Consider the following 56630-nt stretch of genomic DNA (forward strand, 5'->3'; position numbering starts at 1 on the left):
TCGGCCTGCGCGGCCTGCCGGCGTTGAGTGTATCGAGATAGGACCGCTTGCTGTTCATCGATGCGTCCGTTTTTCAGAATGGCTGGCTTGCTGCCAGTTTCCCAAGTCCTTGTCGGGAACGAAGGCGGCCGCGCGGCACTGCTGCGGCGGAAGACGAGCTTCCCGGGCCAGGCCCGCTCTCCGAAAAACCGTGAAAAATTCGCTACAGGATAAACACGGGTGACCGACATCCGCACATTTCACCCATCGTGGTAAACAAGGTGTTAACCAAGCTTAAGAAGTTACGGCATTGCTGAAATACAGGCGGTGCCCGTTCGGACCCGGCGCCGGGGGTGCGGCATAAGGTTTCGCAATCCCAGAACGCCCTTGCGTCATGCGACGGCTATCGTTATAGAATTGACGTAAACGTAAGAGGGGCGCCGTTCGTGCCTTTTGCGATGAATTAGTTGAAACCACGACTGGAAGCATGCCCCCGCTTCCACTCAGGCGTTGCAAGGTCCGAGACCGCGATGCCACGACAGGGGAAAGCCAGTGACTATGAAACTTGTTTCGCCCGGCGAAGCCGCGGCCAACACCAACAATATGTCTGCCGAAGCCAGTGAGGAGCTCGTGCGCATCGGCGAGATGGCCAAGAAATACGGCGTGACGCTGCGCACGCTGCGTTTCTATGAAGACAAGGGCCTGCTCAATCCGAAACGCGATGGGGCAACGCGCCTCTACACGCGCCGCGACAAGGCGCGGCTGAAGCTGATCCTCCTCGGCCGCAAGGTCGGGTTCTCGCTGCGCGACGTCAAGCAGATGATGGATCTCTACGATCCCACGGGATCCAACACCAAGCAATTGCGGCTGGCTCTCGACAAGTCGGAGAAGCAGCTAGCCCGCCTGCAGAAGCAGCGCGCGCTGATCGACGACGCCATCAACGAGCTGAGCGGCTCGATGTCGGCCGTGCGCCAGATGCTGTCCGAGCGTTCGGCCCCGGCCAGCGCCGCCAGCTGATTTTGCTCCGCAGCTCCCGGCGAAAGCTTTGAACTTAAGAGCCGCGCGGCCGCCCGCGCGGCTCTTTTTGTTTGACCCCCCTCGCTTTGCACAAAGCCATGCACCGCTCGTGCCGATAGGCTGGCATAGGTAAATTTTGTCCCGGCGACAAAATTGACGTTTACGCAAACGTCAATTTTTGCTATCCCGCTTTCAACATTGGCCCGCATGCCGCCCCAACCTCATGTTTCGGGGCTCGATCTCGCGGCCAAGACCCGCATGGTGGAGGAAACACATGCCGATCTACAGGGCGCCGGTCCAGGACACGCTGTTCGTGCTCAACGAGGTGCTGGGTTATCAGCGCTACTCCAACCTTCCCGGATTTGCCGACGCGACGCCCGACGTTGTCGAGGCGATCCTCGCCGAAGGCGCCAAGCTCGCCGAAAACGTCATGCATCCTCTGAACCGCGTCGGTGACATGGAAGGCTGCGTGCGCCATGAGGACGGCTCGGTGACGACGCCGAAGGGCTTCAAGGAAGCCTACGACCAGTATCGGGAAGGCGGCTGGATGGGACTGGCGGCGCCCGTCGAGTTCGGCGGCCAGGGGCTGCCCTATGCCGTGCACACCGCGGTTGCCGAATACATGGTTTCGGCCAACATGGCGCTGATGATGTATCCCGGCCTGACTCAAGGCGCTATCGCTGCGATCATCACACACGGCACCGACGAGCAGAAGGCGACATGGCTGCCGAAGCTGGTCGAGGGGTCCTGGACCGGTACCATGAACCTGACCGAGCCGCATTGCGGCACCGATCTCGGCCTGCTGCGCACCAAGGCGGTGCCGAACGGCAACGGCACCTACAAGATCTCAGGCCAGAAGATCTTCATCTCGGCCGGCGAGCACGACATGTCGGAAAACATCGTCCATCTCGTGTTGGCCCGCATCGAAGGCGCGCCGGCGGGCGTGAAGGGCATCTCGCTGTTCATCGTGCCAAAGCTGAAGCTCGATGCCTCGGGCAATCCGGGCGAGAAGAACACGCTCTCCTGCGGGTCGATCGAGGAGAAGATGGGCATACACGGCAATTCGACTTGCGTCATGAATTATGACGAGGCCGAAGGCACGCTGCTCGGTGAGGCCAATGGCGGCCTGAAGGCGATGTTCACGATGATGAACGAAGCCCGGCTCGGCGTCGGCCTGCAGGGCCTGTCGCTGTCCGAGATCGCCTACCAGAACGCGGTCTCCTACGCCAAGGACCGGCTGCAGGGCCGCTCGCTGTCTGGCGCCAAGGCGCCGGACAGACAAGCCGATCCGATCATCGTCCATCCCGACATCCGCCGCTCGCTGATGACCATGAAGGCCTTCAATGAGGCCGGCCGCGCGCTGGCGCTGTGGACGGCGATCAAGTCCGACATCGCCCACCGCTCCGCCGACGACAAGGATCGCCAGGCGGCCGACGACTATACCGGCCTGCTGACGCCGGTGATCAAGGGCGTGCTCACCGACAAGGGTTTTAACCATGCCGTCATGGCGCAGCAGGTGTTCGGGGGCCACGGCTACATCGAAGAGCACGGCATGAGCCAGTTCGTGCGCGATGCCCGCATCGCCATGATCTATGAAGGCGCCAACGGCATCCAGGCGCTCGACCTCGTCGGCCGCAAGCTTGGTCTGAATGGCGGCCGCGCCGTGCAGGCCTTCTTCAAGGACGTCGGCGAGTTCTGCGAGGAGAACCGTGCCGACGACAAGCTGGCGCCGTTCACCAAGGCGCTGAAGAAAGGCCTCAACGATCTGCAGGCGGCGACCATGTGGCTGGTGCAGAACGGCATGGCCAAGCCCGACAATGCCGGCGCCGCGTCGACCGATTACATGCATCTCTTCGGCCTTGTGGCGCTGGGCTACATGTGGGCGCAGATGGCCAAGGCCGCGCTCGGCAAGACCGGCGCCAACGGCTCGCAGTCTGTCCACGAAAATGGGGCTTTCTACGACAACAAGGTGGTGACGGCGCGCTTCTTCATGGAGCGGATCATGCCCGAGACGTCGGCACATCTGGCCCGCATTTCCAGTGGTGCGGACACGCTAATGGCGCTGCCTGCGGAAGCGTTCTAGAAATGGCTGGCGTCCCCCTCCCCCTAGAGGGGAGGGTGGCCCGAAGGGCCGGGAGGGGTCCTGCGTGCAGTGCGCCGGCTGGTTGGCGCTTTGGTAGGAGATGATCGCAATGCGCCAAACCCGCGTCAATTCCGAAGATAAGGTCGAGCACGTCATCGGCGACCCCACCCGACCGCTTCGCGGCCACCCTCCCCTCGAGGGGGAGGGGGACGTTGGCGCGGGAGAAACGGCATGACAAATCCATCAGAAGTGCTCTCCTTGCCGACGCCCGCCTGGGCGGCGGACGAAGTCGGCATGCTCTACGACATGGCGCATCGCTTCATGTCGGAAGAGATCGCGCCGCGCTACGACGAGTTCGAGAAGAACGAGATGGTCGACCGCGAGAGCTGGCGCAAGGCAGGTTCCGCCGGCCTGCTCTGCGCCTCGATGCCGGAGGAATATGGCGGCTCCGGCGGCACCTTCGCGCATGAGAGCGCCATCATCGAGGCGATCGGCCATGTCGGCGTCGACGGTTTCGGCATCGGCCTGCACAATGCGATCGTTGCCCCTTACATCCTTCATTACGGCTCCGAGGAGCAGAAGAAGAAGTGGCTGCCGAAGCTGGCAACCGGCGAACTGATCGGCGCCATCGCCATGACCGAGCCGGGCGCCGGCTCCGACCTACAAGGCGTCAAGACGCGCGCCGAGAAGGACGGCAACCAGTACAAGATCAACGGCTCGAAAACCTTCATCACCAATGGGCAACTGGCCAATTTCATCATCGTCGTCACCAAGACCGATCCGGCCAAAGGCGCCAAGGGCACCTCGCTGATCGTCGTCGAGACCGACGAGGCCGAAGGCTTCGAACGCGGCCGCAACCTCGACAAGATCGGCCTGAAGGCCAACGACACGTCGGAGCTGTTCTTCAATGATATGCGCGTGCCGACCTCGAACCTGCTTGGCCACGAAGAGGGACAGGGGTTCATCCAGCTGATGCAGCAATTGCCGCAGGAGCGCCTGCAGATCGGCACCGGCGCCATCGCCATGATCGAACGCGCGCTTGCGCTGACCATCGACTACGTCAAGGATCGCAAGGCCTTCGGCAAGGCGATCATCGAGTTCCAGAACACCCAGTTCAAGCTCGCCGAACTGAAGACCGAGGCGACCATCGGCCGGGTCTTCTACAATGATTGCGTCACCCGCCACATCAATGACGGCCTCGATCCGGTGACGGCGTCGATGGCGAAATACTGGCTCTCGGACCTGCAGGGAAAAGTCGTCGACCAATGCCTTCAATTGCATGGCGGCTATGGCTACATGAATGAATATCCGATCGCCCGCATGTTCCGCGACGCCCGCGTCCAGCGCATCTACGGCGGCACCAACGAGATCATGAAATTGCTGATCGGCCGCTCTCTCTGAGAGCGACGTCGGCAAAGCAAGGAGCAAGCAAATGGCCGAAGCTTATGTCTATGACGCCGTGCGCACACCGCGCGGCAAGGGCAAAAAGGATGGCTCGCTGCACGAGGTGCCGGCGGTGCGGCTTGCGGCCAGGACACTTGAGGCGTTGCGCGACCGCAACGGCCTCGACACCGCAAACGTCGACGACATCATCTTCGGCTGCGTGGACCCAGTGGGCGAGGCCGGCTCCGTCATTCCGCGTGCCGCCGCCTTCGAGGCCGGCTACGATAACAAGGCGCCGGGCATGCAGATCTCGCGCTTCTGCGCTTCGGGTCTCGACGCCATCAATTTCGGCGCCGCCAAGATCGCTCAAGGCGCCGACGAGATCGTCATTGCAGGCGGCGTGGAATCGATGTCGCGCGTCGGCATGGGCGCCTCGGGCGGCGCCTGGTTCATGGACCCGTCCGTCGGCCTGCCCGGCTGGTTCGTGCCGCAAGGCATATCGGCCGATTTGATCGCCACCAAGTATGGTTTTTCGCGCGACGACGTCGATGCCTATGCGGTCGAGAGCCAGAAGCGCGCCGGCAAGGCCTGGGCCGATGGCCGTTTCAAGAACTCCGTCATACCGATCAAGGACCAGAACGGCCTCACCATCCTCGATCATGACGAGCATATGCGGCCGTCGACCGACATGCAGTCGCTGGCCTCGCTCAACCCGTCCTTCGTCATGCCTGGTGAAATGGGCGGCTTCGACGCGGTCGCCGTGCAGAAGCACCCTGAGGTGGAAGAGGTCAATCACGTCCACCATGCCGGCAATTCGTCGGGCATCGTCGACGGTGCCGCCGCAGTGCTGCTCGGCTCCAAGAAGGCCGGCAAAACGATGGGCTTGAAGCCACGCGCGCGTATCCGCGCCTTTGCCAACATCGGCTCCGAGCCGGTGCTGATGCTTACCGGTCCGGTCGACGTCACCGAGAAGCTTCTGAAGCGCGCCAAGATGAAGCTGTCGGATATCGACCTGTTCGAGCTTAACGAGGCCTTCGCCTCGGTGGTGCTGCGCTACATGCAGGCATTCGAAATCCCGCACGACAAGATCAACGTCAATGGCGGCGCCATCGCCATGGGCCATCCGCTCGGTGCCACCGGCGCGATGATCCTGGGCACGGTGCTGGACGAGCTCGAGCGCCGCGATTTGAACACCGCTCTGGTGACGCTCTGCATCGGCGCCGGCATGGGCACCGCAACGATTATCGAACGCGTCTGATTTTCGGCCGGAAGGAGAGAGACATGACTTATACAAACTTCACGGTCGACACCGACGCAGACGGCATCGCGCTGGTCACCTGGAACATGCCGGACCGCTCGATGAACGTCTTCACCGAAGAGGTAATGAACGAGCTCGACAAGATCATCGACCAGGTGGTGGCCGACGCCGCCATCAAGGGCGCGGTGATCACCTCGGGAAAGGACAGCTTCTCCGGCGGCGCCGACCTGACCATGCTGCAGAAGATGCTGGCCGTATTTGCCAAGGAGAAGACCAAGGACCCGGAGAAGGCGGCACAGCTTCTGTTCGACAATGCCGGCCGCATGGGGGGCCTGTGGCGCAAGCTCGAAACGTCGGGCAAGCCCTGGGTCTCGGCGATCAACGGTACCTGCATGGGCGGCGCGTTCGAGCTGTCGCTGGCCTGTCATGGCCGCGTTGCCGCTGACTCCGAAAAGGTCAAGATGGCCTTGCCGGAAGTCAAGGTCGGCATCTTCCCCGGCGCCGGTGGCACCCAACGCGTGCCGCGCCTGACCGACCAGCAGCAGGCGTTGCAGATGCTGACCACCGGCCAGACGCTGTCGCCGCAGAAAGCCAAGGCGATGGGGCTGATCCACGAGATCGCCGAACCCGGCAAGCTGATCGAGACCGCCAAGGCGATGATCAGGAACGGCCTGAAAGCCGTCCAACCCTGGGACGAGAAGGGCTTCAAGCTGCCCGGCGGCCTGATCTATTCGCCCGCCGGCTTCAATCTGTGGCCGCCGGCCATCGCCATCCTGCGTCGCGAGACCTACGGCAATTATCCGGCCGCCGCGGCCATCCTGAAATGCGTCTATGAGGGCCTGCTGGTGCCGTTCGACACCGGTCTGCGCATCGAACAGCGCTATTTCACCGAAATCATGCAGTCCAAGGAAGCAGCAGCGATGATCCGCTCGCTGTTCGTCTCGCTGCAGGAGCTCAACAAGGGCGCCCGCCGCCCGGCCGGCGTGCCGGAGACCAAGTTCAAGAAGATCGGTATTCTCGGCGCCGGCTTCATGGGTGCCGGCATCGCCTTTGTCACCGCCAAGGCCGGCATCCCGGTCGTCCTGCTCGACCGCGACATGGCGTCGGCCGAAAAGGGCAAGGCGCATTCCGACAGCCTGATCTCCGATCAGGTCAAGAAGGGCCGCGCCAAGCCCGAGGAGAAGGACAGACTTCTGTCGCTGATCACGCCGACGGCCGACTATGCCGATCTCGCCGGCTGCGATCTGGTGGTCGAGGCGGTGTTCGAGGATTCGGCCGTCAAGAAGGCTGCCACCGAACAGGCCGAAGCCGTGCTGAAATCGTCAGCGGTCCTCGCCTCCAACACCTCGACCATCCCGATCACTGCACTGGCCAAGAATTCGGCGCGGCCGAAGAATTTCGTCGGCATCCACTTCTTCTCGCCGGTCGACAAGATGATGCTGGTCGAGATCATCCTGGGCAAGAAGACCGGCGACAAGGCGCTGGCCACCGCGATCGATTTCGTGCGCGCCATCAAGAAGACGCCGATCGTCGTCAACGACACGCGCGGCTTCTACGTCAACCGCTGCGTGCTGCGCTACATGTCGGAAGCCTACAAGATGCTGATCGAAGGCGTTCCGGCGCCGATGATCGAGAACGCCGCCAAGGCCGCCGGCATGCCGGTCGGCCCGCTGGCGCTGACCGACGAGACGGCGATCGACCTTGCCCAGAAGATCATGAAGCAGACCATCAGGGACCTCGGAGACAAGTCTGTCGACCCCAGGCAGATGGCGCTGATCAACACGCTGGTCGACACCCATGGCCGCTTCGGCCGCAAGAACGGCAAGGGTTTTTACGACTATCCGGCCAAGCCTGCCAAGAAGAAGCTGTGGCCGGGCCTGAAGGATCTCTATCCGCAGCTGGAGGCCGAGAAGGTCGACTATGAGGAACTGCAGCAGCGCCTGCTGGTAACCATTGCGCTGGAGGCGGCCCGGGTGATGGAAGAGGGCATCGTCACCGATCCGCGCGAGGCCGATGTCGGCTCGATCCTCGCCTTCGGTTTCGCGCCATTCACCGGCGGCGCGCTGTCCTATATCGACGGCATTGGCGCCAGGGAATTCGTCAGAATAGCCAAGGGCCTGCAGAAGAAATACGGCGCCGAGTTCAAGGCGCCCAAGCTGCTACTCGACCTGGCGGAGAAGGGCGAGACCTTCTACCAGCGCTTCGATCCCTATGCGAAAGGCGAAGTGCAGAAGGCCGCTTGAGCTAGCGCCCCATGTACGTCTGAGGGCGCCTCGCGCGCATGGCCACGGCAAGGCGCGCCGTGACCCTTACGCGGTCGGCAGCGAAAGTCGGCTGGCTTTTCGCTGCCTGCCGACATCGACTTCAACCTCCATCTCAACAACGCCCGCTACATGATGCTCGCCGACCTCGCGCATGACCCCGAAAATCGGAATCGATTTTCGGAAAGGATCATGCGCCAAATCAAATGCTACTGCGTCCTTGGCGCGTCCAATAGGACGCTTGCCCGCTCCGTTCAACCGCGGCCGCCGACCGAGGCCGAGCGGGTTTGCATGACCTCCCACCAAGGATTGCGCAGCCTTGCCAAGGCAGTTTGAGGCATCCATGACGACTTCGCCGCACACAGCTTTTTAGGGGATCGGGCCGCGCGCCGGTGGACAATCGGATGACCGCGCGTTAGAAGGAAAAGGTATTTTTTCCTGTTTTGAGGAGAGCGAATTGCTCTCGCATGACCGAGTTTGGGCAGCCATCGACGCTCTCGCCGAGCGCTATTCATTGTCGGCCTCCGGCCTGGCCCGGCGAGCCGGTCTGGACTCCACCGCTTTCAACAAGTCGAAGCGGCTGTCCTCGGATGGGCGACCGCGCTGGCCCTCGACCGAATCGCTGGCCAAGATCATCGAGGCGACAGGCGCTTCGCTCGACGAATTCACCGGACTGGTCGAAGGCCGCGCCAAGACAGCTTCGGGCTCGTTAGCCCCGCAGCGTTCAGCGGTGCCGCTGCTCGGCTTCGCCCAGGCCGGCGCCGGCGGCTTCTTCGATGATGCCGGCTATCCCTCAGGCCAGGGCTGGGACCTTGTCGAGCTTCCGGCACGGGCGACCGAAACCTCCTATGCGTTGAAGGTGCAGGGCGATTCCATGCTGCCGCTCTACCGCAATGGCGATGTGCTGATCGTCGAGCCGGGCGCCGCTACCCGCAAGGGCGACCGCGTCGTCGTCAAGACCAATGCCGGCGAAGTCATGGCCAAGGTGCTCGACCGCCAGACGACGAAATCGATCGTGCTGATTTCGCTCAACCCCGACCATCCGGACCGCGACATCGCGATGCGCGATGTCGAATGGGTGGCGCGGATCGTCTGGGCAAGCCAGTAGGTCTCGCGGTGCGTCTGCTTCAAATCCTCATAGCCCTCCTGGCGATCCCGGTGATGGTCGCCATTGTCGTCGCCGGCGGTCGCGCGCTGCATCGCGACGGCCCCGCCATTACTGTCGACCAGATCGACCCGGACACCGAGGCCGTGCCCGAGGAGCCGGCGACGTCGGCGATCCCCGAGGTCCAGCCCGTCAAGCCTCCGATGCACTCGCCTCAGGTGCATTCGAGGGCGATCGATCCCGAGGCCATCGCACCGCCGCCGCTGCCGGTAGAAGAACTTGAACGGGTTGAGCCACGCGAGCCGCTGAGCGACCTGGCGCTGGCCGGACCGCCCAAGCCGCGTGGGCGCAGAGCGGTCGACGACTGGGGAGGAACAAAACTGTTCCAGCCGGTCGCGGCCGCCGCCGGCCTGATCGAAGCCAATGGTTATTCCGTGACGGTCTCCGGCATCGACATCGTCAGGCAAGACGAGACCTGCACCGAGGGCGGCAAGTCCTGGGCTTGCGGTATCAGGGCGCGCACCGCGTTCCGGTCTTTCCTGCGCGGCCGGGCCGTTGCCTGCAAGGTGCCGCCGGAGGCCGACCGTGCGCTGATCGCCGCCGAATGCCGCATCGGCAAGCTGGATGTCGGCCAGTGGCTGGTCGAAAACGGCTGGGCGCGCGCCACGGCAGGCGGCCCCTATGTCGAAGCGGGCGACAAGGCGCGCGCCGCCAAGAAGGGCGTCTTCGGTGCCGCGCCCAATCTTGGCGGCCTGCCACCGGCGCCAACGCCGGTTGCGGCACCGACGGCGTCGCAACCGATCCTCGATGCCCCGGCGATGGACACGCCGCCGGCCGGGACGGAAATTACGCCGCCAGCTGACCAGCCAGCGCCCGCTCAATGAGCGCGCGGGTTTCGGCGATGCCGTAGAGGGCTGCGAACGAACCGAAGCGCGGTCCGCGTTCCTGGCCGATCAGCACCTGGTAGATCATCTGGAAGAAAGCGCCCGAGACACCAGGGCCGCCGTCCGGGCTCTTCTTCGAATGGTCCTGATAGCGTTCGATCTTGCGCGCCACGTTGAGCGAAGCGTTCTGGATCGCTTCGCCGTCGGCGCCGGCCGGCAGGCCAGCAAGCGCGTTGCCAAGCGCTTCCAGCGCCACGCGTTCGACATCGTCGGCCGGCCGGAAGGTCTTCGTCGGCTTCACGAAATCGTCGAAGTAGCGGATGGCGAAACCGACCAGCTGGTCGAGTTCGGGATGCGTCGCCGGCGTCACGCCAGATGCATGGCGCGAGATGAAGCCCCACAGCACATCCTTGTTTTGCGCGTTGGAGGCGCTGACCAGGTTGAGCAGCAGCGAGAACGGCACCGGCATGTCGATGGAAGGCGGCTTGCCGTCATGCATGTGCCAGACCGGATTGCCCAGCCGCTCCTTCCAGTCCTGGCGCGGATAGGCGTTGAGGAAGGTGTAGTACTCGTCGACGGCGCGTGGGATGACGTCGAAATAGAGCTTTTTCGCCTGCCTTGGCCGTTGATACATATAGAGGCCGAGGCTTTCGGTCGGCGCGTAGCGCAGCCATTCGTCGATGGTCAGCCCGTTGCCCTTCGACTTCGAGATCTTCTGGCCGTTCTCGTCCAGGAACAGTTCGTAGACGAAATGCTCGGGCGCGCGCCCGCCGAGAATGTTGCAGATGCGGTCGTAGATCACCGCGTTCGTCTGGTGGTCCTTGCCGAACATTTCGAAATCGACGCCGAGCGCTGCCCAGCGCATGCCGAAATCCGGCTTCCACTGCAGCTTGACCTTCCCGCCGGTCACCGAAAGCGTGGTCTCGGTGCCCTCATCGTCGAAGGTGATGTTGCCGGCCTTGGCGTCGACATGCTTCATCGGCACGTAGAGCACGCGCCCGCTCTTCGGCGAGATCGGCAGGAACGGGCTGTAGGTTGCCTGCCGCTCCGGCCCCAGCGTCGGCAGCATCACCGCCATGATCTGCTCATAGCGCTCGGCGGCGCGCACCAGCATCGCATCGAAGCGGCCGGCCTTGTAGTACTGCGTGGCGCTGGCGAATTCGTAGTCGAAGCCGAACGTGTCGAGGAAGCGGCACAGCATCGCGTTGTTGTGGTCGGCAAAGCTCGCATAGTCGCCGCCGAACGGATTGGGCACCGACGACAGCGGCATATGCAGATAGGGCTCGAGCGCTGCGCGATCCGGCACATTGTCGGGAATCTTGCGCATGCCGTCCATATCGTCGGAGAAGCAGAGCAGCTTCGTCTTGACCTTGTTCCCGGTCAGCACGTGAAAGGCATGGCGCACCATTGAGGTGCGCGCGACCTCGCCGAACGTGCCGATATGCGGCAGGCCCGACGGGCCGTAGCCGGTCTCGAACAGGACGGTCTCGGGAAAGTCGCCGCCTTTGTAGCGCTCGATGATCTTTTTGGCTTCCTCGAACGGCCAGGCCTTGCTTTCGGCGGCTGCCGCAAGCATTTCGGGGTTGAGATCGGCGATGTTTGATCCCGTCATGTCAAAGTTCCAGTCATGGGCCGGCTTCGCGGCTGGTAAGATTTTTCAACCGGGTCTCTAGGCGCGACAGGGCGGAGCGTCAACGATATCAGGCGTTTTCGTTGCGACGGCGCCGTGGCGTCCCTACCTTCGACCCTCACTATCAAGGAGTTTTGAATGCCGTTGCCGTCCACCCATGAAGCCCTGATCTACCTGATGGTCATCACCTCGGCTTCCGATCGCGACATGACCGATATCGAACTGGCGCGCATCGGCGACGTCGTCCGCAGCTGGCCGGTGTTCGAGGATTTCAAGCAGGACAGGCTGATCGCCATTGCGCAGGACTGCCAGAAGATGCTGCATGAAAAGGATGGATTGGAAGGCGTGCTCGAGCGTGTCGCCGAGACTTTGCCCGAGCGGTTGCGCGACACCGCTTATGCCGCCGCCTTCGAAGTTGCCGCCGTCGATCTCGAAATGCGCATGGAGGAATTGCGGGTGCTGCAGTTGATCCGGCGTGAGCTCGATCTCGACACGCTGACCGCCGCAGCCATCGCGCGCGGGGCGAAGGCCCGCCTGCGCACGCTGACCTGATCCAGCCCCTAGAGGAAGCTGACCGGGACCGGATCAGAAAAAGCTGACCGGGAAATAGCGCAGGTAGAATTCGGCGAAGGTGCCTTTCACCGATATCTCCTGCAGCGCGTAGTCCATGGCTGCGGCCAGCGCTGGGTCGCTGGCCCGGGTGGCAATGGTCATGCCGGACCCCAGATATTCCGGCGCCAGGTAGGGTCCACCGGCGAAGCGGCAGCAACCGGCGGCGTCCGTGCCGCCCAGCCAGAAGGAAAAGCGCATGCCGTCGCCGAAGGCGGCATCGATCTTGGCGCTCTTCAAGTCGCTGTAGAGGTCTTCCGGCCGTTGAAAGCGGATGATCTGCACGGTGCCGAAATAATCGCGCAGCATCTTTTCATGCGCCGAGCCGGCCAGCACGCCGACCCGCTTCGAGCGCAATTTGTCGAGGATCGGCTCGGCGAAGGCCTTGGTCTTCGGCATGATGAAGCGCGCCGGAAACTGTAGATAGGAGCGCGAAAAGCTGTACTTCGCCCGCGTCTCCGGCGTTGCGGCGATGCCGGCGATGATCGCCTCGCCTTCGCCCTTCTGCAACGCGTCGTCGAGTTCGGCCCAGGGCAGCGCCTGGATCTGGCATTTGTCGGCGATGTCGAGTTCGGCGCAAATCGCCCGCGCCAGGTCGATGTGGAAGCCGGACAGTCGGCCCGTGCCGTCGAGAAAATTGAAGGGCGGGAAATCGGTTGTGGTGAGGAACCTGAGCCTCGGCAGCGCCGCAAGGTCCGGCTTCGGCAGCCGCTCCTTGGCATCCCAAAGCACCGGCACCTGCGGTTCCGCTGCCCGCACAGCGCCGGCAAACGGCTGCACTCCGATCAGCATCGACAGCAAGGCGATGGTTATCCAGCGTGATGTCACAAAAAACTCCGCCCGTCTTGGCCGTTGGCTTGTGATACGAAAACGGCGCAGGCACAATTGTTTTTGATTTCAAAGGGCAAATTTCGGGTTATGCTTTGGCGAGGTTGCAAATAGCCGCACAGAGTCGGCCCGGGGTTGGCGGTCGCTGGCGTTAGAAAAGCTAAGGATGTGGCTTTGCAATCCGGGGTTGATGGCTAAGTGCGGGGCAGGCACGTAGCATCGGTCTCAAGAGCGGTAGGCAACATGGGGTAGATGTTGCGATGGGTTATTTTGACCGGACACTTGAATATATTGACCGGGTGCAGCGTGCCGACACGTCGGCTGCGGTGTGCGAGCAGCTACTTAGTGTCACCTCGAATTTCGGATTGACGGCCCTGATAGGCGCAACGGTGCCGCAGCCCGGTACACCAAGCAGCCAGACGAAGGACCATGTGCTGCTCTGCGATTGGCCTAGCGAATGGCTGGAGCGTTACTTATCGCGCAACTACGTCGACCACGATCCGGTCGTCAGCCATTTGAAGCAGTTTCGGGCGCCATTCCAATGGCGCGATGCCGTTCAAAGCATGCCCGCCGACAAGAGCAGCGCCGAGGTAATGCGCGACGCCCGCCAGTTCAAGCTGCGTGACGGCCTCGCCTTCCCGCTGATCACGCTCGAAGGCCAGATCGCGCTGGTCTCGCTGGGCGGTGAGGCGGTCGAACTGTCCGAAGCCGAATTCGCAATGGTCTCGCTGGCCTCCACCTATGCCATCGGCCGCGCCATGCAGCTTCAAACGACGGCCGGCAAATCTATCGATCACATTGAATTGACGCCGCGCGAGCGCGAATGCCTGCAATGGGCGGCGGTCGGAAAATCCGAGTGGGAGATTTCGCAGATCCTCGGCATCTCGGAGCATACCTCTGAGAAACACCTTCTCAACGCCAAGAGCAAACTAGGCGCCGCCAACCGTGTGCAGGCAGTCGCCGAAGCAGTCAGGCACGGCTATATCAGCTAGGCCGGTTCTGGCGGCCCGAAATTTATGGCCGCATTGTTGGCGTCATATCTTCAGAAAAGACCGGCCCCTGTCGTCCTCTTGAGACGGCTAATGCTTTCTTAACGCCAAAAGCAGACTCGGCGTCGCCAACAGGGTGCACGCCATCGCGGAGGCGTTTAGACGCAGCTATATTAGCCATGTCGGCTGTGGCAGCCTGGAAATCCTTGCCAACACCTTCGCGCAATTTTTTCGGGAAAGCCCGGCCGTATCTTCCTCTTAAGCCCAGGAGACGGCTAATGCTATTTTCCCTTACCACTCAACAACTGATGGAACGTCCCGACCTATGGGAGGCCGTCCATCGCCTGCGTCACAAGGTCTTCGTCGATGAGATGCGGTGGACCGATCTCGATCGCCCGGACGGCCTCGAAATCGATCAATTCGACCATGATGAGGCCGAACACCACCTTGTCATACGCAATGGCGAGCTTGCAGGCTATCATCGGATGCTGCCGACCACACGGCCGCATCTCCTTAGCGATGTGATGCCGGAACTCTGCGAGGGAAAGCGCCCTTCGGGACCGAATGTCTGGGAGCTAACCCGTTACGCGGTGGCGCCAGGCTTTCGCGATGGCAAGCGCGGCGTGTCTACGGTCGGCACCGAACTGATCGCCGGCTTCGTCGAATGGGGCCTTGCTCGCAATGTCGATCAGGTCATTATCGAGGTCGAGCCGGTGTGGGTGCTGCGGACGCTGCAGTTGCACTTCCTCGCGACGCCGCTCGGTTACCAGCGCACCTATGGCAACCAGCAGGTCGTCGCCACACTGCTGACCTTCAACGAGCATACGCTGGATGTCGTGCGCTCGCGCCGCAACCATCACGCCCCGGTGTTGGCCAGGGGCACCCCCCACATGCTCGGCATGCGGCAGGCGTCGTGAGACTGTCTTCACCCGACGCGCTTTAATGCATGTCGCTCAAAGTGGCCCCGGTTTTGAGAGAACGACATGCATGAAACAAAGACCTAAAGCGCGTCGCGTGAATCCGTTCAAATGCGATGCGCTTTAGACAATGGCCACAGAGCCCACCTCCGTGTGGGGGTGGGCTCTGTAATTTCAGCCTCTGCCTATCGAGGCCAGTCTCTACTTCTCGAGAAACGACGGCCCTTCGCCGACGATCTTCTTATCTTCCTTGCCGATGGCGTCTAGATCGCGCCCATCATAGGGCAGTGACAACAGGATGCGCCGCATGACGGCCAGCCGCGAGCGTCGCTTGTCATTGGCCCGCACGATGATCCAGGGCGCGAACTGTTTGTGCGTGCGCTCGACCATCTGGTCGCGCGCCTTGGTGTAGTCGTCCCATTTGGTGATGCCGGCAATATCGATCGGCGAGAACTTCCAGTTCTTCAGCGGCGACCAGCGGCGGTCGTGAAACCGTTCGAGCTGGGTCTCGCGGCCGATGTTGAGCCAGAATTTGAAGAAATAGATGCCCTCATTGGAGATCATCCGCTCGAAATGCGGCGTCTCGTCGAGGAATTTTGCATGCTGTTCCGGTGTGCAGAAGCCCATCACCGGCTCGACGCCGCCGCGGTTGTACCAGGAACGGTCGAAGGTGACGAATTCGCCCGATGTCGGGAAATGGGCGACGTAGCGCTGGTAGTACCATTGCCCGACTTCGGTCGGGGTCGGCTTGGTCAGCGCCACGTTGCGCGCGGTTCGAGGATTGAGATACTGGCGCAGCACCGAGATGGTGCCGCCCTTGCCGGCGGCATCGCGCCCCTCGAACAGCGACATCACTCTGCTGCCGGTCGCCTGCAGCCAGGCCTGCGCCTTGACCAGTTCGATCTGCAGCCGCTCCAGCGTCTCGTCATACTCCTCGCTCTTCATTTTCTTGTCGTAGGGGTAGTCGCCTGCGGTCAGTTTGTGGTCCTCGATCCAGCTGGGAAGCTCGGGGTTTTCGATGTCGAACTCCCGCTCCTTGCCGTCCACCTTGATCTTCAGCGGCCCCTTTGCCGGCTCTGCGGCGGGACTTTCCTTGGCTTTTTTCATCGAGACGAACCTTTCCAGCTTGCGGACTCATGCTATGGGGGGCCTCAAACCCGGTCCAGCGGAAGTTTCGGCGGGACCGGCGCAGAAGCACGGAAAGCACGAATGGCTGACACCGGCGCAGAGCGGACAACCACGGGGCAGGCCGTCGCCGGCCGGCTGTGGAACAGCCGATGGCTGCTTGCCGCCGGTGCGATCGCCATCATGGCCGTATATGGGTTTGCCGGTATCTCCGCCTATGTCGTCCTGGCTGCGTTGACGGTGCTGCTGGCCGCCGCGCTTCTGCCAACCGGTGGCGCCAGCCGGTCTGCTGAGACCATTACCACGGTCGAGGCGAGCGGGCTGCAGCGGCTTTCCGGCGAATATCTTGCGGCTGCCGTTGCCGATCCGCTGATCATCTTCGACCGCACCGCCACCATCGTCCACGCCAATGCCGCCGCCTTTGCCGCCTTTGTCGGTATCGCGCCCGGCCTGTCGCTGTCGCTAAAATTCCGCGCGCCGGAAATGCAGGCATTGCTGGACCGCGTGCTGTCGGGAACCGTCGCCTCGGATGCCGTCGACTACACCGAGAAGCTGCCGGTGGAACGGGCCTACCGGGTCAGCGCGTCCTCGGTCGGCCACGCCACCGATCTCTATGTGCTGGTATTCAAGGACCAGAGTGAGACGCGCCGTATCGACCGCATGCGCGCTGACTTCATAGCCAATGCCAGCCACGAGTTGCGCACCCCGCTTGCTTCGATCTCGGGCTTCATCGAGACGTTGCGCGGCCCGGCCCGCAACGATCCGGCGGCGCGCGAGCAGTTCCTGCAGATCATGCAGAACCAGACCGGCCGCATGGCGCGCCTCATCGACGATCTCCTGTCGCTGTCGAGGCTTGAAATGAAGCCTTACCTGAGGCCAGGAACCGAGGTCGATCTGCGCCAGTCCATCGACAGCGTCATCGATTCACTGGGCCCGCTCGCCAGCGAGAACGGCGTCGTCATCGACCGCAACTACGCCGAGGGGCCGCTCGACGTGCCCGGAGACCGCGACGAGCTGTTCCAGGTGTTCGAGAATCTCTTGGAAAACGCCTGCAAATACGGCCAGCCTGGCGGACGCGTCACGGTGTCGATCGCGCGGGGCGAGGCCGGCCCGGAACCGGGCATCGATGTAACCATCAGGGACTATGGCCCGGGCATCCCGGAAGAGCACATACCGCGCATTACCGAGCGCTTCTATCGCGTCGACGTGGAGAGCAGCCGCACCCAGAAAGGCACCGGTCTTGGCCTGTCCATCGTCAAGCATATTCTGACGCGCCACAACGCCCGGCTTTCGATCAAGTCGGAAGTTGGCAAGGGCGCGGCGTTCACGGTCCATTTGCCGGCAGGCTGAGGCGGTACTATCTGCTTACTGCCTGTTTCTTCTTTCTGTCATCCGGCTAGCGTATCAGCACAGGGTCGAGGAAAACGACTCAAAAGGCCAAAGATTTAAGGAAGGCATTTCGCCCATGCAGTCCGTACACATTGTCAGCGCCTATGACGAAGAGCTGAAATACCTGGCGAAGCGCATCGCTGCGATGGGCGGCCATGCCGAGCGCATGGTCGAGCAGGCGATCCAGGCGCTGGTCAATGCCGATCCCGGCCTCGCCCAGAAGGTCATTCGTGACGACATCGTGCTTGACGATGGCCAGCGCGAAATCGACGACAAAGCCATCGTCATCATCGCCAAGCGCCAGCCCATGGCGACGGATCTGCGCGAGATCGTCGGCGCCATCCGCATTTCGGCCGACCTCGAACGGGTCGGCGACCTCGGCAAGAACGTCGCCAAGCGGGTGGTCAGCGTCATTGACGGCCGCCAGCCGACCAGCCTGTTTCGTGGCCTCGAGGCGCTGGCCGAACTCGCTTTGACCCAGCTCAAGGAAGTGCTCGACGTCTATGCCTCGCGCTCGGTCGAGAAAATAGGCTTCGTTCGCGACCGCGACGACCAGATCGACGCCATGTACACCTCGCTGTTTCGCGAGCTTTTGACCTACATGATGGAAGATCCGCGCAACATCACGCCGTGCACGCATCTGCTGTTTTGCGCCAAGAACATCGAGCGCATCGGCGACCACGCCACCAACATTGCCGAGACGATCTACTACATCGTTACCGGCGAGCAGTTGCCGGCCGAGCGTCCCAAGGGCGACAAGACCGACAAGGTTGCCCTGCCGGCGCTGCCGGTGAAGTGATCGCGCGCCCCTCGAACGCTTAATCATATTGCGCTAAACTGCCCGGATGTTAGCGTCTCGGTTCCTGGCCAAGGCCAGGCGCTCAGGAGGCTGCGATGGAATATGTCCGAGAGTTCAAGCCGGCGCCGGCATCGTCCGGCATCATCGCGTCGAGCGTCTACACCGCCGGCAAGCGCATCGCCGACATACCGATCGAGGAAGCCGGCGAATGGGCCAAGAAGTCGGGCCATGTCGTCTGGATCGGGCTGCTCGAACCCGACCGCGAGCTTCTGCTGCGCGTCAAGGCGCAATTTCATCTGCACGAACTGGCGATCGAAGACGCCGAACATCCGCACCAGCGGCCGAAGATCGAGCAATATGGCGATGCGCTGTTCATCGTTGCCCGCACTGCACAGCTGATCGACGGACGCGTCACCTTCGGCGAGACGCATCTGTTCGTCGGCTCAGGCTATATCGTCAGCGTCAGGCATGGTCCCTCGACCTCATACGCCGCCGTGCGCCAGCACTGGGAAAGTTGTCCGCACTCACTGGCCAAGGGCGAGGATTTCGTCCTCTACGCCATTCTCGACTTCATCGTCGACAACTACATGCCGGTGCTCGAGCAGATCGAGGACGAGGTCGAGGCGATCGAGGACAGGGTGCTGCTGAAGCCGATGACCGGTCCCGACATCGAGCGGCTCTACATGCTGCGCCGCGATCTGTTGCGCCTGCGCAATGCGGCGCTGCCGTTGGTCGAGGTCTGCCGCCGGCTGACCAGCGCCGAACTGCCGCAGATCCATACCGCAATGCATCCGCTGTTTCGCGATGTCACCGACCATATCCGCACCGTGCAGGAAAAGATCGACAGCCTGCGCGAGGTTCTGGCCTTCGCTTTCGAAGCCAGCCTGCTGGTCGGCCAGAGCCAGGAAACCGCGAACACCAAGAAGCTGGCCTCATGGGCCGCGATCCTGGCGGTGCCGACGGCGCTCGCCGGCATTTACGGCATGAATTTCGACGACATGCCGGAACTGAAGATGCAATACGGCTATCCCGTCGTATTGGTCTCGATCGCGCTGATCTGCTCGTTTTTGTATTGGCGATTTCGGAAGAGTGGGTGGCTGTGATGGTAGGCAGTAGGCAGTAGGCAGTAGGCAGTAGGCAGTAGGCAGTAGGCAGTAGGCAGTAGGCAGTAGGCAGTAGGCAGTAGGCAGAATAAGGTGGCGCCTCACGAGCGCTACCCCATTCCCTACTGCCCAGTCCCCAATCCCTATTCCTAACTACCGGCTCCTGCGCCGCTCTGAAGCCGGCTGGAACGCCACCCTTGCGTGGTACTTGCAGTAAGGTCCGGTTTCAGCCGCCTCGTTGCCGCAGAAGTTGAAGTCTTCCGATAGCGGATCGCCATTCGGCCATTTGCAGGTGCGCTCGGTGAGATCGGTGAGCTGCAGATGCCGCGAGATCGGCACGACGACGTTTTCGACCGGGCGGATGTAGTGGCGCGCCACTGGCTCGGCGTCGAACTGCGCCTGCAGTGCGTTCGCCCCGATCGAAGTCGTGACATGGCGCTGCGTGGTTGCGGCGCGAGGCACCGATTTCTGGATCGAAGATCCCTGCGTTGTCTTCTTCTGACGCGCCGGCGTCGCGGTCGAGCGTCCGCGGCCCGACAGCTTCAGCCGGTGCACCTTGCCGATGACCGCGTTGCGGCTGACCCCGCCGAGTTGTGCGGCGATCTGGCTTGCGCTCAAGCCCTCCGACCACAGTTTCCTGAGAAGTTCGACCCGCTCGTCAGTCCAGTTCATGAGACCGCGCTCCTGCTATGTGTGCGGCAGCCGGAATCCGTTCCCGACCCGGCAATCTTTGCCGGGGCAGACACCACATATATTAGGTGATTAGGTCCGCCGCACGAAATCTAGTTATTTCCCGACTACAATTACCTCATGTGTTGACTCGGTGACAAGAGTCCCAGGTGCAACACGAATCGGTTTTTTAGGTTTTCCCCAACTTGCCCGGTCGCTTATGAACCGGCGTCTCGTCGGGAGCTGGCCACGCGCCTCTGCACGACGTTTTCGTTGACTTCATGGCCGAAAAACACGATAAGCCGCAAAGGCCGCCGCTTTGGCGGCTTTTTTGATTTTTCCGGTACCGGAGACGCATATAATGAGCGGTTCGGCGCTTTACGAGACCTTTGCCCGCGCCCCTTTGGCCTTCGATCATGGCGAAGGCACCTGGCTGGTTACCGACAAGGGCGAGCGATATCTCGATTTCGCTGGCGGCATCGCGGTCAATTCGTTGGGCCACAGCCATCCGCATCTGGTCTCGGCGCTGACCGAACAGGCGGCCAAGCTCTGGCACGTCTCCAATCTCTACGAGATCCCGGGGCAGACCCGGCTCGGCGAGCGGCTGGCTGACGCCACCTTCGCCGACAAGGTGTTCTTCACCAATTCCGGCGCCGAGGCGCTCGAATGCGCGATCAAGACGGCGCGGCGCTACCAGTTCGTCAAGGGCCATCCCGAGCGCTTCCGGGTCGTCACCTTCGAAGGCGCCTTCCACGGCCGCACGCTGGCGACCATCGCCGCCGGCGGCCAGTACAAATATCTCGAAGGTTTTGGGCCCAAGGTCGAAGGCTTCGACCAGGTCGGCTTCGACGACATCGACGCCGCCGAAAAGGCGATCACACCAGAGACCGCCGCGATCCTGATCGAACCGGTGCAAGGCGAGGGCGGCATCCGCCCGGTGCCGACGCAATCCTTGAAACGGCTGCGGCAGCTCTGCGACCAGCACGGCCTGCTGCTGATCTTCGATGAGGTCCAGTGCGGTATCGGTCGCACCGGAAAGCTGTTCGCGCATGAATGGACCGGCGTGACGCCCGACATCATGGCGATTGCCAAAGGCATTGGCGGCGGCTTTCCGATGGGCGCGTGCCTCGCCACCGACGACGCTGTCGTCGGCATGACGGCAGGCGTGCATGGCACCACTTTCGGCGGCAATCCGCTGGCCATGGCGGTCGGCAACGCTGTGCTCGACGTCGTGCTGGAAGACGGCTTCCTTGAAGACGTCCAGCGCAAGGCATTGCTGATGAAGCAGGGCCTGGCGGCGGTCGCCGACGAATTTCCCGATGTCATCGAAGGCATCAGGGGCAGCGGCCTGATGCTTGGCCTGAAATGCGCCATGCCAAACACCAAGGTCAACATGGCGCTGCGCGACCAGCATCTGCTGGCGGTGCCGGCCGGCGACAACGTCATTCGTCTGCTGCCGCCGCTGACCGTCACCGACGCCGAGATCGGCGAAGCGCTCGATCGCATCCGCGCCGCCGCCAAGGGCCTGACCGACGCCATCGCCGCGGCCGCCGCGAAGTAATCCCGAGAACCATTCCCGATGAGCCTTCGCCATTTCACCGATCTTTCCGCCGTTTCCGAAGGCGATCTGCGCCTGATGCTGGACGATGCGGTGGTGCGCAAGGCGCGCCTCAAGGCCGGCGAACGGACCAAACCGCTCGAAGGCAAGGTGCTGGCCATGATCTTCGACAAGCCGTCGACGCGCACGCGCGTGTCCTTCGACGTCGGCATGCGACAGCTCGGCGGCGAGACCATCATGCTGACCGGCACCGAAATGCAGCTCGGCCGCTCCGAGACCATTGCCGACACCGCCAAGGTGCTGTCGCGCTATGTCGACGCCATCATGATCCGCACCACGTCGCATGAGCGGCTGCTCGAGCTGACCGAGAATGCCACGATTCCGGTCATCAACGGGCTGACCGACGACACCCATCCCTGTCAGCTGATGGCCGACATCATGACCTTCGAGGAGCATCGCGGTCCGGTTGCCGGCAAGACCATCGCCTGGACCGGCGACGGCAACAACGTGCTGCATTCGCTGCTCGAAGCTTCGGCGCGGTTCCGCTTCAACCTGAACGTCGCAGTGCCGGAAGGCAGCGAGCCGGCGCAAAAGCACATCGACTGGTCGAAGTCCAATGGCGGCAAGCTGCACTTCACCCGCTCGCCCGAAGAGGCCGTCGACCAAGCCGACTGCATCGTCACCGACTGCTGGGTGTCTATGGGCCAGGAACACCGCGCCCGCGGCCATAATGTCTTCTCGCCCTATCAGGTCAATGCGGCGCTGATGGCCAGGGCCAAGCCCGACGCCCTGTTCATGCACTGCCTGCCGGCGCACCGCGGCGAGGAAGTGACCGACGAGGTCATCGACGGTCCGCATTCGGTGGTCTTCGACGAAGCCGAGAACCGGCTTCACGCCCAGAAGGCGGTTTTGGCCTGGTGTCTGGGCGCTTGATCTCCAGGCGCTTGATCTCGAAGCGCTTGATCCGGGGCGGCGTGATGCCTATTTGCGCCGCATCACGCAAATCAAGCGCGTTTGGACGCATGCACCCCTCCGGGCCGCATGGCCGCGCCCTGGAGCTTTGTCATGTTGGAAACGCATCAAGTGACTGAACATCACCCCAAACTCGGCGAGTTCGGCTATGCCGGCGACGATCATGTCGTACCCTTCGAGGTCGGCCCGCTCGACGTGCGCGGCCGCACCGTGCAACTCGGGCCGATGCTCGACGCCATCCTCAACCGTCACGACTATCCCGAGCCGGTCGCCCGCCTGCTCGCGGAAGCCTGTGTGCTGACGGTGCTGCTCGGCACCTCGCTCAAATTCGAAGGCAAGTTCATCCTGCAGACCCGCACCGACGGGCCGGTCGACATGCTGGTCGCGGATTTCTCCACGCCTTCGGCATTGCGCGCCTATGCGCGTTTCGACGCCGACCGGCTGGAGGCCCTGGTGGCCGGAGGCCAGACCTCGCAGCAGACGCTGCTGGGCAGCGGCGTTTTGGCGCTGACCATCGACCAGGGCGCGCACACGCAGCGCTATCAGGGCATCGTCCAGCTCGACGGCGAGACGCTGGAAGACGCCGCGCGCACCTATTTCCGCCAGTCGGAGCAGATCCCGACCGACCTCAGGCTGTCGGTGGCCAAGCTGCTGACGCCAGGTCCCGGCGGCGCTCGTGAGCAGTGGCGCGCCGGCGGCATCCTGGCGCAGTTCCTGCCGCAGTCACCCGAGCGCATGCGCGTGCCCGACATTTCGGGCGGCGACGGCGATCCGCGTGACGTGACGCAGGAGCCGGCCGACAATTCGTGGCGCGAGCTGGTGGCGCTGCTCGGCACCATCGAGCCGACCGAGCTGATCGACCCGACCATCGGCGCCGAGCGGCTGCTCTACAGGCTGTTCCACGAACATGGCGTGCGCGTCTTCGGCGGCGTGCCGGTCGCCGACCAATGTTCCTGCTCAAGGGACAAGATACGCGGCATCCTCGAGGGGTTTTCCGCGCAGGAGATCAAGGACAGCACCGAAGATGGCGGCATCCACGTCGCCTGCGAGTTCTGCTCGAAGCAGTACGACTTCGACCCGGCGGAGTTTGCAACTCAGTAGCATCTCTTCCTTCTCCCCGTTCACGGGGAGAAGGTGCCCGAAGGGCGGATGAGGGCAGCGCGAACTTTGGTGAATGGCCGCGCATAGCCTAGGTCATGTGCGTGGAAGATAACCTCATGACTCTGGCGCTGCCCCTCATTGCCCTGCCGGGCATTTCTCCCCGTATAGTGACGGGGAGAAAACCCCTAATTCACCGTCCGTCGGGTCCCCGGCAGATCCAGCGAAAACGCGGGAATAGCGACGTCGAACGTCTCGCCCTTTTTGTTGCGCATGGTGTAGTGGCCGACCATGAAGCCGGAGGGCGTCGAGAGCGGGCAGCCTGACGTGTATTGATAGCTGTCGCCGGGATTGAGCTCAGGCTGGTCGCCGACCACGCCGGCGCCGCGCACTTCCTCGATCCGGCCGCTGCCGTCGGTGATGTGCCAGTAACGCGACATAAGCTGCACGAAATCGTCCGACTGGTTGTCGATCGTCACCTGGTAGCCCCAGACATAACGGTTCTCCGCCGGGTCCGAGCGGTCCTCCAGGTAGAACGGTCTGACCTGCACTTCGATGTTGCGCGTGACGGCGCGGTACATGGGCTGCTCCGGTTGCGCAGCAGGGAACATTTGTCGCGCCATGCGGTTTGATACGCGCAGAGCGGCATGTCCTGCCAGCCTCAAAGCGCAGTGCCGACAAACAATGTCATTTAAGTGACACATGACAATGTTGGTGTGCGCAAACCTTGCCGGCGACTCAAGGCCCATCTGTCGACTGACAAAGCAGCCGCGAGCGGCCTTTCCGGAGTGACCAGATCTCGATGGAACTAGCTCTCACAGCCGCCTTCGCTTCCTCCGCTTTGCTTCTTTCCAATCTCGCCAGCATCCTGCTTGCTTCGTCGAAACTGCAAGCGCGTCGCCTTATCCCTCCGCCGTCCGGCGAGCAGCCACCGGTCTCGATCGTCGTGCCGTCGCGCGGCGTGGAGCCGTTCACACAAGAGACGCTGCAGCGAGCCTTCTCGCTCGACTGGCCGCGCTACGAACTGATCTTCTGCGTCGCTCACGCCGACGATCCCGTCGTCAAACTGATAAACAGGGCGATCGTCCTGTTTCCCAACGTGCCGGCCCGGCTGCTGATCGGCGACGACCGCGTCAGCAGCAACCCGAAGCTCAACAACTGCGTCAAGGGCTGGGAAGCGGCGCGCTATCATTGGGTTATTCTGGCGGATTCCAACGTGCTGATGCCAAGGGATTACGTCCAGCACCTGATGGCGGCCTGGCGGACCAATACCGGGCTTATCTGCTCGACGCCGATCGGCTCTCGGCCGGATGGCTTTTGGGCCGAGGTCGAATGCGCGTTCCTCAACACGCTGCAGGCGCGCTGGCAATATGCCGGCGAGGCGCTCGGTCTCGGCTTTGCCCAAGGCAAGAGCATGCTGTGGAACAAACCGATGCTCGATACCAGTGGCGGTATCCGCGCGCTGGCCGCCGAGATCGCCGAGGATGCTGCTGCAACCAAGCTGGTCAACGGACTGGGCCTGCGCGTCAATCTCGTTGCCTCGCCTTTCGAGCAACCACTGGGGCAGCGCCGACTTGCCGACATCTGGTCGCGTCAGGCGCGCTGGGCGCGGTTGCGCCGCGTCACTTTCCCGCTGTTTTTCGCACCCGAGATCCTGACCGGCGTCGCCGTGCCGTTGGCGTTGGCGCTGGTGGCGGCCGCAAGTGCCGGCATCAGCCTGCCGGCCACGGTGTTGGCCGTGCTGACGGCGGCCTACATTCCCGAATGCGCGCTGGCCGCGGCCAAGGGCTGGCATCTGTCGCTGCGCATGGTCCCGGCGATGATGGTCCGCGACATGATGCTTCCCGCCATCTGGGCGCGCGGCTGGCTGAGCGGCGCCGTCGACTGGCGCGGCAACACCATGACCATCGGCACCAAGACGGCCGAACTGGAAGAGGTTTCGTCGGGAGCGTGACGCCTCGCGGCCTACCCGGCTGCCTTCAGCGCCTGCGCAACGTCCTCCAGCAGATCGTCCGTATCCTCAAGACCGACCGACAGCCTGAGCGTTCCCGGCCCGATGCCAAGTTCGGCGCGAGCTTCGTCGCTGAGGTTCTTGTGCGTGGTGGTCGCCGGATGGGTGATCAGGCTCTTGGCGTCGCCGAGATTGTTGGAGATCAGCACGATGTCGAGCGCGTTCTGCAAGGCGAAGGCCGCCTGCTTGCCGCCCTTGACGTCGAGGCAGATCAGCGTCGATCCGCCCGTCATCTGCTTCTTGACGATGTCGGCCTGCGGGTGGTCGGCGCGGCCGGGATAGATGACGCGGGCGATTTCCGGCCGTCCTGCCAGGAAATCCGCGATCTTGGCCGCGCTTTCCGTCTGCTGGCGCACCCGAACCGGCAGCGTCTCCAGGCCCTTGAGCAGCGTCCAGGCGTTGAACGGCGACAGGCTCGGGCCGGTGTGGCGGAAATAGTCGTGCAAATTCTCGTCGATCCATTTCTTGTCCGACAGGATGATGCCGCCGAGACAGCGTCCCTGGCCGTCAATGTGCTTGGTCGCGGAGTAGACGACGATATGGGCGCCGAGCTGCAAGGGCTTCTGCTGCAAGGGCGTGGCAAAGACATTGTCGACGATCAGCCTGGCGCCGATCGAGGTGGCGAGCGCCGCCACCGCTGCGATGTCGACCACTTCCAGCGTCGGATTGGTCGGGCTTTCCAGGAAGAACAGTTTCGTGTTCGGCCGCACCGCCTTTTCCCAGTTGGCGATGTCGGTGCCGTCGACCAGCGTTGCCTCGATGCCGTATTTCGGCGCCAGCGTCTCCACCACCCAGCGGCAGGAGCCGAACAGCGCGCGCGCCGCAACGATATGGTCGCCGGCCTTGGCGCTGCACAGGAGCGCTGCCGTCACCGCCGCCATGCCGGACGCCGTGGCGCGCGCATCTTCGGCACCCTCCAGCGCGCACATGCGCTTTTCGAACATGTCGACGGTAGGGTTGGCATAGCGCGAATAGATGAAGCCCGGCTCCTCGCCCTTGAAACGGGCCTCGGCAGCCTGCGCCGTCTCGTAGACATAGCCTTGGGTGAGGTACATCGCTTCGGACGTCTCGCCGAACTGGGAACGCAGCGTTCCCCCGTGCACGAGTGCGGTCTGAGGTTTCCAGTTACGCTTCTTGGTGCTCATCGTTTTTGTTCCAGACACAAAAAAACCGGCCGCGAAAGTCGCAACCGGTCCATATGGCCTTGCGGCCCGACGGTCCTTTAGCGACTTGTTTAACGTGGCTGCAAGCCGACCGGCCAAATCACCACGGGATAACGACCCTTTAGACCTCACCTGCGCTTGCGTCAATTGCCGGCTTCATTAAGAGGTTTGTACCAGGCAGGTTCCGCAATAATATCCAGCGGTTTTGCGGCAAGAACCTGCCACAAAGAGACCGACCTTGGAGCGGAGCCAGCCTTTTGCGGCAGACAGGCATTCTTCCCGATCAGGACATTTCCGCGCTGTTTCAGTCCGGCGCGCTGAAGTCGCCGCGCGCGCTCGATGTCGACCAGGTGCAGCCGGCGAGCCTCGATCTCAGGCTCGGCGACAAGGCTTTTCGCGTGCGCGCCTCCTTCCTGCCGGGTCCCGATCATCTGGTGGCCGACAAGCTTCACCGGCTGAAATTGCATGAGTTCAGTCTCGCCGAGGGCGCGGTGCTGGAAACCGGCTGCGTCTACATCGTGCCGCTGCTCGAAAGCCTGGCGCTGCCCGCAAATGTGTCGGCCTCGGCCAACCCGAAGAGCTCGACCGGCCGGCTCGACATCTTCACCCGGGTGATGACCGATCGCGGCCATGAGTTCGACAAGATCGCCCCCGGCTATCACGGGCCGCTTTATCTCGAAGTCAGTCCGCGCACCTTCCCGATCGTCGTACGCGCCGGATCGAGGCTGTCGCAGATCCGCTTTCGCACCGGCAACGCGCTGTTGTCGGAGGCAGAACTGAACGAATTGCACCGCGCCGAGATGCTGGTGGCGACCGAGCCGCCCAACATTTCCGGCGGCGGCATTGCGCTGTCGATCGATCTTGACGGCGACCAGAACGGCCTGGTCGGCTATCGCGGCAAGCATCACACCGGCTTGGTCGATGTCGACAAGCGCGCCGCCCAGGATGCCGTCGATTTCTGGGAGCCGCTCTATAAGAGCGGCGCCGGCGAACTGGTGCTCGACCCGGACGAGTTCTACATCCTGGTCAGCCGCGAAGCCGTGCACGTGCCGCCGCTCTACGCCGCCGAGATGACGCCCTTCGATCCGCTGGTTGGCGAATTCCGTGTTCACTATGCCGGCTTCTTCGATCCGGGCTTCGGCCATTCGGCCTCAGGCGGCACCGGCAGCCGGGCGGTGCTCGAAGTGCGCAGCCACGAAGTGCCGTTCATCCTCGACCACGGCCAGATCGTCGGCCGGCTGGTCTACGAACACATGCTGAAGCGGCCGCAGGCGCTTTACGGCACCGATCTCGGCTCGAATTACCAGGCGCAAGGCCTCAAGCTCTCCAAGCATTTCCGCCCCGCCGGCTGAACCTTCGATCACCGTCAGGCAAAATACTTGCCTGCGCTGCCTCACCATGCTTGGCTGCCTTTCGGTGGCCGGCAAGAGAACGGCGCGCAAGGGGAACCAAAATGCAGATTTCAAGATGGATCATATCGGCAGCGGGCGCTGCCATGCTGGTGATATCGGCCGGCTCGCTGGCTGAGGCGCAGGAGAAATTGAAGATCGGCACCGAGGGCGCTTATCCGCCCTTCAACACCATCACCGCGGACGGCAAGATCGAGGGCTTCGACATCGACATCGCCAATGCGCTGTGTGCGCAGATGAAGGTCGAGTGCGAGATCGTCACCCAGGACTGGGACGGCATCATCCCGGCGCTGCAGGCGAAAAAGTTCGACGCCATCATCGCCTCGATGAGCATCACCGAGGAGCGCAAGAAACAGGTCGCCTTCACCAACAAATACTACACGACGCCGCTGGCGCTGGTGGCGCCCAAGGACAGCGACCTCACTTCCACCGAACCGGCAGCCCTTGCCGGCAAGACGGTGGGCGCGCAGGCCTCGACCACCCAGGCCGACTATGCGCAGGACGCCTATGGCAAGGCCGGCGCCGAGGCGAAACTCTACCCCACCCAGGAAGAGGCGATCACCGACTTGCAGAACGGCCGTCTCGACGCCGTCATCTCCGACAAATTCGTTCTGATGGACTGGCTGAAGAAGGCGAGCGACGGCTGCTGCAAGCTTGTCGGTGACGTCAAGGGCACCGAGACGCAAGCCGGCATCGCTGTCCGCCTGGAGGACACGGCACTTCGCGACAAGCTCAACGCGGCGATAGACGCCATCGTCGCCGACGGCACTTACAAGAAGATCCAGGCCAAGTATTTCGATTTCGATATCTATTGAGTCCCGTCCGCCGGCGTCAGCCGCGAAAGAGATACGATTTCGCGGCGCCAAGGCAGGCATGAAAATGGCCGATAAACAGCAGTTCGCGTGCGGCCAAACGTTTCCTGCCCCAAAAGCCTTCGGTCAGTTTGACCTCGTCGAGCGAAGCGTTTGAGCCGCGCTTCAACGGGAACAACTGCTTGTCGAGGCAACCGAGGACATGGGCCTTGGCGGAGTCGATGCCGCAGACCTTGCCATTGTTGTTCAGCCTGTCGCTGCGAAGCGCTGATGTCATGTGATCCGTGTTGCGCATCAGAAAGCTCACCTGGGCTTTCGAATAGCCGGTTGCCAGAAGACGGCTCGTCATCGCCAAACGGGCTTCACGATAGGACTTCGGGCTGCACTGGCCGGCGCTAAAGGCCACCGACGGTTGGGTCAGGAACAGGGCCACGCCCGTGAACACAATGACAAGCCGCATTCCGTTCATTTCCGGCTCCCAAATTGTGATGCTGCCTCAAAGCGCCTTCACCGCCACCTTAACCGGCTGCTCAATCTCCAGCGGGTTGCGCAGCGGCAGGCCGAAATCCGCGGCCTCGATCTCGAAAACGTCGCCGGCCTGAGTCTTGATGCCGTCGGCAAAGGACAGCGTCGCCGTGCCGAACATGTGCACATGCACGTCGCCCGGCTGGCGGAAGGCCGAATATTTGAAGTGATGATGTTCGAGATTGGCGATTGTGTGCGACATGTTCGCTTCGCCCGACAGGAACGGCTTTTCCCACAGCAAATTGCTGTCGCGATAGATTCGCGATGAGCCCCTGACGTCGGCCGGCAGGTCGCCGATCAGGATTTCCGGCCCGAACGAGGCGTTGCGCAGTTTGGAATGTGCCAGGAACAGATAGTTCACCCGCTCGGTAACATGATCGGAAAACTCGTTCGACAGCGTGAAGCCGACGCGGAACGGCGCGCCGTCGTCGCCGATGACATAGATGCCGGCGATTTCCGGCTCCTCGCCGGCGTCCTGCGCAAAGGCCGGCGACATCAGTGCGGCGCCCGGCGCCACCGCCATGGTGCCGTTGCCCTTGTAGAACCATTCCGGCTGCACGCCGGTCTGGCCCTTGGCCGGCTTGCCGCCTTCGAGCCCCATGCGGAACATCTTCATGGAATCGGTAAGCTGCTCCTCGCCGCCATCGCTGAGCTTCTTGTGCATGGAATCGCGCGTCGCCGCCGAGCCGAGATGGGTCAGGCCGGTGCCGGTCAGATGCAGATGCGCAGGATCGGGATGGTTGACCGGGGACACCAGCCGGCCCTTCTTGTAGACGGCGTCGAGGTCTATCGCTTCACCGAACCCCTTGCGCTCGATCAGCGCGGCGAGGGCCGTTCCGGTGCGCGCGGCTTCCATGGCCAGCGAATAGACGCTGCGGGCGCCGTTGATGATCCTGGTCTTGCCGCCGCCATTGCGGGCGACGACGCGGATGGTCTCGGCGTCGTCGAGGATCTGGGAGATTAGCATGATGAAATCCTCTCTCATGTGCCTTGGCCGGGTTGCCCCTTGGCAAACCTTGACCTGCGCGGCTCGGACCTCGCCGCGCCACGGGTTGAACTCTTCGTCCGGATTGCGCTCGCGAGCTCCATCCCTCGGGGGACTTCTTGTGCCGACAACTTGCCGGCTGCGCCGCGACCGTATGCCTCCTGCTTGCCTCGCCTGAAGCTTGTCAGGCCTTGTTCTTGTTGTAGACGTCGAAGATCACGGCGCCGAGCAGCACCAGGCCTTTGACCACCTGCTGCCAGTCGACATTGACGCCCATGATCGACATGCCGTTGTTCATCACGCCCATGATGAAGCCGCCGACGACTGCCCCGATGACCTGGCCGACGCCGCCCATCGCCGAGGCGCCGCCGATGAACACTGCGGCGATGACGTCGAGCTCCGAGCCGAGACCCGCCGCCGGCACCGCCTGGCCGAGACGAGCCGCGATGATCAGGCCGCCAAGCGCCGACAGCACGCCCATATTGATGAACACCATCAGCGTCAGCCGCTCGGTGTTGATGCCCGACAGCTGCGCCGCCTTGGGATTGCCGCCCATGGCGTAGATGCGCCTCCCGATGGTCATGCGCTTGGTGACGAAGACGAACAGCGTGATCAGCACGCCCATGACCAGCAGCACCACCGGCAGGCCGCGGTAGCTGGCAAACTCATAGACCAGGAACAGCGCCAGCGCGCTGGCGACCAGCGTCTTGACCACGAACAGGGTGAAGGGCTCGGCCTCATAACCATGGCGTTCTCGTTTGCGCCGGGTGCGGACCCCGAAATAGGCATAGGCGAGCACGGCGATCAGCCCCAGCACGACCGTCGTCATGTGCAGGGTCACGCCGCTGCCCATGATGGTCTTGCCGGCTGCGTTCACGACCGGCGGGACGAGCGTCAGTGGGCCGATCACATCCGGGATGAAGCCGGAGCTGAGCATCTTGAAGTCGTCGGGAAGCGGACCCACCGACGAGCCGCCGCCAAGCAACGCCTGGCAAATGCCGCGGAAGATCAGCATGCCGGCCAGCGTGACGATGAAGCTCGGTATCCGGTGATAGGCGATCCAATACCCTTGCGCGGCGCCGATCAGGCCACCCGCGACCAGGCAGACGATCGAAACCACCAGCGGATTGCTCAGCGGTCCGAGTTGCCAGATGACCATCATGTTTGCCGCCAGCGCGCCGATGAAACCGGCGACCGATCCGACGCTGAGGTCGATATAGCCCGATACGATCACCAGCAGCATGCCCAGCGCCATCACGATGATGAAGGAGTTCTGCTGCACCAGATTGCTGAGGTTGACCGGCTTGAACAACGTCCCCGACGTGGTGAACTGGAAGAACAGCATGATGACGATCAGGGCTATGATCAGCCCGTATTCGCGTAAATTCGTCGCCAGCGCCGAGACGGCGATGCGCGGGCGCTGTTCGTCGGCGACGTTGCCCTGCGGGGCGGGGGCGCTTTCGGTGCTCATGCTGCTTTTCCTTCTCCCCGGACGATGGCGCGCATTATCTTTTCCTGGCTTGCTTCCGCCGCGGGCATTTCGCCCACCATGCGCCCTTCGTTCATGACGTAGATGCGGTCGGTAATCCCCAGCAATTCCGGCATTTCCGACGAGATGACCACGATCGCCTTGCCCTCCGAGGCAAGGCGCGCGATGATCGTGTAGATTTCATACTTGGCGCCGACATCGATGCCGCGTGTCGGCTCGTCGAGGATCAGCACGTCAGGGTCGGCAAACAACCATTTCGACAGCACCACCTTCTGCTGGTTGCCGCCGGAAAGATTGCCGGTCATCTGATAGACGCTTGACGCACGGATATTGGTCTTCTTGCGATAGTCGTTGGCGACCGCAAGTTCGCGCATGTCGTCGATCACGCTGTGGCGCGACACGCCGTCGAGATTGGCCAGCGTAATGTTATGCTTGATATGGTCGATGAGGTTGAGGCCGTAGGTCTTGCGGTCCTCGGTGACATAGGCGATGCCGTGTTGGACCGCCTTGCTTACCGAGGAGACATCGACCGGCTTGCCCTTGAGCAGCACTTCGCCGGTGATGCGGCGGCCATAGGAGCGGCCGAACAGGCTCATGGCGAATTCGGTGCGGCCGGCGCCCATCAGCCCGGCGATGCCGACCACCTCGCCCTTGCGCACATTGATGTCGATGCCCTTGATCACCTGCCGCTCGGCATGGAGCGGGTGATAGACCGACCAGTTCTTCACCTCGAACACGACTTCGCCGATCTTGGGCTCGCGCGGCGGATAGCGGTCGTCTAGCGAACGGCCGACCATCGAGGTGATGATGCGGTCTTCGGAGATATCCTTCTTGGCCAGCGTCTCGATGGTGCGCCCGTCACGGATGACGGTTACCTTGTCGGCGACCCGGTTGATCTCGTTGAGCTTGTGCGAGATCAGGATCGAGGTCATGCCTTGCCGCTTGAATTCGAGCAGAAGATCGAGCAGCGCCTGGCTGTCTTTCTCGCTGAGCGACGCGGTCGGCTCATCGAGGATCAAAAGCTTGACGTCCTTGCTCAGCGCCTTGGCGATCTCGACCAGCTGCTGCTTGCCGACGCCGATATTGGTGATCAGTGTCTTGGGGTCCTCCTTGAGGCCCACCTTCTTCAACAGGGCAGCGGTGCGCGCCTCGTTGGCATCCCAGTCGATGACGCCGTATCGGGCGTTTTCGTTGCCGAGGAAGATATTTTCGGTGATCGACAGCATCGGCACCAGCGCTAGCTCCTGGTGGATGATGACGATGCCCTTGTGTTCGCTGTCATGGATACCTTTGAACTGGCATTCCTGACCCTGAAAAATGATCTGGCCGTCATATGTGCCGGCGGGATAGACGCCCGACAGAACCTTCATCAGCGTCGACTTGCCGGCGCCGTTCTCGCCAACCACGGCGTGGATCTCGCCTTCTTCGACGCTGAGGTTGACGTTCGACAGCGCCTTCACGCCGGGGAAGGTCTTGGTGATGTCGCGCATCTCCAAAATCGTCGTCATCAGGGCAAGCTCCTCCTGTTGCATGTCGCTCAAAATTGCTTGCGGTTTGAGACAACGACATGCACGCAAACCAAGTCCGGTAGAAACAATACCGGGGTCGCTTGTGAACGGAAAGGGGTCCTGCGTCGCGCAGGACCCCTGTCTTTCTAAACGGATTACTTCAGTTCGTCGGCCTTGATGTAGCCGGAGTCGACGACCAGTGCCTGGTAGTTCGACTTGTCGACCTCATGCGGCGTCAAAAGGATCGAGGGAACGACCTTGACGTCGTTGTTGTAGGTCTTTTCATCCAGGCCGTCCGGCTTGCCGCCCGAGAGCACCTTGTCGACGAGTTCGACGGTGGCCTTGGCCAGTTCGCGGGTGTCCTTGAACACGGTCGAGTATTGCTCGCCCGTGATGATCAGCTTGACCGAAGCGGTCTCGGCGTCCTGGCCGGTCACGATCGGCCACGGCTGGGCGTCGGTGCCGTAACCGACGGCGCGCAGCGAAGCGGTGATGCCGCGCGACAGGCCGTCATAGGGCGACAGAACGCCATCGACGCGGCTGCCGTCCGAGTAGTTGGCCGACAGAAGGTTGTCCATGCGCGCCTGGGCGGTGGCGGCGAGCCAGCGCAGCGTGCCGACCTTGTCCATGCCGGTCTGGCCGGACTTGATCTTGATCGAGCCGTCATCGATCAGCGGCTGCAGCACCGAGATTGCGCCGTTGTAGAAGAAGAAGGCGTTGTTGTCGTCCGGCGAGCCGCCGAACAGTTCGACGTTCCACGGCTTGGTGTTCGGGAAGCGCTCCTTGAGGCCCTTGACCAGCGAGTTCGCCTGGATCACGCCGACGCCGAAATTGTCGAAGGTGGTGTAGTAATCGACATTGGCGGTCTTCTTGATCAGGCGGTCATAGGCGACGACGACGACGCCGGCGTCAGCGGCCTTCTGCAGCGCGTCCGACAGGGTCGTGCCGTCGATCGAAGCGATGATCAGCGCCTTCGGGCCCTTGGTGATTTCGTTTTCCAGCTGGCTGAGCTGGTTGGGGATGTCGTCCTGCGCGTACTGCAGGTCGACCGTGTAGCCGAGAGCTTCGAGCTGGGACTTGACGGCATCGCCGTCATTGATCCAGCGCTGCGAGGTCTTGGTCGGCATCAGCACGCCGACAAGACCCTTGTCGGCTGCGTGCGCCGAGTAGGTCATGGCAGCGATGCCAAGGGCCGCGACGGCGGCCAGTGTCTTGATGATTTTCACGTAAAACTCTCCCTGGTTGATGGACGCGACACCTCGGGGCTTCGCGGGCCGCGCAGTCGGGCGGATGCGCCAAAGCGCCGCCGCCGTCATAATCGATCTCCGGTATCCTCCCAATCGGCCCTCAGTCTTGATTTAAATCGATACGATTTTGCTCGTCATCGACCGTCAAGTCTTGAGGACGCGCGAAAGTGTGACCCTTTGCCATAACTGTCAAATGCGATCTTCGGTGGTTGCTATACCAAAACCGGTATATGACTAAACCGGGCTGGAACAGTGGCGGAAGCGGGAAAAGGCATGGCGGCTTTACGAGGTCCTCAGGGAATTTCAAGCGGTTACGATGAATTGCCGGGCGATGGCGAGACACTTCTGCGTAGCGGCTTGAGCCTGCGTCACATGCGCATGATCGCAGCACTCGACGATCACGGTCGGGTGAGTGCTGCCGCCCAGGTGATGAACATCTCGCAGCCGGCGGCCTCGCGCATGATTTCCGAGATGGAAGCGGTGCTCGAGGTGAAGCTCTGCGAAAGGCTGCCGCGCGGCATCACACTCACCCCTTACGGCAAGGCGCTGGCCCGGCGCGCGCGCTCGATCCTGCTCGAAATGCGTGAGGCCGACCGCGAAATATCGGAGCTCAAGGCCGGCAAGGGCGGCTCGGTGTTCCTTGGCGCGGTGACGGCGCCGGCGATCGAACTGGCGGTCCCGGCGATCCGCGAGATACGCCGCCTCTATCCGCGCATCGAAATTACCATGCAGGTCGAGACGTCGAATGTGCTGGCGCGCGAACTGATCGCCACGCGCCATGATTTCATCATAGCCCGTGTTCCCGAAGACCTCAATCCGCGGCTGTTCGAATCCCGTGTCATCGGCGTCGAGAAGGCCTGCCTGATCGTGCGTCGCGGCCACCCGCTGAGCAATGGCCATCCTCTTAACAATGGGAGGGCGGTGCGGCTGGAGGACACCGCCGCCTTCGACTGGGTGTTCCAGTCGGGCGGGTCGCCGCTGCGCCAGGCGATGGAGAGCAATTTCCTGAACCGCAACATCGCCCTGCCGGACCGCATCCTTAACACCTCGTCCCTGCTGCTCACACTGGTCATGGTGGCGCAGTCCGACGCCATCGCCCCGGTGTCGATCCAGGTGGCAAAATTCATCCAGAACCCCGACGGTCTCGCCGGCGCCATCGATGTCGTCCAGACCGAGTTTGACATCGAGGTCCGCCCCTACAGCCTGATCACGGTGAAGAACCGCGTCCTGTCGCCGGCAGCCAAGATGCTGCACGATTTTATCTTGCGGGAGGTGGGATAGGAACTGGAGCGGGTAGAGGGAATCGAACCCTCGCGTTCAGCTTGGGAAGCTGACAAGCTACCATTACATCATACCCGCATTGGCCTCTCGATATCATGACGGGCGTGCTTCGGGCAATCGCCCTTGGACAGCTCTTCGTAAACGGCTGTTGGAAACCCCGACCGATTGCGCCAGTCCGCCTGCCTTGATGTGGGCGCAGCAAGTGCGTATTCGTGGTTTGTACCCCGAATCCGGGCACACCAATCTGGAGGCAGGCCCCTTGTCCACAGTGACGCGCTTTCTCGGTGACTCGCCCGTCAGGGTGATCGTCAAGCTGCTGGTCGTGTCGTTCCTCGTCGGCCTGGTCATGAATGCGTTCGGCTGGACGCCGATGGACGTCTTCTACCGCATCCAGGGTTTCTTCATCGATCTGTGGAATCTTGGCTTCAACGCGGTCTATCGCTTCTTGGGCTATATCCTGCTCGGCGCCGCGATCGTCGTGCCGGTGTTCATCCTGCTCAGGGTCGCGAACTACCGGAAGTGAAGCGGAGGCATGATCCCGAAAAGTGGCAACCGGTTTTCGGAAAAGATTGTGCTCAAACCGAAGGCCACTCAGGCAAAGTCCGACGCCACCTCGAACAGGATGGCGTGGCGCGCGGCCAGCGCTGCGACATCGGTCGAATAGCCGCCGCCGATGACACCGCAGACCGGGATGCCCAGCGCGCGGAAATGACCGATCACCATGGCGTCGCGGGCACGCACGCCGTCATCGCTGAGCGACAGCCGGCCAAGCCGGTCCTCGGCATGCACGTCGACACCGGCATTGTAGAAGACGATGTCCCAGTGCGCCTTGGCCGAGAGCTCCGGCAGGAGGACACCCAGCCGTTCGAGATAGGCGCCATCGCCGGTGCCGTCCGGCAGGGCAACGTCGAGATCGGAGGCAATCTTGCGCACCGGATAATTGCGCTCGCCATGCATGGAAAAGGTGAACGCGCGTGGCTCGTCTTTCAGGATGTCCGCGGTGCCGTCGCCCTGATGCACATCGAGATCGACGATCAGGATGTTTTTCACCGCGTCTTCGGCTAGCAGCACCAGCGAAGCGACGGCAACATCGTTGAAGGTGCAGAAGCCCGCGCCTTGCGCGCGCCGCGCATGGTGGCTGCCGCCGGCGCTGTTGCAGGCAATGCCATTGATAAGCGCCAGTCGCGCCGCCAGCACCGTGCCGCCGGCGGCGAGTTGCGCCCTGAGCGAAACGCGCGGTCCCACGGGAAAGCCGATCTCGCGCTCGATCTTTTCAGGCACTGAACACGTGATGACCTGGTCGACATAATCAGCCGCATGGGCGAGCTTCAGCCAGGAGGCCGGCGCCGGCTCGGGCATCGACAGCGCCCCGGCATGGATCAGACCCCTGATATGCAAGGCCTGCATCAGCAGCGGATATTTGCTCATCGGAAAGCGATGATTGACGGCGAAGCCGGCATCGTAGTCGGGATGATGGACGATCTGCAGGGGCATGGCTAAAGCAATTCCAGGAAAAGTGTGCAGCGGTTTTCCCGGGAGAAGCGCGTAGCGCTTCCCTTTGGGAATTGCTTAAAACCAGTACTGGGATCCGGCGGGCTCGCGCCAGAAGAACATTTCGGTTGGCCGTCACGGCAAGAGTGATTGCGCGGTGGCGGGAAAATGGGGCACATCGGCTGTTCGATCAAGCCGCAACCAGCAAGGCAGCAATCCCCTGGACACGGGTGCAACCCCAGCCGACGCGAGACCCTTCGCCGTCACCAACCGTTCGGTGCTCGCCATCGCCGTGCCGATGACGCTCGCCTATCTGACGACGCCGCTGCTCGGCATCGTCGACACGGCGGTGGTCGGGCAGTTCGGCGATGCCGCCCTGCTCGGCGGCCTGGCGGCCGGGGCCCTGGTCTTCGACGTCGTCTTCAGCACCTTCAATTTCCTGCGCTCCGGCACCACCGGCCTCGTCGCCCAGGCGTTTGGGCGCGGCGACGAAACCGAGGAGCAGGCGGTGTTCTGGCGCGCCGTGCTGATCGCGGCCGCCGCCGGCATCGTGCTTGTCGTCCTTGCGCCGCTGATCGCCATCGCCGGCCAGAAATTCATCGGCGGCGAAGCGCGCGTCGGCGAGGCGATGGGCGTCTATATCCACATCAGAATGCTCGCCGCCCCCTTCACGCTGATCAACTACGCCATCCTCGGCTATGTCCTTGGACGCGGCGAGGGCGGGCTTGGGCTGATGCTGCAGGCGGTGCTCAACGGCATCAACATCGTGCTTTGCATCCTGCTCGGCCTGAAGCTTGGCTGGGGCGTCGCCGGCGTGGCCTGGGCGACCGTCACCGGCGAATGTCTGGCCATGCTGCTGGGTCTCGCCATCGTTGTCTGGCGGTTCCGGGCCGCACCCCGCCTGCCGCGGCATCGCCTGCTCGACATGCCCGCTTTCCTGCGCATGCTGTCGCTCAACCGCGATATCATGATCCGCTCGTTCTCGCTGCTCGCCGCTTTCGCGCTGTTCACCCGCCAGGGCGCGCAGTTCGGCACGCTGACGTTGGCCGCCAATGCCGTGCTGATGAACTTCTTTCTCGTCGCCGGCTATTTCCTCGACGGTTTTGCCACAGCCGCCGAGCAGTTGGCGGGACGCGCGATCGGCGCACGCGCCGAGACGGCGTTCCGCCGGGCGGTGCGTCTGACCTTGTTCTGGGGGTTCGGCCTCGCCGGAACCGCGACGCTGATCTTCTGGCTCGGCGGCGCCGGCCTGATTTCTTTGATCACCACGTCGCAGGACGTTCGTGCTGCTGCCGACATCTATCTGCCGTGGGCGGCACTGACACCGTTGAGCGGCGTGCTGGCCTTCCAGATGGACGGCGTCTTCATCGGCGCCACGTGGTCGCGCGACATGCGCAACATGATGCTGGTGTCGTTCCTGGCCTTCAGCGCCGCATTGTTCAGCTTGGCGCCGTCTCTCGGCAATCGCGGCCTGTGGGCGGCGCTGCACGTTTTCCTGCTGGTGCGCGGCTTCAGCCTGCTGGCCATCCTGCGGCTCAGGCTGCGCACGGCTTTTTAGAGCGCCTTGGCAGCCCACTGATCGAGCCGGCTGTCGCGCAGTTCGCGCAAAGACGTCAGCCTTTCCTTTTCTGCAAAGCGCACCATGCCTGAAAGAATGCGGCCTGGCAGCGCGGGGCCGGCATAGATCATGCCGGTGTAGAGTTGCACCAGATCGGCGCCGGCGCGGATTTTTTCCAGAGCCGTCTCGGCAGAATCGACACCGCCGACGCCGATGATGGCGCACTCCGGCCCGAGCAGTTTGCGCATCTTGGCCAGCACGATCGTCGAGCGTTCGAACAGCGGCTTGCCGGAGAGCCCTCCGGTCTCGCTGGAGGTGCTACGCAATCCGGTCCGCGCCAGCGTCGTGTTGGAGACGATGACCCCGTCGATCTGCTTTTCGCTGACCTCGGCGGCGATGTCCTCCAGCTCGGCCTCGACCAGATCAGGTGCGATCTTGAGGAAGATTGGTGGCTGGGCCGATGCCGAGGCACGCGCCGATACGACGCGAGCCAGAAGTTCGCCGAGCTGTTCGCGCGCCTGCATGGTGCGCAGGCCGGGCGTGTTGGGCGACGAGATGTTGACGGTGAGATAGCTGGCGTATTTCGCAAAGCGGGAAACGCCCAACTCATAGTCACGGACACGATCGGCGCTGTCCTTGTTGGCGCCGATGTTGACGCCGACAATGCCGCCGCGTCCCTGGCGCGCGGCAAGGCGTTTTTCCGCCGCCTCGTGGCCCTCGTTGTTGAAGCCCAGGCGGTTGATCACCGCGTCATCCTGGGCCAGCCGGAAGATGCGCGGCTTCGGATTGCCCGCTTGCGGCAGCGGCGTCACGGTACCGACTTCGGCAAAGCCGAAACCGAGCCCAAGCAGCGCGTCCGGTACCTCGGCGTTCTTGTCGTAGCCGGCGGCCATGCCGAGCGGATTGGGAAAGGCGATGCCACAGAGGCTGACCTTCAACCTATCGTCTCGCACCACCCGTGCGCCGACCGGCAGACCGCATCGCAGCGCCGCGATCGACATGCCATGCGCCGTTTCAGGGTCGAAGGTGAACAGCAGTTTCTGGCCGATGCGGTCGAACACGCTCATTCGGCCTCCAGCGCCGGGAATTGATGCGTGCCGTCGGCGCCCAGCGGCAATGGCCGCACCCACAGGACTGTCTTCAGGTCGAGCTCGCCGTAAAGATGCGGAAACAGCGCGCCGCCCCGCGAGACCTCGTACTTCAGCGCGTCACCGAGCAGCGCCCCGTCGATGGCGATCAGCAGCAAATCCATCTGGCCGGCGAAATGCTTCGCTGCCGTCTCCCTGGCCTGATCAGCGGTGGAGAAATGGATGAAGCCGTCGGCGATGTCGATCGGAGCCCCGGTGAAACGGCCGTTTTTCTCGGCCGCGCGCCAAAGCGCTTCGGGCGCGATCTTGTAGATGATCTGAGACATTGTTGCGCTATAAAGCAATTCCAGGAAAAGTGTGAAGCGGTTTTCCGCCCGGAATTGCGTTAAAACAAGGAGATAGAGCGGAGCGCCGTGGAACGGCGACCCGCTCTGGTCCGGATGGCTCATGCGGGGAAGGGCAACTCGTCCGCATTTACGGCGCAAAGCTGTGATAGGTTGCGCATACTGGCTCGTGGAGGATGGAACATGCGTCTGCAGCACATACTGATCCCCGCCGCACTGGTCTCGCTGGTTGCGGCATCGGCCTGGTCCGAAGAGACCGACCGCTACCGGCTGGAAAAATCCGCCAACGGTTATGTCCGCATGGACACCCGGACCGGCGCCATGTCGATCTGCGAGGAGCGCTCCGGCCAGCTCGTCTGCAAGATGGCCGCCGACGAACGCGCCGCCTTCCAGGACGAAGTCGAGCGTTTGCAGGCCTCGATGAAGGCCATGGACGAACGCGTCGCCAAGCTCGAGAACTCGCTGTCCGCCCGCCTCGAATCGAAGCTGCCGAGCGAGGAGGATTTCGACAAGACGATGAGCTATATGGAGCGCATGCTGCGCGGCTTCATGGGCATCGTCAAGGAAATGGACAAGGATGACGGCGCCAATCTCAATTCGCAAAAGACCTGAACTGCCCGGCGGGGAATGCCCCGTCCGGCCATTGCCGCATGAAGACAAAGCGCTTCGCCGCATAATCGTCCGGTCCCCGTAAAAGCCGATAATCAATAAGGGATTTGGGGAGGAACATTTGCCGTCGGGTTACACGTTCGTCATCGCCGACGACCATCCGCTTTTCCGCGGCGCGCTGAAAGAGGCGCTTGCCGGCGTTGGTGATGTCGCCGCCATTCACGAGGCCGGCGATTTCGAAAGCGCCAAGGTCCTGGTCGTGGCCAATGAGGATGTCGACCTGGTGCTGCTCGACCTGTCGATGCCGGGCGCCAGCGGCCTGTCCGGTCTGATCGCGCTGCGCGGCATCCACCCGGCGGTGCCGCTGGTGGTGGTGTCGGCCCACGACGACCCGGTGACCATCCGGCGCGCGCTCGAGCTTGGCGCGTCCGGCTTCATCTCCAAATCGGCCAGTATGGAAGAGATCCGCGGCGCCGTGCAGACGGTCCTGGCCGGCGACATCGCCGCGCCCGTCGGCATCGACCTCGGCATCGAGCGCGACCCGGAAATATCGGACCTGATCAAGCGGCTGCAGGCGCTGACGCCGCAGCAGACGCGTGTCCTCGGCATGCTTGCCGAAGGCCTGCTCAACAAGCAGATCGCCTACGAGCTCAGCGTCTCCGAAGCGACTGTCAAGGCGCATGTCTCGGCCATCCTGCAAAAGCTCGGCGTCGACAGCCGCACCCAGGCGGTGATCCAGCTGTCCAAGATCGGCAGCGATCCGTTGCAGCCAGCAGGCTAAAGCTATTCCAGGAAAAGTGCGTAGCGAATTTCCCTTGGGAATTGCGTAAAACAAAAAGATAGAAACTCTACTCGGCCGCCGACGCCAGCGGCCTGACCCTTGCCATCATCGAACGCAGCACCGCCGGCTTCAGCGGCTTGTTGATCACCGGCACGTCGAGCGCGGCGGCAGCGGCACGGACCTCGGTGGAGCGGTCGGCGGTGACCAGCACGGCCGGCAGGTCCGAACCATGGATGTCACGCAGGCGGGCGATGATGTCGAGGCCGCTTCTGCCATCGAGATGATAGTCGGCAAGCACGATGTCGGGACGATCGGCCCTGCCAAAATCCTCCGAACCCGAAAACGTGCCGATGCTGCAGCCCCAGCCCTCGAGCAGAAGCCGCATGCCGTCGAGGATGCGGGCGTCGTTGTCGATGCACATGACGCGCAGGCCGGCCAGCGAATTCGCGGTGCGGGCAGGCGCCTTCGGCTCGACCTCGCGCCGCGGCGCCTCAACCGCCGCAACCGGCAGGATAACGGAAAAGCGCGTACCCTTGCCCGGGTTGGAAAAGATCTGGATCTCGAGCCGCAGCACCCGCGCGATGCGGTCGACGATGGACAGGCCAAGGCCGAGACCTTCGGCCTCGCGCACGCCTTCGTCCAGCCGGGTGAACTCGTTGAAGACCGTGTTCAGCTTGTCGCCGGCAATGCCGATGCCAGTGTCGATCACCTGGATTTCGGCGAGTTCGCCGCGCCGTCGCACGCCGACCAGGATGCGGCCATGGGGGGTGTATTTGATGGCGTTGGAGACCAGATTCTGGATCAGCCGGCGCAGCAGGTTGCGGTCCGTCAACACGCTGAGTGACGAGGCTATGATCGTCAGATCGAGTTTCTTTTCGGCGGCGAGCGGCTGAAAATCATTGCCGATCTGGCGCAGCAGCCCGTCCAGGCGGAAGGCGCTGTCATCGGGTTTCATCGCGCCGGCGTCGAGGCGGGAAATGTCGAGCACGGCGCCCAGGATCGTCTCGACCGATTCCAGCGAGGATTCGATGTTGATAGCAGCCTTCCCGGCCGGGCCCTTGCCGGCCTTTTCGATCAGCGACGAGCAGTAGAGACGGGCGGCGTTCAGCGGCTGCAGGATGTCGTGGCCAGCGGCGGCGAGGAAGCGCGTCTTGCCCAGATTGGCCTCCTCGGCCAGCATCTGCGCCTGCGCCAGCTCCTCATTGACCCGGGTCAACTCCTCGTTAACCCTAGTCAGTTCGATGGTCCGCGTCTTGACCCGCTGCTCCAGCGATTCATTGGCCCGCTTCAGCGCCAAATCCTGTTCGACGCGTCCTGATATGTCGGCATAGGTGGCGACGATTCCGCCGTCCGGCATCGGGTTGGAGCGCAGTTCGAGGATACGGCCACTGGTCGTCAACTCCATCTGCCATGGGCTGACGAAGCTGGTCAGCCGGTTGAGCATCGCCACGCGCTGATCGGCCGGAATGTCGCCGCGTTCGGCCAGATGGCGAAGGATGCGGTCGAGCGAGACGCCAACCTGGCCCATCTCGTCGGGCAGGTCAAACAGCGCGCGATATTGTCTGTTCCAGCAGATCAGGCGGAAATCGCGGTCGAAGACGGTGATGCCCTGTTCCATCTGGTCGAGCGCGATCTGCAGCAGGTCGCGATTGTGCTGCAGCGCTTCGGTGGCGTCGTCGAGCAGGCGAAAGGCGTCCTTGGACTCGCGGTCGTTGCGGCGAAACAGCAGCGACAGGATCAGCCGCGCCGAAGACGAGCCGACCGCGCTCGCCAGCAGCTGCTCGGAAAAGCGGATGACATCCATGCTGGCCTGCTCATTGCCGTGCAGCGAGACGCCATTGCTTTTCTCGAAGGATTGGAAGGAGCGCTCGGTGCGCTCGACGCCGAGGTAGCGCGAGATGGTGTCCTTCAGCACATTGACGGTGATGGCGGTGCGGAAGCGGCGCAGGCTGGGCATCGGGCCGGATTCGCGCGGCACAAAGATCGACGCCTGGATCCGCTCCAGCGGCACTGACGCGCGCGACAGCGAGCCGAGCACGAAGAACAGCGTGTTGACCAACAGGCTCCAGAGCACGCCGTGGTTCAACGGTTCGGCGACGGTGCCGAACAGAGCCTGCGGCCGCAGCGCCTCGAAACCGAACAACCCCTGCACGACGATGTCCGCGTCGGCTGCCGAGAGCGACGGCAAAAGCAGCGTATAGCCCCAGACGAGGATGCCGGCGACCATGCCAAGGGCCGCGCCGCGGCCATTGGCGCCGCGCCAGATCAGCCCGCCGATCAGCGCCGGCGCGAATTGGGCGATTGCCGCGAACGACATCAGGCCGATCGACGACAGCCGCGCCGAGTTGGTGCTTTCGCGGTAGTAGAGGAAGGCGATGAACAACAGGATGAAGATGGCGCCGCGCCGCACGTTGAGGATCAGCGTCGACCAATCCTCATTCTCAGAGGTCGTGGTCTTGAGCAGGCGGCGCACGAACAGCGGGATGACGAGGTCGTTGGAGATCATGATCGACAGCGCCACGCTTTCGACGATCACCATGGCGGTCGCCGCCGACAGCCCACCGATGAAGGCGGCCATGGCGAGGAAGTCATGGCCGCCGAACAAGGGCAGCGCCAGCACATAGAGGTCACTGGTGGTTTTGGCGCCGACCAGCGCCAGGCCGGCGAAGGCGATCGGCAGCACGAACAGGTTTATCGCCACGAGATAGAGCGGAAACACCCAGGTCGCGGTGCGCAGTTCGGCCTCGCCGCGGTTCTCGACGATGGTGACGTAGAACTGGCGCGGCAGCATGATGATGGCAAAGCCGCTCAGGCAAGTCAGCACCAGCCAGGTGGCGAGCGAGGTGTTGTAGCCCATGGCTTGCCGCACCTGGCTGTTTTCGGCCAGCTTGTCGATCATGTCGCCCGGGCCACCGAAGATCAGGAAGGTGACCATCAGGCCGATCGCCAGGAAGGCGGCGAGCTTGACCACGGTTTCGACCGCCACCGCCAGCACCAGCCCGTCCTGGTGCTCGGTGGCGTCGGCATGGCGGGTGCCGAACAGCACCGCAAACAGCGCCAAGAGCATGGCCACCACCAGCGAGATGTCGCTGACGAAGGGATCGAAGGAGGGCGGCGATCCCGTATAATGCTCGACCATCAGGCCGACCGAACCGGAGATCGCCTTCAATTGCAGTGCGATATAGGGCACCGCGCCGATGGTGGCGATCAGCGTGGCGATCGCCGAGACGGCAAAGCTCTTGCCGTAGCGCGCGCCGAGGAAGTCGGCGATCGAGGTGATCTTCTCGCTCTTGGCCAGCCGCACGATGCGATTGAGCAGCGGAAAGCCGAACACGAACACCAGCACCGGCCCGGTGTAGATGCCCAAAAATTCGAGGCCGCGCTCGGACGACAGGCCGACCGAGCCGAAGAAGGTCCAGGAGGTGCAGTAGATGGCGAGGCTAAGCGCATAGATGAAGGGCCGGGCGCGGCCGGGTCCCAGCGCCGTTGAACGCCGGTCGCCGAGGCTGGCGATGACGAACAGCAGCGTTACATAGGCGACCGCAATGATGACGATGAACCAGCCCTGCACGGCCCGAAAATCCTCCTCGGCCAGCTTTCACCCCGGCCTGCCCAGAGGCAATCACAGCTCTAAGGTCAAGTCCATCGCGGCTTTCGGCGCATGACCGCGACGCCGCCCTGTCGAACCGTGACCTAAGGTAAGGAGAAAGCGGTGTTTTCCAGCTTTTGCTTCTGTTGCAACCGCAGGTTTTTGTTATGGTGCGCACGGGCCGACGCCGGAGGGACGGCGGCAGCGCGGTCCGTCATGACAAGGAGGGTCGAATGCTGAAAGAATTCCAGGAATTCATTTCCAAAGGAAATGTGATGGACCTTGCGGTCGGCGTCATCATCGGCGCGGCCTTCAGCAAGATCGTCGATTCTCTTGTCAATGACATCATCATGCCTTTCATCGGCGCACTTGGTGGCGTCGACTTTTCCAACTACTTCATAGGCCTCTCATCAACAGTGCATTCGACCAATCTTGCCGACGCGCGTAAGGAAGGCGCGGTGTTCGCCTACGGCAATTTTATCACCGTGGCGCTGAATTTCGTCATCCTGGCTTTCATCATCTTCCTTATGGTCAAGGCCGTGAACAACATGCGCAAGCGGCTCGAGCGCGAGAAGCCGGCCGCACCTGCGGCTCCGCCGCCGGCTGACGTCGCACTGCTCACCGAAATTCGCGATCTCCTCGCCAGGAAATAGACAAGGCCAGATTTCTGGACCAAAACCCCGGTCGTTCGCGGCCGGGGTTTTCTGTTGCCGCATCTGCTAAGAGCATCCGCCAATGCATGTCGCCCATAAGTGCGCAGCGGTTCTGGATAATGACATGCATCAAAGCGGACATCAAAACGGACCTGTCATGACCCTGATCGATAGCTTGCGCGCCGAAGCGGTGGCCGCCCCCGAAAGCGGCATTGTCGCCGTCGTCAATTACGGCCGTACGCGCGAGGGCATGATCCCGCTCTGGGCCGGTGAAGGCGATTTGCCGACGCCTGCCTTCATTTCGGAAGCCGCCGCCAAGGGGCTCGCCAATGGCGAGACCTTCTATACCTGGCAGAAAGGCATTCCGGAGCTGAGGCAAGCGCTTTCTCGCTACTATGCCAGGCATTTCGGCAAGAGCTTCGCCGAAGAGGAATTCATCGCCACCGGTTCCGGCATGCATGCCATTCAGTTGGCATTAGCCGCGGTCGCCGGCAGCGGCGACGAGGTGGTCTATCTCTCCCCGGCGTGGCCGAATTTCGCCGCCGCCGCCGGTATTTCCGGCGCTACCCCGGTTGCGGTCACGCTCGACCAGTCGGGCAATGGCTGGTCCTGCGATGTCGACAAAATTGCGGCTGCGGTGACGCCGCGCACCAAGGCGCTGTTCGTCAACACGCCATCGAACCCCACCGGCTGGACGGCCGATAAGGAAACGCTGCAGGCGATCCTGAATCTCGCCCGCCAAAATGGCCTGTGGATCATCGCCGACGAGATCTATTCGCTGTTCCACTACGGCCACGGCCGTGCGCCGTCCTTCCTCGACATTTCGACCGCGGAAGACCGCATCCTGTTCGTCAACTCCTTTTCCAAGAACTGGGCGATGACCGGCTGGCGCGTCGGCTGGATCAAGACCCATCCCGAGCTGCAGCAGGTGTTCGAGAACCTGATCCAGTATTCGACCTCAGGCGTCGCCCAGTTCATGCAGCGCGGCGCCGTCGCGGCGCTGGACCACGGTGATGCCTTCATCGTCGAGCAGGTGGAGCGCGCCAGGAAAGCGCGCGACCTGGTCTGCGATATTCTCGGCGCAACCGGCAAAGCGCGCTTCACCGTGCCGCAAGGCGCGTTCTATTTGTTTTTCACGGTCGACGGCATCACCGATCCGCGCCGGGCTGCTTTCGACATCGTCGACAAGGCCAATGTCGGCCTGGCGCCGGGCACCGCCTTCGGCCCTGGCGGAGAGGCGTTTTTGCGCCTGTGCTTCCACCGCCGCCTCGACCAACTCGAGGAAGCGGCACACCGGCTGGCGGGATGGATGAGGACGGTTTGAGGTGAATGGCCGGCGGCTTCAGCCGCCCGACTTCGGCACAAGCAGCGGCACAATCCGGTCGCTCTTGGCGACAGTGGGCCGTCCGGCGGAGCCGTAGGGAATGCCCAGCGCATCCCATGTCTCGACCAGCGCGTCCTGCAGTCCCGCAATCAGCGCATCGGTATGGAACGGCGTCGGCGTGATGCGCAGCCGCTCGGTGCCGCGCGGCACGGTCGGATAGTTGATCGGCTGGATGTAGATGCCGTGCACGCCGAGCAGACGGTCGCTGGCCATCTTGCAGAGTTCGGGGTCACCGACCAGCACCGGCACGATGTGTGTCGGCGATTCCATCACCGGCAGGCCGGCTGCAGACAGAACCTCCTTGGTCCGCGACGCTTGGCGCTGTTGCGCATCGCGCTCGGCTTGCGACCGCTTGAGGTGGCGGATGGACGTGGTGGCGGCGGCGGCGATCGCCGGCGGCAGCGCCGTGGTGAAGATGAAGCCCGGCGCATAGGAGCGCACCGCGTCGATGACGGCGCTGTTGCCGGCGATATAGCCGCCCAGCGTGCCGAACGCCTTGGCCAGCGTGCCTTCGATGATGTCGATGCGGTCGGCCAGCCCCTCGCGCTCGGTGATGCCGCCGCCGCGCGGTCCGTACATGCCGACGGCATGGACCTCGTCAATATAGGTCATGGCGTTGTAGCGTTCGGCCAGTTCGACGATCTGCTTGATCGGCGCGATGTCGCCATCCATCGAATAGACGCTCTCGAACACGATCAGCTTGGCGCGTTCGCGGCCCGCCACCTGCAGCAGGCTTTCGAGATGCGCGACGTCGTTGTGGCGGAAAATCTTCTTTTCGGCGCCCGAGCGCCGTACGCCTTCGATCATCGAGGCATGGTTGAGCTCGTCCGAAATGATCAGGCAATTGGGCAAAAGCCGCGCAATGGTCGAGATCGAGGCCTCGTTGGAGACGAAGCCGGAGGTGAAGACGAGCGCGGCTTCCTTGTCGTGCAGGTCGGCCAGTTCCAGCTCGAGTTCGACCAACGGGTTCGAGGTGCCGGAAATGTTGCGGGTGCCGCCGGCGCCCGAACCCATCTTGCCGGCCGCGTTCTGGAAAGCGGCAATGACATCGGGGTTCTGGCCCATGCCGAGATAGTCGTTGGAGCACCAGACGGTGATTTCCTCGGCGCGGCCGTTTGAACGCCAGATGGCGCGCGGAAACTTGCCGACAATGCGCTCGAGATCGGCGAAAACCCGGTAGCGCCGCTCGGCGTGGAGCTGGTCGATCGCTTCCTCGAAGAACCGCTGATAGTTCATGTCGCCTTCCCAGTTTTGCGCGGGATCATAATCGTTGGCCCATTCGTCGTCCACCGGGCCGTTTTGGTCAAAATGCCACGCCCCAAGCCTGTTCCTAACGACCCCGGATCGTGGCCTATTCCCTTGATGTGGATCAATTTTGTTTCCGTACGATGCCGCAGGCCGGTGAGACTGTTACGGATTTAACATTCAGGCGTTTCTAATGGCCTTGCCGCAGGCTTTCCAGTAAGGCGGTGATTGAGACAGTTTCCGATAAATCATGAGTAAAAGAGGACACGGATGACGGTTTTGGTAACGGGCGGCGCCGGTTATATCGGCAGCCACATGGTCTGGGAACTGCTGGATGCCGGCGAGAGCGTCGTCGTTCTCGACCGCCTTTCCACCGGCTTCGAATGGGCGGTAGCGCCGGAAGCCAAGCTTGTCGTCGGCGATGTCGCCGATAGGGAATTGGTCGGCCAGATCATCCGGGATAACGAGGTCGACGCGATCATCCACTTCGCCGGTTCCATCGTGGTGCCGGAGTCGGTTGCCGACCCGCTCGCCTATTACGAGAACAACACCTCCAAGACCCGCACGCTGATCGAAACCGCGGTGCGCGAGGGCGTGCCGCATTTCATCTTTTCCTCGACCGCCGCCGTCTATGGCGGCGCCGGCCTGGAGCCGGTGCGCGAGGATGCCCGCCTGGCGCCGGAATCGCCCTACGGCCTGTCCAAGCTGATGAGCGAATGGATGCTGCGCGATGCAGCGCTTGCGCATCCCTTGCGCTACACGGCCCTGCGCTACTTCAACGTCGCCGGCGCCGACCCCAGGGGCCGGACGGGTCAGTCGACGCCTGGCGCCACGCATCTGATCAAGGTCGCCTGCGAGACCGCGCTCGGCAAACGCCCCTTCATGCAGGTGTTCGGCACCGATTATCCGACGCCGGACGGCACCTGCATGCGCGATTATATCCATGTCAGCGACCTGGCCGCGGCCCACCGGCTGGCGCTGCAGCGCCTGCGCGCCGGCGGCGGCAGCCTCGTCGCCAATTGCGGCTACAGCCACGGCTATTCGGTGCTCGAGGTCATCGACAGCGTGCGGCGCGCCTTCGGCCGGGATTTCGAGGTCAAGACGGGCGACCGGCGCCCCGGCGACGCCGCCGCCGTGGTTGCCAATTCGGACCTTGCACGCGCCGAACTCGGCTGGACCCCGCAACGCGACGACCTTGACCAGATCGTCGCCGATGCGCTCGCCTGGGAGCGCATCCTCACCGGCAAGAACTCCGCGCGAGGCTGAGCCGGGCACTTCCGAGGGCTCGCAAGGCGCGCGGCGAAGCGCTATTGAAGGCATTGGCGATGCGGCGTGGAGGCGCTGCGCCGCGAAGAGGGGGTGGCATGAAGATAACGGTGCTTGGAGCCGGTGTTGTCGGTACCGCGGCCGCGTATTATCTGGCCGCCGACGGCCATGAGGTCACCGTTATCGAGCGCCATCCGGCGCCGGCGCGCGGCACCAGCCAGTCCAATGCCGGTCTGGTGTCGCCGGGCGACGCCACCGCCTGGGCCTCCCCGGCGGCGCTGAAGACCTTCCTGCGCGCGCTCTGGAACCATGATCTCGGCATCAAGGTCAGGCTGCGCTTCGATCCCTATTTCCTCGCCTGGAGCCTGCGCTTCCTGCGCCAGTGCACGGTGGCGCGCCTGCGCGCCAACAGCCAGGTCAAACTGCGCCTGGCGCTCTATTCGCGCGACTGCATCAACGCGCTCTCCGACGCCACCGGCATCCACTATGACGAGCGCAAGAAGGGCATTCTTTATTTCTTCCGCTCGCAGCACAGTCTCGACACCGGCACCGACAACTACCAGTTTCTGGCGAAGCATGGCCTGCAGATCGAGATCGTCGGCCGCGACCGGCTGGTCGAACTTGAGCCCGGGCTCGCCGGAGTGAAGGAAAAGATCGCCGGCGGCGTTTATTCGCCAATCGACCAGACCGGCGATTCCAGGATATTCGTCGATGGGCTGGCCGCCTATGCCGCCGAAAAGCTCGGCGTCAGATTCCTGTTCGACACCACGGTCGAGGGGCTCGACATAGAAGGCGATCGGGTGCGTGCGGTCATGACATCGGCCGGCCCGGTGACGGGCGACGCCGTCGTCATCGCCATGGGCCCCGAGAGCGGCCTGATCGGCCGCCGCTACGGTATCGACCTGCCCGTCTATCCGGTTAAAGGCTATAGCGCGACCATCCCGCTGGAGGACGAGAGCAAGGGACCGACCATGGGCGGCGCCGACGAGGACCGGCTGGTTGGTTACTCCAGGCTCGGAAACCGCCTGCGCATGTCCTCGACAGCCGAGTTCACCGGCTTCGACCGCAGCTTCAAGCTCAGCGACTTCAAGTCCATGCTGAGCACCGGCAAAGACCTTTTCCCCGGCGCTTTCGACGAGAAGAAGGCGCTGTTGTGGGCAGGTCTGCGACCGATGATGCCCAACTCGGTGCCGGTCATCGGCAAGGCGAAATACAAGAACCTTTACCTCGACACCGGCCACGGCCATGTCGGCTGGACCATGGCCTGCGGCTCGGGCAAGTTCCTGGCCGACCTCGTCGCCGGCCGCAAGCCGGAGATCGACCCGCAAGGGCTGGTCTACGGGAACTGAGGGAGCTCTAGTCGTCGTGTTGGCATCGAGTCCATTCGTCGTGCACCCATTCGGCAAGCCATCCGCGCTCAAGCTGGCCAATCTGTGCCAAGTTTTCCTGCCTGGCGGTCAAATGGCCGAGACCGATAACTTCGAAACCTCCGCAGTCCGCGGGGTGATCATGTTCGCCGCAGGTCAGTTGCCACTCACCATCGAAATGATGAACGACCAGCGTCACCGGCCTCTCCGATCGAAAGACGTGCCCACATACAATTGCTCTGGTTTCCAACATTGAGACCGTCACTGCGCAAAGTTTGACAAATATCGTACGACGATCTGGAAGATGCATCTGACTGACAGATTCTACAAACCCTGAGTGACGAAATGTCGGGACCGCAAGTCGCTATCGACCTTGGCCGCATCGAGCGCAACGCCCGCACCATCGTCGAACGCTGCGCATTGTCTGATATCAAGGTATTCGGTGTCACCAAGGGCACATGCGGCATGCCGCAGGTGGCGCGGGCCATGCTGCGCGGCGGTGTTGCCGGCATCGCGGAATCGCGTTTTGAGAACATTCGGCGGCTGCGCGACAGCGGCATCAATGCGCCGGTCATGCTGCTGCGCAGCCCGCCCATGGCGCGCGTCGAGGAGGTCGTGCGCACCGTCGACATCAGCCTGCAGTCGGAACTGACCACCATCCGCGAGATATCGCGCATTGCCGAGCGCATGGGCCGCGTCCACGACATCATGCTGATGATCGATCTCGGCGATCTCCGCGAAGGCATCTGGCCAAGCGACCTGATCCCCACCGTCGAGCAGATCCTGGAATTCAAGGGCGTGCGCATCGCCGGCATCGGCACCAATCTCGGCTGCTTCGGCGCCATAATGCCGACCCCGGAGAACCTTGGCCAACTCGTCGCCCATGCCTACAAGACTGAGCGCCTGTCCGGCAAAAGCCTCGACTTCATTTCCGGCGGCGCCTCGTCATCGCTGACGCTGCTGCTCGAAGGCAAGCTGCCGCCCGGCATCAACAATCTGCGCGTGGGCGAGGCGATCCTGCAAGGCGGTGTCGAAACCTTTCGCGACGTGCCGTGGCCCGAACTCGAACCCGATGCCTGCCGGCTGACCAGCGACATCATCGAGGTCAAACTCAAGCCTTCGCGGCCGATCGGCACATCCGGCTACGACGCCTTCGGCAACCAGCCGGTCTTTGCCGACGAGGGCGACCGGCTGCGCGCCATCGCCAATATAGGCCGCGAGGACGTGCTGGTGGAAGGGCTGACGCCGATCGCCAAAGGGGTGAGGGTGCTCGGCGCTTCCAGCGACCATCTGCTGCTCGATGTGCAGGATGCCGATCCGCGACCCACCGTCGGCGACCGCGTCGCCTTCCGCATGAATTATGGCGCCATGCTTCTGGCGATGACCTCGGAATATGTCGAGAAGGCGCCGATGCACGACGTCGCGGATTTCTCCGGCCGCAAGATGGTGTCGATCTCGGCCGAACCGGAAGCCGGCGGGATTATCGCCCGCGAGGGAACCGGCGCGCGGCTGGAGGCAATGAATTTCGACGTGGTCGAACTCGCCGACGTCGAGCGGCCGCCCTCGGGCCTCGTCCGTCTCGCCGCCGGCGCAGATCGCCGTATCGCCCACAAGGCGCTGACCGCAACGGCGCGGGCGACGCATTCCTTTGGCCTGATCTGGATCGATTCCCTCGCCGCCCTGATGCCCGAGGACGAGGAGGCCGAAGACATGCCTGAAGTCCCGGTGCTGGCCCGCGCGCTCGGTCTCGATCACAAGCCCGGCGCGCTGCAGCCGCAGCTGTCGCCGGAAAATGTCGTCATCGTGGGCCTGCGCCATGCCGATCCGGCGGAGGCAAGGGTGCTCAAGGATTCGCGTGTCTCGGCCTTCACCATGACCGACATCGACGCCATGGGCATGCGCGACCTCATGCATGAGGCGATCCGCATCGCGACGTCGGGCACGCAGGGCTTTCACGTCAGCTATTCGCCGACGGCGACCGAATTTACCGGCTGGGCTGCGGGCTCGGGCGGGCTGACGGTGCGCGAGACGCATCAGGCAATGGAGGCGATCTCGCTGTCCGGCGGTCTGCTGTCGATGGATGTTTCCGGGCTGACCGCCGGTCTGGAGCCGCGGATCGGCGCCGACGCCGTCAACTTCGTCATGTCGGCCTTTGGGAAGCGGATTTTGTGATCAGCCTTGCGCGTCGACTGCCGCGCGCCACGCTGTGACATAGGCCGCCCAGACCGGGTCGGTCTGCGGCTCAATTCTTTCGCCCTTGCCGTGCGTCACTGGCTGATCGGATGCGAGCAGTGCCGCGCCGATGCTGGTGCCGGTGGCCGCCTCGGAGGCGATGACGATGCGCGCGGTCGCTGCCGCCAGCATGCCGACAAAGAGCCGGTTGCGAGCAAACGGTCCTTCCACGGTGGTCGGGCCGTCGGCGCCGATCAGCTCGAGGCAGGTCGCCGTCACCAGTGCCAGATAGAAGGAAATGGCGGCGAACCGCTCGCCTTTGCTGATGCCGTCGGCATCAAGCCATTCCGCGGCATGGTGCGGGAACGGTCCCGATCCCTGCTGCGTAGAAGGTAAAAGCAGCATTTTTCCGGTCAGAACGGCCAGCACCTCGCTGCCGCTGCAGTCCTGCGGCTTGTCCTTGGTCAGCTGGGAAAACTCGCGGCCACCCATGAACCGCGCCGAGGGGACGGGAGCGCCAAGCGCGCTGACATTGACCAGCGTGTCGCGCGCAGCATCGAGCGCAATCTCTCTGCCGCCGACCGCCATCGATACCACCCAGGTGCCGGTCGAGACGACCGAGAAGGGCGGCTCGTCGGACAGAAGATGCGGCAATAGGGAGGCGTTGGAATCGTGCAGGCCACAGAATACCGGGGTCTGCGGATCGAGCCCGGTGCGCGCGGCAAGCGCCGGCAGGATCGGGCCGAGCTGGTCCCTGGCCGGCCGCACCGGCGCCATCAGCCTGCGCCAATCCAGCCTGTCGACCATCGAGGAAAAGTCCGCCTCCCAAGGGCTCCACAGATCGGTGTGGCAGCCGAGCGAGGTCACCTCGTTGGCGGCAACGCCGGTCAGGCGCAGCGCCCAGTATTGCGGATACATCAGCATCGCGGCGGCCTTGGCGAATTCGGTGGGGAAACGCTTCTCAAGCCAGAAGAATTGCGCGCCGAGATTGAGACCGACCGGCAGGCGCGGTGTACCGGTTTCGGCGAAGGGCGGACGAACAGCATCATACTCCGCCGCCAACCTGTCGGGGCCATCGAACTCATAGTCTAGGACAGGCAGCACCAGCTCGCCCGAGGCGTCGACCAGCACGCCGGTCGCACCATGCGTGGTGATCGAAATCGCGTCGATACGCTGTTCGCGGTCGAGGCTGGCAAGGCTGTTGAGGATAAACGTCCACAGCGCCTCGACATCGTGATGCGGATAGGGCGCTTGTCGCAGCGGCGCGTTCGCCATGCGGCGCAACCCCACCTCGCTCAGCGTGACGAGATCGACCAGCGCCACCTTGGCGTTGGTCTTGCCGATGTCGATGACGGCGATGTGGCGCAGCGCACTCATGCCATATGGAACATTGTTTCCAGGGGGATGGCCACCGGTTGGTTGTCCGGCCTGGTCTCCATGATGTCGGCCATGTGCGCCCACCAGCGCTGCATCACCGGATGCTTCGGCAGGTCGGCCATGCCATGGTCGTCGCGCCGCCACAGCACGCCGAACAGGATGTTGGTGTCTTCATCGAGATGGATCGAATAATCGGCGACGCCGGCCTCTCTCAGCAGCGCCACCAGCGACGGCCAGATCTCATCGTGGCGCTTTTTGTACTCGGCTTTCATGCCGGGTTTGAGCTGCATCTTGAAGGCGTATTTCTCAGGCATCAGCTGTTACCACGCAGCTGTCGCCAGACGATCGGCAGCGCGATGACGAAGATCAAGAGCAGGCCGATGAAGATCGACATGACGATGCCGGGCACGTTGAGCAGGCCGAGGCCGAAGGTCACCAGCCCCATGATAAAGGCGGCGAGCACGACGCCAACAATGCTGCCGGAGCCACCCAGAATGCTGACGCCGCCCAGCACCACCATGGTGATGACCTCAAGCTCGTAACCCTGCGCGATGGACGGTCGCGTCGAGCCGAGCCGCGAGGTGATCAGCACCGAGGCGATGCCGGCCATCAGCCCTGTCAGGCAAAACAGGATGAATTTGATGCGGCCGACGCGAACGCCGGAAAACTGTGCCGCGACCGGATTGTTGCCGGTGGCAAAGACACGGCGGCCGAAGCTGGTGCGATGCAGCAGGAACCAGTAGGCGACGGCCGCGATGAGGAAGAGCACCAGTTCGAACGACACCACCCACCAGACATAGCCCTGGCCGAAGAAAGCAAAACTCTCGGGATAGCCCTTGTAGGCCTGGTCACCGAGGATGATGAAGGCAATGCCGCGAAACAGGCTCATCGTGCCGATGGTAACGACGATGGACGGCAGGCCGAGCCTCGTCACCAACAGGCCGTTGAAGGCGCCGCAACCGAGCCCGACGACGATGCCGATAGCCACCAGCACCGGCGTGTCGGCGCCGGCCTGTACCGCCATGCCCATCATGGTCGAGGCGAGCGCGATGATGGCGGCGACCGACAGGTCGATCTCGCCCGAAATGATCAGCAGCGCCATGGCGAAGGCGATCAGGCCTTTCTCGGTGAAATTGAAGGTCAGGTCCGACAGCGAATAGGCATCGAGGAAATAGGGCGATGCGAAGCTGTTGATGGCGAAGATGGCGACCGCCACGACGACCAGCAGCGCTTCCCAGGAAAAGATCGCCGAGGAGAGCGGCTTGTCGAGCCGGTCGGGAATGTGGCGCGGGGCGGGGGTGTCGGTCATGCCGCCTCCGCCTTCCTCAGAATGATCCGCCCCTGCTGACGTTCGCCACGCGCGTTGAGCACGACGGCCAGGATGATGGCGCTGCCTGAAATCGCCATCTGCCAGAAGGGCGAGATGTTGATGACGGGCAGCGCGTTGGAAATGATGCCGAGGAACAGCGCCCCTAACACCGCGCCCCCGACCGAGCCGATGCCGCCGGCAATCGAAATGCCGCCGATGACGCAGGCGGCGATGATGTTGAGTTCATAGCCGTTGGCGACCTCGACCGAGGCGATGACATAACGAGAAATCCAGAGATAACCGGCGAGCCC

Annotated in this window: 51 protein-coding genes, 1 tRNA gene, 1 pseudogene and 1 riboswitch (2 of these 54 cut by a window edge); of the genes and pseudogenes, 30 read left to right on the plus strand and 23 right to left on the minus strand. The window is 63.1% G+C overall.

Going from position 1 to position 56630, the window contains the following annotated elements:
* Positions 1-58, minus strand: the beginning of a protein-coding gene (locus NKH38_RS16735) for an SEL1-like repeat protein (protein WP_023730958.1). 3932 nt of this gene lie to the left of the window's left edge; 58 of the gene's 3990 nt are visible here — the first part of the coding sequence; the start codon lies at positions 56-58; its stop codon lies off the left edge, out of view.
* Positions 59-537: 479 nt separating this feature from the next.
* On the opposite strand from NKH38_RS16735, the gene NKH38_RS16740 reads away from it, so the two are divergent.
* From NKH38_RS16740 to NKH38_RS16775, 8 genes and pseudogenes are all read left to right on the plus strand, one after another.
* Positions 538-996 carry a MerR family transcriptional regulator gene (locus NKH38_RS16740; protein WP_023669610.1) on the plus strand — a complete coding sequence of 153 codons (459 nt, stop codon included), beginning with the start codon at positions 538-540 and terminating at the stop codon, positions 994-996.
* Positions 997-1270: 274 nt separating this feature from the next.
* Complete coding sequence (locus NKH38_RS16745) at positions 1271-3079, plus strand: acyl-CoA dehydrogenase (RefSeq protein ID WP_352761969.1); 1809 nt, start codon at positions 1271-1273, stop codon at positions 3077-3079.
* A 231-nt stretch (positions 3080-3310) separates the two neighbouring features.
* Entirely contained in the window at positions 3311-4480 is a 1170-nt protein-coding gene (locus tag NKH38_RS16750; RefSeq protein WP_352761968.1) for an acyl-CoA dehydrogenase family protein, read from the plus strand.
* A gap of 31 nt (positions 4481-4511) precedes the next feature.
* The gene (locus NKH38_RS16755) at positions 4512-5720 is read left to right on the plus strand and encodes an acetyl-CoA C-acetyltransferase (RefSeq protein ID WP_023669613.1); all 1209 of its coding nucleotides are present in this window, start codon (positions 4512-4514) and stop codon (positions 5718-5720) included.
* A 23-nt stretch (positions 5721-5743) separates the two neighbouring features.
* The gene (locus NKH38_RS16760; RefSeq protein ID WP_352761967.1) at positions 5744-7963 is read left to right on the plus strand and encodes a 3-hydroxyacyl-CoA dehydrogenase NAD-binding domain-containing protein; all 2220 of its coding nucleotides are present in this window, start codon (positions 5744-5746) and stop codon (positions 7961-7963) included.
* A gap of 38 nt (positions 7964-8001) precedes the next feature.
* A pseudogene (locus NKH38_RS33425) lies at positions 8002-8128 on the plus strand (thioesterase family protein); the annotation flags it as partial.
* 310 nt (positions 8129-8438) lie between these two features.
* A complete protein-coding gene (locus tag NKH38_RS16770; RefSeq protein WP_023715330.1) occupies positions 8439-9089 on the plus strand; it encodes a S24 family peptidase in 651 nt (216 codons plus the stop codon).
* A gap of 8 nt (positions 9090-9097) precedes the next feature.
* Entirely contained in the window at positions 9098-9970 is an 873-nt protein-coding gene (locus tag NKH38_RS16775) for a thermonuclease family protein (protein WP_352761966.1), read from the plus strand.
* Here the strand turns inward: NKH38_RS16775 and NKH38_RS16780 are convergent.
* Positions 9933-11582, minus strand: a complete 1650-nt coding sequence (locus NKH38_RS16780) for a lysine--tRNA ligase (protein WP_023726835.1) — start codon at positions 11580-11582, stop codon at positions 9933-9935. The two genes, NKH38_RS16775 and NKH38_RS16780, sit on opposite strands and share 38 nt — an antisense overlap.
* Positions 11583-11738: 156 nt before the next feature.
* Between NKH38_RS16780 and NKH38_RS16785 the strand changes: the two genes are divergently transcribed.
* Positions 11739-12152, plus strand: a complete 414-nt coding sequence (locus tag NKH38_RS16785) for a tellurite resistance TerB family protein (protein WP_023730966.1) — start codon at positions 11739-11741, stop codon at positions 12150-12152.
* 33 nt (positions 12153-12185) lie between these two features.
* On the opposite strand, the gene NKH38_RS16790 is transcribed toward NKH38_RS16785, so the two are convergent.
* Complete coding sequence (locus NKH38_RS16790; RefSeq protein ID WP_050586840.1) at positions 12186-13001, minus strand: ABC transporter substrate-binding protein; 816 nt, start codon at positions 12999-13001, stop codon at positions 12186-12188.
* Between the two features lie 296 nt (positions 13002-13297).
* On the opposite strand from NKH38_RS16790, the gene NKH38_RS16795 reads away from it, so the two are divergent.
* Both NKH38_RS16795 and NKH38_RS16800 read left to right on the plus strand, forming a co-directional pair.
* Positions 13298-14029 (plus strand): helix-turn-helix transcriptional regulator, encoded by a 732-nt coding sequence (locus tag NKH38_RS16795; protein WP_352761965.1) that lies wholly within the window; start codon positions 13298-13300, stop codon positions 14027-14029.
* A gap of 275 nt (positions 14030-14304) precedes the next feature.
* Positions 14305-14943, plus strand: a complete 639-nt coding sequence (locus NKH38_RS16800) for an acyl-homoserine-lactone synthase (RefSeq protein WP_023730968.1) — start codon at positions 14305-14307, stop codon at positions 14941-14943.
* Between the two features lie 201 nt (positions 14944-15144).
* Here NKH38_RS16800 and ppk2 read toward each other — a convergent pair whose 3' ends face one another.
* On the minus strand, positions 15145-16050 hold the full coding sequence (gene ppk2 / locus NKH38_RS16805) for a polyphosphate kinase 2 (RefSeq protein ID WP_023669623.1): 906 nt from the start codon (positions 16048-16050) through the stop codon (positions 15145-15147).
* 102 nt (positions 16051-16152) lie between these two features.
* Between ppk2 and NKH38_RS16810 the strand changes: the two genes are divergently transcribed.
* The 3 genes from NKH38_RS16810 (at position 16153) to NKH38_RS16820 (ending at position 19359) form a co-directional block, all read left to right on the plus strand.
* A complete protein-coding gene (locus NKH38_RS16810) occupies positions 16153-17418 on the plus strand; it encodes an ATP-binding protein (RefSeq protein WP_352761964.1) in 1266 nt (421 codons plus the stop codon).
* A gap of 115 nt (positions 17419-17533) precedes the next feature.
* Positions 17534-18256, plus strand: coding sequence for a phosphate signaling complex protein PhoU (gene phoU, locus NKH38_RS16815; RefSeq protein WP_023730970.1), 723 nt, complete (start codon positions 17534-17536; stop codon positions 18254-18256).
* A 95-nt stretch (positions 18257-18351) separates the two neighbouring features.
* Positions 18352-19359 carry a magnesium and cobalt transport protein CorA gene (locus tag NKH38_RS16820; protein WP_023692534.1) on the plus strand — a complete coding sequence of 336 codons (1008 nt, stop codon included), beginning with the start codon at positions 18352-18354 and terminating at the stop codon, positions 19357-19359.
* A gap of 153 nt (positions 19360-19512) precedes the next feature.
* Here NKH38_RS16820 and NKH38_RS16825 read toward each other — a convergent pair whose 3' ends face one another.
* Complete coding sequence (locus NKH38_RS16825) at positions 19513-20031, minus strand: GcrA family cell cycle regulator (protein WP_023669627.1); 519 nt, start codon at positions 20029-20031, stop codon at positions 19513-19515.
* A gap of 358 nt (positions 20032-20389) precedes the next feature.
* Here NKH38_RS16825 and NKH38_RS16830 point away from each other — a divergent pair, with 358 nt between their 5' ends.
* From NKH38_RS16830 to NKH38_RS16840, 3 genes are all read left to right on the plus strand, one after another.
* Positions 20390-21589, plus strand: a complete 1200-nt coding sequence (locus tag NKH38_RS16830; protein ID WP_023730971.1) for an aspartate aminotransferase family protein — start codon at positions 20390-20392, stop codon at positions 21587-21589.
* Positions 21590-21607: 18 nt separating this feature from the next.
* Positions 21608-22519, plus strand: coding sequence for an ornithine carbamoyltransferase (gene argF / locus NKH38_RS16835; protein ID WP_023669629.1), 912 nt, complete (start codon positions 21608-21610; stop codon positions 22517-22519).
* 108 nt (positions 22520-22627) lie between these two features.
* Complete coding sequence (locus NKH38_RS16840; RefSeq protein WP_031201668.1) at positions 22628-23659, plus strand: Hsp33 family molecular chaperone; 1032 nt, start codon at positions 22628-22630, stop codon at positions 23657-23659.
* 185 nt (positions 23660-23844) lie between these two features.
* Here NKH38_RS16840 and apaG read toward each other — a convergent pair whose 3' ends face one another.
* Positions 23845-24237, minus strand: a complete 393-nt coding sequence (apaG, locus tag NKH38_RS16845; RefSeq protein WP_023681948.1) for a Co2+/Mg2+ efflux facilitator ApaG/CorD — start codon at positions 24235-24237, stop codon at positions 23845-23847.
* A 221-nt stretch (positions 24238-24458) separates the two neighbouring features.
* Here apaG and NKH38_RS16850 point away from each other — a divergent pair, with 221 nt between their 5' ends.
* Positions 24459-25610 (plus strand): ceramide glucosyltransferase, encoded by a 1152-nt coding sequence (locus NKH38_RS16850; protein ID WP_352638646.1) that lies wholly within the window; start codon positions 24459-24461, stop codon positions 25608-25610.
* Between the two features lie 11 nt (positions 25611-25621).
* Here the strand turns inward: NKH38_RS16850 and NKH38_RS16855 are convergent, their stop codons facing one another.
* The gene (locus NKH38_RS16855) at positions 25622-26812 is read right to left on the minus strand and encodes an O-succinylhomoserine sulfhydrylase (protein ID WP_023669633.1); all 1191 of its coding nucleotides are present in this window, start codon (positions 26810-26812) and stop codon (positions 25622-25624) included.
* 57 nt (positions 26813-26869) lie between these two features.
* Positions 26870-26947: riboswitch (SAM riboswitch) on the minus strand.
* 140 nt (positions 26948-27087) lie between these two features.
* Between NKH38_RS16855 and NKH38_RS16860 the strand changes: the two genes are divergently transcribed.
* The gene (locus tag NKH38_RS16860) at positions 27088-28182 is read left to right on the plus strand and encodes a 2'-deoxycytidine 5'-triphosphate deaminase (RefSeq protein ID WP_023699517.1); all 1095 of its coding nucleotides are present in this window, start codon (positions 27088-27090) and stop codon (positions 28180-28182) included.
* Positions 28183-28283: 101 nt separating this feature from the next.
* Complete coding sequence (locus tag NKH38_RS16865) at positions 28284-29054, plus strand: ABC transporter substrate-binding protein (RefSeq protein ID WP_023688688.1); 771 nt, start codon at positions 28284-28286, stop codon at positions 29052-29054.
* 16 nt (positions 29055-29070) lie between these two features.
* On the opposite strand, the gene NKH38_RS16870 is transcribed toward NKH38_RS16865, so the two are convergent.
* The 5 genes from NKH38_RS16870 to chvE form a co-directional block, all read right to left on the minus strand.
* Positions 29071-29520 carry a hypothetical protein gene (locus NKH38_RS16870; RefSeq protein ID WP_031208582.1) on the minus strand — a complete coding sequence of 150 codons (450 nt, stop codon included), beginning with the start codon at positions 29518-29520 and terminating at the stop codon, positions 29071-29073.
* 27 nt (positions 29521-29547) lie between these two features.
* Positions 29548-30543 carry an AraD1 family protein gene (gene araD1 / locus NKH38_RS16875; RefSeq protein ID WP_352761963.1) on the minus strand — a complete coding sequence of 332 codons (996 nt, stop codon included), beginning with the start codon at positions 30541-30543 and terminating at the stop codon, positions 29548-29550.
* 202 nt (positions 30544-30745) lie between these two features.
* On the minus strand, positions 30746-32032 hold the full coding sequence (gene mmsB, locus NKH38_RS16880; protein ID WP_023669637.1) for a multiple monosaccharide ABC transporter permease: 1287 nt from the start codon (positions 32030-32032) through the stop codon (positions 30746-30748).
* The gene (mmsA, locus tag NKH38_RS16885; RefSeq protein WP_027049369.1) at positions 32029-33561 is read right to left on the minus strand and encodes a multiple monosaccharide ABC transporter ATP-binding protein; all 1533 of its coding nucleotides are present in this window, start codon (positions 33559-33561) and stop codon (positions 32029-32031) included. Before mmsA ends, mmsB begins: the two co-directional genes overlap by 4 nt.
* Positions 33562-33713: 152 nt before the next feature.
* Positions 33714-34784, minus strand: a complete 1071-nt coding sequence (gene chvE, locus NKH38_RS16890) for a multiple monosaccharide ABC transporter substrate-binding protein (RefSeq protein WP_023681943.1) — start codon at positions 34782-34784, stop codon at positions 33714-33716.
* 294 nt (positions 34785-35078) lie between these two features.
* On the opposite strand from chvE, the gene NKH38_RS16895 reads away from it, so the two are divergent.
* Positions 35079-36086, plus strand: a complete 1008-nt coding sequence (locus tag NKH38_RS16895) for a LysR family transcriptional regulator (protein WP_023669640.1) — start codon at positions 35079-35081, stop codon at positions 36084-36086.
* A gap of 4 nt (positions 36087-36090) precedes the next feature.
* On the opposite strand, the gene NKH38_RS16900 is transcribed toward NKH38_RS16895, so the two are convergent.
* Positions 36091-36164: transfer RNA gene (locus NKH38_RS16900), tRNA-Gly, on the minus strand.
* Between the two features lie 181 nt (positions 36165-36345).
* On the opposite strand from NKH38_RS16900, the gene NKH38_RS16905 reads away from it, so the two are divergent.
* Entirely contained in the window at positions 36346-36609 is a 264-nt protein-coding gene (locus tag NKH38_RS16905) for a DUF6460 domain-containing protein (protein ID WP_023681941.1), read from the plus strand.
* A 68-nt stretch (positions 36610-36677) separates the two neighbouring features.
* Here the strand turns inward: NKH38_RS16905 and NKH38_RS16910 are convergent, their stop codons facing one another.
* The gene (locus tag NKH38_RS16910) at positions 36678-37580 is read right to left on the minus strand and encodes a histone deacetylase family protein (protein WP_023726827.1); all 903 of its coding nucleotides are present in this window, start codon (positions 37578-37580) and stop codon (positions 36678-36680) included.
* Between the two features lie 217 nt (positions 37581-37797).
* On the opposite strand from NKH38_RS16910, the gene NKH38_RS16915 reads away from it, so the two are divergent.
* Positions 37798-39135, plus strand: a complete 1338-nt coding sequence (locus NKH38_RS16915; protein ID WP_023730976.1) for an MATE family efflux transporter — start codon at positions 37798-37800, stop codon at positions 39133-39135.
* Here NKH38_RS16915 and NKH38_RS16920 read toward each other — a convergent pair.
* Together NKH38_RS16920 and NKH38_RS16925 are read right to left on the minus strand one after the other, a co-directional pair.
* A complete protein-coding gene (locus NKH38_RS16920; RefSeq protein WP_352761962.1) occupies positions 39132-40202 on the minus strand; it encodes a quinone-dependent dihydroorotate dehydrogenase in 1071 nt (356 codons plus the stop codon). The genes NKH38_RS16915 and NKH38_RS16920 overlap by 4 nt on opposite strands.
* A complete protein-coding gene (locus tag NKH38_RS16925) occupies positions 40199-40549 on the minus strand; it encodes a DUF952 domain-containing protein (protein ID WP_023738223.1) in 351 nt (116 codons plus the stop codon). Before NKH38_RS16925 ends, NKH38_RS16920 begins: the two co-directional genes overlap by 4 nt.
* Before the next feature lie 201 nt (positions 40550-40750).
* Between NKH38_RS16925 and NKH38_RS16930 the strand changes: the two genes are divergently transcribed.
* On the plus strand, positions 40751-41179 hold the full coding sequence (locus tag NKH38_RS16930; RefSeq protein WP_023821560.1) for a hypothetical protein: 429 nt from the start codon (positions 40751-40753) through the stop codon (positions 41177-41179).
* A gap of 118 nt (positions 41180-41297) precedes the next feature.
* On the plus strand, positions 41298-41957 hold the full coding sequence (locus NKH38_RS16935) for a response regulator transcription factor (protein ID WP_023821561.1): 660 nt from the start codon (positions 41298-41300) through the stop codon (positions 41955-41957).
* 67 nt (positions 41958-42024) lie between these two features.
* Here the strand turns inward: NKH38_RS16935 and NKH38_RS16940 are convergent, their stop codons facing one another.
* The gene (locus tag NKH38_RS16940; RefSeq protein ID WP_352761961.1) at positions 42025-45528 is read right to left on the minus strand and encodes a PAS domain-containing hybrid sensor histidine kinase/response regulator; all 3504 of its coding nucleotides are present in this window, start codon (positions 45526-45528) and stop codon (positions 42025-42027) included.
* 251 nt (positions 45529-45779) lie between these two features.
* Here NKH38_RS16940 and mscL point away from each other — a divergent pair, with 251 nt between their 5' ends.
* Positions 45780-46199 (plus strand): large conductance mechanosensitive channel protein MscL, encoded by a 420-nt coding sequence (gene mscL, locus NKH38_RS16945; protein WP_023681933.1) that lies wholly within the window; start codon positions 45780-45782, stop codon positions 46197-46199.
* Positions 46200-46356: 157 nt separating this feature from the next.
* On the plus strand, positions 46357-47523 hold the full coding sequence (locus tag NKH38_RS16950) for a pyridoxal phosphate-dependent aminotransferase (RefSeq protein WP_023696681.1): 1167 nt from the start codon (positions 46357-46359) through the stop codon (positions 47521-47523).
* 18 nt (positions 47524-47541) lie between these two features.
* On the opposite strand, the gene hemA is transcribed toward NKH38_RS16950, so the two are convergent.
* Positions 47542-48819, minus strand: a complete 1278-nt coding sequence (gene hemA / locus NKH38_RS16955; RefSeq protein WP_023711399.1) for a 5-aminolevulinate synthase — start codon at positions 48817-48819, stop codon at positions 47542-47544.
* Between the two features lie 279 nt (positions 48820-49098).
* Between hemA and galE the strand changes: the two genes are divergently transcribed.
* Together galE and NKH38_RS16965 are read left to right on the plus strand one after the other, a co-directional pair.
* On the plus strand, positions 49099-50094 hold the full coding sequence (gene galE / locus NKH38_RS16960; RefSeq protein WP_023688672.1) for a UDP-glucose 4-epimerase GalE: 996 nt from the start codon (positions 49099-49101) through the stop codon (positions 50092-50094).
* A gap of 98 nt (positions 50095-50192) precedes the next feature.
* Entirely contained in the window at positions 50193-51443 is a 1251-nt protein-coding gene (locus tag NKH38_RS16965; RefSeq protein WP_023688671.1) for a D-amino acid dehydrogenase, read from the plus strand.
* Positions 51444-51450: 7 nt separating this feature from the next.
* Here the strand turns inward: NKH38_RS16965 and NKH38_RS16970 are convergent, their stop codons facing one another.
* A complete protein-coding gene (locus tag NKH38_RS16970) occupies positions 51451-51660 on the minus strand; it encodes a hypothetical protein (RefSeq protein ID WP_023688670.1) in 210 nt (69 codons plus the stop codon).
* Between the two features lie 146 nt (positions 51661-51806).
* On the opposite strand from NKH38_RS16970, the gene NKH38_RS16975 reads away from it, so the two are divergent.
* Positions 51807-53633: an alanine racemase gene (locus NKH38_RS16975; protein ID WP_352761960.1), complete on the plus strand. Its 1827-nt coding sequence runs from the start codon at positions 51807-51809 to the stop codon at positions 53631-53633.
* On the opposite strand, the gene NKH38_RS16980 is transcribed toward NKH38_RS16975, so the two are convergent.
* The 4 genes in view from NKH38_RS16980 to NKH38_RS16995 are tightly spaced (each overlapping or abutting the next) and all read right to left on the minus strand, a layout consistent with a single transcriptional unit that may run on beyond the window.
* Entirely contained in the window at positions 53634-55010 is a 1377-nt protein-coding gene (locus tag NKH38_RS16980) for an FGGY-family carbohydrate kinase (RefSeq protein ID WP_352761959.1), read from the minus strand.
* The gene (rhaM, locus tag NKH38_RS16985) at positions 55007-55324 is read right to left on the minus strand and encodes an L-rhamnose mutarotase (RefSeq protein ID WP_023681927.1); all 318 of its coding nucleotides are present in this window, start codon (positions 55322-55324) and stop codon (positions 55007-55009) included. The genes NKH38_RS16980 and rhaM overlap by 4 nt, the downstream gene beginning before the upstream one ends.
* On the minus strand, positions 55324-56319 hold the full coding sequence (locus NKH38_RS16990; RefSeq protein ID WP_352761424.1) for an ABC transporter permease: 996 nt from the start codon (positions 56317-56319) through the stop codon (positions 55324-55326). The genes rhaM and NKH38_RS16990 overlap by 1 nt, the downstream gene beginning before the upstream one ends.
* On the minus strand, positions 56316-56630 hold the 3' end of the coding sequence (locus NKH38_RS16995; protein WP_023730988.1) for an ABC transporter permease. The gene runs 663 nt beyond the window's last position; 315 of the gene's 978 nt are visible here — the last part of the coding sequence; its start codon lies beyond the right edge, outside the window; its stop codon occupies positions 56316-56318. Before NKH38_RS16995 ends, NKH38_RS16990 begins: the two co-directional genes overlap by 4 nt.

The sequence above is a fragment of the Mesorhizobium sp. M1078 genome (assembly GCF_040318615.1).
Taxonomy (GTDB): Bacteria; Pseudomonadota; Alphaproteobacteria; order Rhizobiales; family Rhizobiaceae; genus Mesorhizobium.

What these genes read in the sequence shown, in the direction of transcription:
- NKH38_RS16740 (WP_023669610.1), top strand. Translation starts at nt 538, where the DNA reads ATGAAACTTGTTTCGCCCGGCGAAGCCGCGGCCAACACCAACAATATG.
- NKH38_RS16745 (WP_352761969.1), top strand. Translation starts at nt 1,271, where the DNA reads ATGCCGATCTACAGGGCGCCGGTCCAGGACACGCTGTTCGTGCTCAAC.
- NKH38_RS16750 (WP_352761968.1), top strand. Translation starts at nt 3,311, where the DNA reads ATGACAAATCCATCAGAAGTGCTCTCCTTGCCGACGCCCGCCTGGGCG.
- NKH38_RS16755 (WP_023669613.1), top strand. Translation starts at nt 4,512, where the DNA reads ATGGCCGAAGCTTATGTCTATGACGCCGTGCGCACACCGCGCGGCAAG.
- NKH38_RS16760 (WP_352761967.1), top strand. Translation starts at nt 5,744, where the DNA reads ATGACTTATACAAACTTCACGGTCGACACCGACGCAGACGGCATCGCG.
- NKH38_RS16780 (WP_023726835.1), bottom strand. Translation starts at nt 11,582, where the DNA reads ATGACGGGATCAAACATCGCCGATCTCAACCCCGAAATGCTTGCGGCA.
- NKH38_RS16785 (WP_023730966.1), top strand. Translation starts at nt 11,739, where the DNA reads ATGCCGTTGCCGTCCACCCATGAAGCCCTGATCTACCTGATGGTCATC.
- NKH38_RS16790 (WP_050586840.1), bottom strand. Translation starts at nt 13,001, where the DNA reads ATGCTGATCGGAGTGCAGCCGTTTGCCGGCGCTGTGCGGGCAGCGGAA.
- NKH38_RS16795 (WP_352761965.1), top strand. Translation starts at nt 13,298, where the DNA reads ATGGGTTATTTTGACCGGACACTTGAATATATTGACCGGGTGCAGCGT.
- NKH38_RS16800 (WP_023730968.1), top strand. Translation starts at nt 14,305, where the DNA reads ATGCTATTTTCCCTTACCACTCAACAACTGATGGAACGTCCCGACCTA.
- ppk2 (WP_023669623.1), bottom strand. Translation starts at nt 16,050, where the DNA reads ATGAAAAAAGCCAAGGAAAGTCCCGCCGCAGAGCCGGCAAAGGGGCCG.
- NKH38_RS16810 (WP_352761964.1), top strand. Translation starts at nt 16,153, where the DNA reads ATGGCTGACACCGGCGCAGAGCGGACAACCACGGGGCAGGCCGTCGCC.
- phoU (WP_023730970.1), top strand. Translation starts at nt 17,534, where the DNA reads ATGCAGTCCGTACACATTGTCAGCGCCTATGACGAAGAGCTGAAATAC.
- NKH38_RS16820 (WP_023692534.1), top strand. Translation starts at nt 18,352, where the DNA reads ATGGAATATGTCCGAGAGTTCAAGCCGGCGCCGGCATCGTCCGGCATC.
- NKH38_RS16825 (WP_023669627.1), bottom strand. Translation starts at nt 20,031, where the DNA reads ATGAACTGGACTGACGAGCGGGTCGAACTTCTCAGGAAACTGTGGTCG.
- NKH38_RS16830 (WP_023730971.1), top strand. Translation starts at nt 20,390, where the DNA reads ATGAGCGGTTCGGCGCTTTACGAGACCTTTGCCCGCGCCCCTTTGGCC.
- argF (WP_023669629.1), top strand. Translation starts at nt 21,608, where the DNA reads ATGAGCCTTCGCCATTTCACCGATCTTTCCGCCGTTTCCGAAGGCGAT.
- NKH38_RS16840 (WP_031201668.1), top strand. Translation starts at nt 22,628, where the DNA reads ATGGCCGCGCCCTGGAGCTTTGTCATGTTGGAAACGCATCAAGTGACT.
- apaG (WP_023681948.1), bottom strand. Translation starts at nt 24,237, where the DNA reads ATGTACCGCGCCGTCACGCGCAACATCGAAGTGCAGGTCAGACCGTTC.
- NKH38_RS16850 (WP_352638646.1), top strand. Translation starts at nt 24,459, where the DNA reads ATGGAACTAGCTCTCACAGCCGCCTTCGCTTCCTCCGCTTTGCTTCTT.
- NKH38_RS16855 (WP_023669633.1), bottom strand. Translation starts at nt 26,812, where the DNA reads ATGAGCACCAAGAAGCGTAACTGGAAACCTCAGACCGCACTCGTGCAC.
- NKH38_RS16865 (WP_023688688.1), top strand. Translation starts at nt 28,284, where the DNA reads ATGCAGATTTCAAGATGGATCATATCGGCAGCGGGCGCTGCCATGCTG.
- NKH38_RS16870 (WP_031208582.1), bottom strand. Translation starts at nt 29,520, where the DNA reads ATGAACGGAATGCGGCTTGTCATTGTGTTCACGGGCGTGGCCCTGTTC.
- araD1 (WP_352761963.1), bottom strand. Translation starts at nt 30,543, where the DNA reads ATGCTAATCTCCCAGATCCTCGACGACGCCGAGACCATCCGCGTCGTC.
- mmsB (WP_023669637.1), bottom strand. Translation starts at nt 32,032, where the DNA reads ATGAGCACCGAAAGCGCCCCCGCCCCGCAGGGCAACGTCGCCGACGAA.
- NKH38_RS16895 (WP_023669640.1), top strand. Translation starts at nt 35,079, where the DNA reads ATGGCGGCTTTACGAGGTCCTCAGGGAATTTCAAGCGGTTACGATGAA.
- NKH38_RS16910 (WP_023726827.1), bottom strand. Translation starts at nt 37,580, where the DNA reads ATGCCCCTGCAGATCGTCCATCATCCCGACTACGATGCCGGCTTCGCC.
- NKH38_RS16920 (WP_352761962.1), bottom strand. Translation starts at nt 40,202, where the DNA reads ATGAGCGTGTTCGACCGCATCGGCCAGAAACTGCTGTTCACCTTCGAC.
- NKH38_RS16925 (WP_023738223.1), bottom strand. Translation starts at nt 40,549, where the DNA reads ATGTCTCAGATCATCTACAAGATCGCGCCCGAAGCGCTTTGGCGCGCG.
- NKH38_RS16930 (WP_023821560.1), top strand. Translation starts at nt 40,751, where the DNA reads ATGCGTCTGCAGCACATACTGATCCCCGCCGCACTGGTCTCGCTGGTT.
- mscL (WP_023681933.1), top strand. Translation starts at nt 45,780, where the DNA reads ATGCTGAAAGAATTCCAGGAATTCATTTCCAAAGGAAATGTGATGGAC.
- NKH38_RS16950 (WP_023696681.1), top strand. Translation starts at nt 46,357, where the DNA reads ATGACCCTGATCGATAGCTTGCGCGCCGAAGCGGTGGCCGCCCCCGAA.
- hemA (WP_023711399.1), bottom strand. Translation starts at nt 48,819, where the DNA reads ATGAACTATCAGCGGTTCTTCGAGGAAGCGATCGACCAGCTCCACGCC.
- galE (WP_023688672.1), top strand. Translation starts at nt 49,099, where the DNA reads ATGACGGTTTTGGTAACGGGCGGCGCCGGTTATATCGGCAGCCACATG.
- NKH38_RS16965 (WP_023688671.1), top strand. Translation starts at nt 50,193, where the DNA reads ATGAAGATAACGGTGCTTGGAGCCGGTGTTGTCGGTACCGCGGCCGCG.
- NKH38_RS16975 (WP_352761960.1), top strand. Translation starts at nt 51,807, where the DNA reads ATGTCGGGACCGCAAGTCGCTATCGACCTTGGCCGCATCGAGCGCAAC.
- NKH38_RS16980 (WP_352761959.1), bottom strand. Translation starts at nt 55,010, where the DNA reads ATGAGTGCGCTGCGCCACATCGCCGTCATCGACATCGGCAAGACCAAC.
- rhaM (WP_023681927.1), bottom strand. Translation starts at nt 55,324, where the DNA reads ATGCCTGAGAAATACGCCTTCAAGATGCAGCTCAAACCCGGCATGAAA.
- NKH38_RS16990 (WP_352761424.1), bottom strand. Translation starts at nt 56,319, where the DNA reads ATGACCGACACCCCCGCCCCGCGCCACATTCCCGACCGGCTCGACAAG.